48 protein-coding genes and 1 other RNA gene are annotated in these 51,759 nt (G+C 57.0%); 27 read left to right on the top strand and 22 right to left on the bottom strand.

From position 1 onward, the window contains the following. Positions 1-141: 141 nt before the first annotated feature. The 4 genes from L1249_RS12940 to L1249_RS12925 all read right to left on the bottom strand — a co-directional run bounded on the left by L1249_RS12940 (position 142) and on the right by L1249_RS12925 (position 2,666). Complete coding sequence (locus L1249_RS12940; protein ID WP_044628584.1) at positions 142-972, bottom strand: CsgG/HfaB family protein; 831 nt, start codon at positions 970-972, stop codon at positions 142-144. A 55-nt stretch (positions 973-1,027) separates the two neighbouring features. Continuing rightward, positions 1,028-1,438 (bottom strand): curli assembly protein CsgF, encoded by a 411-nt coding sequence (locus tag L1249_RS12935; RefSeq protein WP_044628583.1) that lies wholly within the window; start codon positions 1,436-1,438, stop codon positions 1,028-1,030. Beyond that, positions 1,438-1,749, bottom strand: a complete 312-nt coding sequence (locus L1249_RS12930; RefSeq protein ID WP_228168954.1) for a curli production assembly/transport protein CsgE — start codon at positions 1,747-1,749, stop codon at positions 1,438-1,440. The genes L1249_RS12935 and L1249_RS12930 overlap by 1 nt, the downstream gene beginning before the upstream one ends. A 221-nt stretch (positions 1,750-1,970) precedes the next feature. After that, positions 1,971-2,666: a LuxR C-terminal-related transcriptional regulator gene (locus L1249_RS12925; protein WP_074211244.1), complete on the bottom strand. Its 696-nt coding sequence runs from the start codon at positions 2,664-2,666 to the stop codon at positions 1,971-1,973. Positions 2,667-2,951: 285 nt separating this feature from the next. On the opposite strand from L1249_RS12925, the gene rdgB reads away from it, so the two are divergent. From rdgB to L1249_RS12905, 4 genes are all read left to right on the top strand, one after another. After that, the gene (gene rdgB, locus L1249_RS12920; protein WP_054641669.1) at positions 2,952-3,560 is read left to right on the top strand and encodes an RdgB/HAM1 family non-canonical purine NTP pyrophosphatase; all 609 of its coding nucleotides are present in this window, start codon (positions 2,952-2,954) and stop codon (positions 3,558-3,560) included. Beyond that, a complete protein-coding gene (gene hemW, locus L1249_RS12915; RefSeq protein WP_228168953.1) occupies positions 3,553-4,722 on the top strand; it encodes a radical SAM family heme chaperone HemW in 1,170 nt (389 codons plus the stop codon). Before rdgB ends, hemW begins: the two co-directional genes overlap by 8 nt. Before the next feature lie 60 nt (positions 4,723-4,782). After that, on the top strand, positions 4,783-5,454 hold the full coding sequence (locus tag L1249_RS12910) for an OmpA family protein (protein ID WP_058577316.1): 672 nt from the start codon (positions 4,783-4,785) through the stop codon (positions 5,452-5,454). A gap of 85 nt (positions 5,455-5,539) precedes the next feature. Next, positions 5,540-6,385, top strand: a complete 846-nt coding sequence (locus L1249_RS12905) for a 23S rRNA (adenine(2030)-N(6))-methyltransferase RlmJ (protein ID WP_058577315.1) — start codon at positions 5,540-5,542, stop codon at positions 6,383-6,385. Between the two features lie 18 nt (positions 6,386-6,403). On the opposite strand, the gene mnmE is transcribed toward L1249_RS12905, so the two are convergent. The 4 genes from mnmE to rpmH all read right to left on the bottom strand — a co-directional run bounded on the left by mnmE (position 6,404) and on the right by rpmH (position 10,243). Next, a complete protein-coding gene (gene mnmE / locus L1249_RS12900; RefSeq protein WP_228168952.1) occupies positions 6,404-7,774 on the bottom strand; it encodes a tRNA uridine-5-carboxymethylaminomethyl(34) synthesis GTPase MnmE in 1,371 nt (456 codons plus the stop codon). A gap of 121 nt (positions 7,775-7,895) precedes the next feature. Next, positions 7,896-9,578, bottom strand: a complete 1,683-nt coding sequence (gene yidC, locus L1249_RS12895; protein ID WP_058577314.1) for a membrane protein insertase YidC — start codon at positions 9,576-9,578, stop codon at positions 7,896-7,898. A 115-nt stretch (positions 9,579-9,693) separates the two neighbouring features. After that, positions 9,694-10,095 (bottom strand): ribonuclease P protein component, encoded by a 402-nt coding sequence (gene rnpA / locus L1249_RS12890; protein WP_228168951.1) that lies wholly within the window; start codon positions 10,093-10,095, stop codon positions 9,694-9,696. 13 nt (positions 10,096-10,108) lie between these two features. Further along, positions 10,109-10,243, bottom strand: coding sequence for a 50S ribosomal protein L34 (rpmH, locus tag L1249_RS12885; RefSeq protein WP_009723348.1), 135 nt, complete (start codon positions 10,241-10,243; stop codon positions 10,109-10,111). A 534-nt stretch (positions 10,244-10,777) separates the two neighbouring features. Here rpmH and dnaA point away from each other — a divergent pair. The 4 genes from dnaA to gyrB all read left to right on the top strand — a co-directional run bounded on the left by dnaA (position 10,778) and on the right by gyrB (position 17,083). After that, positions 10,778-12,247 carry a chromosomal replication initiator protein DnaA gene (gene dnaA / locus L1249_RS12880; protein WP_058577312.1) on the top strand — a complete coding sequence of 490 codons (1,470 nt, stop codon included), beginning with the start codon at positions 10,778-10,780 and terminating at the stop codon, positions 12,245-12,247. Between the two features lie 61 nt (positions 12,248-12,308). Then, entirely contained in the window at positions 12,309-13,412 is a 1,104-nt protein-coding gene (gene dnaN / locus L1249_RS12875; RefSeq protein ID WP_228168950.1) for a DNA polymerase III subunit beta, read from the top strand. Positions 13,413-13,519: 107 nt separating this feature from the next. Further along, on the top strand, positions 13,520-14,623 hold the full coding sequence (gene recF / locus L1249_RS12870; RefSeq protein WP_228168949.1) for a DNA replication/repair protein RecF: 1,104 nt from the start codon (positions 13,520-13,522) through the stop codon (positions 14,621-14,623). A gap of 39 nt (positions 14,624-14,662) precedes the next feature. Then, the gene (gene gyrB, locus L1249_RS12865; RefSeq protein ID WP_062361536.1) at positions 14,663-17,083 is read left to right on the top strand and encodes a DNA topoisomerase (ATP-hydrolyzing) subunit B; all 2,421 of its coding nucleotides are present in this window, start codon (positions 14,663-14,665) and stop codon (positions 17,081-17,083) included. A 117-nt stretch (positions 17,084-17,200) separates the two neighbouring features. On the opposite strand, the gene gmhB is transcribed toward gyrB, so the two are convergent. The 3 genes from gmhB to glyQ all read right to left on the bottom strand — a co-directional run bounded on the left by gmhB (position 17,201) and on the right by glyQ (position 20,973). Continuing rightward, positions 17,201-17,761, bottom strand: coding sequence for a D-glycero-beta-D-manno-heptose 1,7-bisphosphate 7-phosphatase (gmhB, locus tag L1249_RS12860; protein ID WP_172415790.1), 561 nt, complete (start codon positions 17,759-17,761; stop codon positions 17,201-17,203). Positions 17,762-17,935: 174 nt separating this feature from the next. Further along, positions 17,936-20,002 (bottom strand): glycine--tRNA ligase subunit beta, encoded by a 2,067-nt coding sequence (glyS, locus tag L1249_RS12855; RefSeq protein WP_228168948.1) that lies wholly within the window; start codon positions 20,000-20,002, stop codon positions 17,936-17,938. Continuing rightward, positions 20,002-20,973 (bottom strand): glycine--tRNA ligase subunit alpha, encoded by a 972-nt coding sequence (gene glyQ / locus L1249_RS12850; RefSeq protein ID WP_228168947.1) that lies wholly within the window; start codon positions 20,971-20,973, stop codon positions 20,002-20,004. Before glyQ ends, glyS begins: the two co-directional genes overlap by 1 nt. Positions 20,974-21,082: 109 nt before the next feature. Between glyQ and rfaD the strand changes: the two genes are divergently transcribed. Beyond that, positions 21,083-22,039 carry an ADP-glyceromanno-heptose 6-epimerase gene (gene rfaD / locus L1249_RS12845; RefSeq protein WP_044628559.1) on the top strand — a complete coding sequence of 319 codons (957 nt, stop codon included), beginning with the start codon at positions 21,083-21,085 and terminating at the stop codon, positions 22,037-22,039. Continuing rightward, a complete protein-coding gene (gene waaF, locus L1249_RS12840; protein WP_062361526.1) occupies positions 22,032-23,078 on the top strand; it encodes a lipopolysaccharide heptosyltransferase II in 1,047 nt (348 codons plus the stop codon). Before rfaD ends, waaF begins: the two co-directional genes overlap by 8 nt. Here waaF and L1249_RS12835 read toward each other — a convergent pair. Beyond that, entirely contained in the window at positions 23,068-24,720 is a 1,653-nt protein-coding gene (locus L1249_RS12835; protein WP_228168946.1) for a sulfatase-like hydrolase/transferase, read from the bottom strand. The two genes, waaF and L1249_RS12835, sit on opposite strands and share 11 nt — an antisense overlap. Before the next feature lie 145 nt (positions 24,721-24,865). Here L1249_RS12835 and L1249_RS12830 point away from each other — a divergent pair, with 145 nt between their 5' ends. Next, entirely contained in the window at positions 24,866-25,627 is a 762-nt protein-coding gene (locus L1249_RS12830; protein ID WP_228168945.1) for a glycosyltransferase family 2 protein, read from the top strand. Here the strand turns inward: L1249_RS12830 and L1249_RS12825 are convergent. Continuing rightward, the gene (locus L1249_RS12825; protein WP_044628555.1) at positions 25,565-26,632 is read right to left on the bottom strand and encodes a glycosyltransferase family 9 protein; all 1,068 of its coding nucleotides are present in this window, start codon (positions 26,630-26,632) and stop codon (positions 25,565-25,567) included. The genes L1249_RS12830 and L1249_RS12825 overlap by 63 nt on opposite strands. A gap of 85 nt (positions 26,633-26,717) precedes the next feature. Here L1249_RS12825 and L1249_RS12820 point away from each other — a divergent pair, with 85 nt between their 5' ends. Continuing rightward, on the top strand, positions 26,718-27,836 hold the full coding sequence (locus L1249_RS12820; RefSeq protein ID WP_228168944.1) for a glycosyltransferase family 4 protein: 1,119 nt from the start codon (positions 26,718-26,720) through the stop codon (positions 27,834-27,836). Here L1249_RS12820 and L1249_RS12815 read toward each other — a convergent pair. Further along, the gene (locus L1249_RS12815; protein ID WP_228168943.1) at positions 27,818-28,561 is read right to left on the bottom strand and encodes a 3-deoxy-D-manno-octulosonic acid kinase; all 744 of its coding nucleotides are present in this window, start codon (positions 28,559-28,561) and stop codon (positions 27,818-27,820) included. The two genes, L1249_RS12820 and L1249_RS12815, sit on opposite strands and share 19 nt — an antisense overlap. On the opposite strand from L1249_RS12815, the gene L1249_RS12810 reads away from it, so the two are divergent. The 3 genes from L1249_RS12810 to waaA are packed head-to-tail and all read left to right on the top strand — an operon-like array spanning position 28,560 to position 32,363. After that, positions 28,560-29,657 (top strand): glycosyltransferase family 9 protein, encoded by a 1,098-nt coding sequence (locus L1249_RS12810; RefSeq protein WP_062375148.1) that lies wholly within the window; start codon positions 28,560-28,562, stop codon positions 29,655-29,657. The two genes, L1249_RS12815 and L1249_RS12810, sit on opposite strands and share 2 nt — an antisense overlap. Further along, positions 29,647-31,077 (top strand): bifunctional D-glycero-beta-D-manno-heptose-7-phosphate kinase/D-glycero-beta-D-manno-heptose 1-phosphate adenylyltransferase HldE, encoded by a 1,431-nt coding sequence (hldE, locus tag L1249_RS12805; RefSeq protein WP_058577300.1) that lies wholly within the window; start codon positions 29,647-29,649, stop codon positions 31,075-31,077. The genes L1249_RS12810 and hldE overlap by 11 nt, the downstream gene beginning before the upstream one ends. Next, entirely contained in the window at positions 31,077-32,363 is a 1,287-nt protein-coding gene (gene waaA, locus L1249_RS12800) for a lipid IV(A) 3-deoxy-D-manno-octulosonic acid transferase (protein ID WP_058577299.1), read from the top strand. Before hldE ends, waaA begins: the two co-directional genes overlap by 1 nt. Here the strand turns inward: waaA and rpiA are convergent. Beyond that, complete coding sequence (rpiA, locus tag L1249_RS12795) at positions 32,358-33,029, bottom strand: ribose-5-phosphate isomerase RpiA (protein WP_044628549.1); 672 nt, start codon at positions 33,027-33,029, stop codon at positions 32,358-32,360. The genes waaA and rpiA overlap by 6 nt on opposite strands. 159 nt (positions 33,030-33,188) lie before the next feature. Here rpiA and ilvA point away from each other — a divergent pair, with 159 nt between their 5' ends. Continuing rightward, entirely contained in the window at positions 33,189-34,703 is a 1,515-nt protein-coding gene (ilvA, locus tag L1249_RS12790) for a threonine ammonia-lyase, biosynthetic (RefSeq protein ID WP_058577298.1), read from the top strand. Between the two features lie 405 nt (positions 34,704-35,108). On the opposite strand, the gene L1249_RS12785 is transcribed toward ilvA, so the two are convergent. From L1249_RS12785 to L1249_RS12775, 3 genes are all read right to left on the bottom strand, one after another. Then, positions 35,109-35,729, bottom strand: coding sequence for a 5-formyltetrahydrofolate cyclo-ligase (locus tag L1249_RS12785; protein ID WP_137094180.1), 621 nt, complete (start codon positions 35,727-35,729; stop codon positions 35,109-35,111). A gap of 21 nt (positions 35,730-35,750) precedes the next feature. Next, positions 35,751-35,933: non-coding RNA, 6S RNA (gene ssrS / locus L1249_RS12780), on the bottom strand. A gap of 59 nt (positions 35,934-35,992) precedes the next feature. Further along, positions 35,993-36,301: a cell division protein ZapA gene (locus L1249_RS12775; RefSeq protein ID WP_137094164.1), complete on the bottom strand. Its 309-nt coding sequence runs from the start codon at positions 36,299-36,301 to the stop codon at positions 35,993-35,995. Positions 36,302-36,468: 167 nt separating this feature from the next. On the opposite strand from L1249_RS12775, the gene L1249_RS12770 reads away from it, so the two are divergent. From L1249_RS12770 to L1249_RS12755, 4 genes are all read left to right on the top strand, one after another. Next, positions 36,469-37,047, top strand: a complete 579-nt coding sequence (locus L1249_RS12770) for a UPF0149 family protein (protein ID WP_137094166.1) — start codon at positions 36,469-36,471, stop codon at positions 37,045-37,047. A 29-nt stretch (positions 37,048-37,076) separates the two neighbouring features. Continuing rightward, positions 37,077-38,414, top strand: a complete 1,338-nt coding sequence (gene pepP / locus L1249_RS12765) for a Xaa-Pro aminopeptidase (RefSeq protein WP_137094168.1) — start codon at positions 37,077-37,079, stop codon at positions 38,412-38,414. Positions 38,415-38,531: 117 nt separating this feature from the next. Continuing rightward, the gene (ubiH, locus tag L1249_RS12760) at positions 38,532-39,770 is read left to right on the top strand and encodes a 2-octaprenyl-6-methoxyphenyl hydroxylase (RefSeq protein ID WP_228168941.1); all 1,239 of its coding nucleotides are present in this window, start codon (positions 38,532-38,534) and stop codon (positions 39,768-39,770) included. A 43-nt stretch (positions 39,771-39,813) separates the two neighbouring features. Then, positions 39,814-41,070, top strand: a complete 1,257-nt coding sequence (locus tag L1249_RS12755) for a UbiH/UbiF/VisC/COQ6 family ubiquinone biosynthesis hydroxylase (protein ID WP_228168940.1) — start codon at positions 39,814-39,816, stop codon at positions 41,068-41,070. Here the strand turns inward: L1249_RS12755 and L1249_RS12750 are convergent, their stop codons facing one another. The 3 genes from L1249_RS12750 to gpmI form a co-directional block, all read right to left on the bottom strand. Beyond that, positions 41,071-42,372 (bottom strand): S41 family peptidase, encoded by a 1,302-nt coding sequence (locus tag L1249_RS12750; RefSeq protein ID WP_044628541.1) that lies wholly within the window; start codon positions 42,370-42,372, stop codon positions 41,071-41,073. Between the two features lie 87 nt (positions 42,373-42,459). Then, a complete protein-coding gene (locus L1249_RS12745) occupies positions 42,460-43,617 on the bottom strand; it encodes a murein hydrolase activator EnvC family protein (protein ID WP_058577295.1) in 1,158 nt (385 codons plus the stop codon). After that, positions 43,617-45,179 (bottom strand): 2,3-bisphosphoglycerate-independent phosphoglycerate mutase, encoded by a 1,563-nt coding sequence (gene gpmI / locus L1249_RS12740; RefSeq protein WP_058577294.1) that lies wholly within the window; start codon positions 45,177-45,179, stop codon positions 43,617-43,619. The genes L1249_RS12745 and gpmI overlap by 1 nt, the downstream gene beginning before the upstream one ends. 255 nt (positions 45,180-45,434) lie before the next feature. On the opposite strand from gpmI, the gene L1249_RS12735 reads away from it, so the two are divergent. The 7 genes from L1249_RS12735 to ruvX all read left to right on the top strand — a co-directional run bounded on the left by L1249_RS12735 (position 45,435) and on the right by ruvX (position 50,176). Continuing rightward, positions 45,435-45,857: a rhodanese-like domain-containing protein gene (locus tag L1249_RS12735; protein WP_058577293.1), complete on the top strand. Its 423-nt coding sequence runs from the start codon at positions 45,435-45,437 to the stop codon at positions 45,855-45,857. 61 nt (positions 45,858-45,918) lie between these two features. Continuing rightward, positions 45,919-46,428, top strand: a complete 510-nt coding sequence (secB, locus tag L1249_RS12730) for a protein-export chaperone SecB (protein WP_044628537.1) — start codon at positions 45,919-45,921, stop codon at positions 46,426-46,428. Positions 46,429-46,431: 3 nt separating this feature from the next. Continuing rightward, the gene (locus tag L1249_RS12725) at positions 46,432-47,199 is read left to right on the top strand and encodes a 16S rRNA (uracil(1498)-N(3))-methyltransferase (RefSeq protein WP_058577292.1); all 768 of its coding nucleotides are present in this window, start codon (positions 46,432-46,434) and stop codon (positions 47,197-47,199) included. 137 nt (positions 47,200-47,336) lie between these two features. Further along, positions 47,337-48,041: a CvfB family protein gene (locus L1249_RS12720; protein ID WP_137094175.1), complete on the top strand. Its 705-nt coding sequence runs from the start codon at positions 47,337-47,339 to the stop codon at positions 48,039-48,041. A gap of 69 nt (positions 48,042-48,110) precedes the next feature. Next, positions 48,111-49,067: a glutathione synthase gene (gene gshB / locus L1249_RS12715; RefSeq protein ID WP_172415796.1), complete on the top strand. Its 957-nt coding sequence runs from the start codon at positions 48,111-48,113 to the stop codon at positions 49,065-49,067. Positions 49,068-49,134: 67 nt separating this feature from the next. Next, positions 49,135-49,692: a YqgE/AlgH family protein gene (locus L1249_RS12710; RefSeq protein ID WP_137094176.1), complete on the top strand. Its 558-nt coding sequence runs from the start codon at positions 49,135-49,137 to the stop codon at positions 49,690-49,692. Between the two features lie 28 nt (positions 49,693-49,720). Then, on the top strand, positions 49,721-50,176 hold the full coding sequence (gene ruvX, locus L1249_RS12705; RefSeq protein WP_044628532.1) for a Holliday junction resolvase RuvX: 456 nt from the start codon (positions 49,721-49,723) through the stop codon (positions 50,174-50,176). 12 nt (positions 50,177-50,188) lie between these two features. Here ruvX and L1249_RS12700 read toward each other — a convergent pair whose 3' ends face one another. Beyond that, positions 50,189-51,214, bottom strand: coding sequence for an aspartate carbamoyltransferase (locus tag L1249_RS12700; protein WP_044628642.1), 1,026 nt, complete (start codon positions 51,212-51,214; stop codon positions 50,189-50,191). Positions 51,215-51,759: the final 545 nt, after the last annotated feature.

Raw genomic sequence — 51,759 nt, 5'->3', positions numbered from 1 at the left:
ATCAGCACGGTGGGTTTTGGCAATAACGGGCTTGCGAAAGCCAACTTGCACGGGGCGAATGATCAAAAAGTGCTCGCTGGCGGTGATAGGGAAAGTGTCGGCGCCGGCTTCACGGATTCAGGTAATAGATAGAATAGCTACTTAAAGCATAGGTATAGGTTCGTTGAGGTAGTCACCTAGAACCGTATCCTGTAGATTGGTTCCTGGTGATAAGTTCCAAAGACGGTTTTCCACCCCACGTGCAATCAAGTGAATCACCGCAGATTCGATAGCGGACATTACCGCTAACTGTACGGGCTCATTCGTGGTGATACCCGCTTCTGCCTCCAGCAAACGCCTAAAGTCGATGAAACGATACACGCCGGCTCTAAGTTCTTTAGAGTAAATGGTTTTGGTGGTAGTGACGTTGGCAAGTATTTCACCGGTGGATATTTCTACCGCACGCAAATTGACGGTTACTTGGTCTACTTGATATTGACCTGATGCACCGATACCGAAGTACTCCGCTCCCGCTCCTCCTGTTCGAATATTGGATTCATAAGCGATGATTCCTCCTTCGAGCATGACGGAAGCCGCGCGTAGTGACGGCAAGGTATCGGGCTGGCCAAAACGCTCGAACTCAGCGCGAATGATGCGTCGCTCGGTTAATAGGTTCTGTAAGCCTACCCGTTCCAGTGGTATGAACCAGCCTGAATCAGCGAGCGCGCCGGTGAGCATAGCAGCGGCCCCTTGGGTGACGGCCGTTGAAAAGGTGCTAGCCGGGGCGGGTCGATATTGTCCGGTTTGGTCTCGAAAATCATACACAGAGACAAAGATTTTTCCGGCGGGAGGTGGTAACGACACCAGGTCTTGATAGGTAGCACCTCTTGGTGTCAGCGTTGCTTGTGCCCCCTCTAAATTTTCCGACGTGGCTACCATCCCAGCGCATCCGCTGAGTAACCCAGCAATGACGATCGAGGCAATTATTTTCATGTTGTTCCCCTGAATAACTTAAGCCGTACTTTTTTGTTACTCGTACTTTTGATCATTAAGGGTTGAATAAACCGCCTACGCTAATTTCAGTCACGTCGCCGGTTATTTTATCGACGACACGAACCACTAACTGTCCGCTACTATCACTGACGACAACGCCAAACTCGTCGCTATCGAAACTACCTTCGTCGACTTCTCCACGACTGACATCAGAAATCAATTGGGAGATCAACCGGCTCTCCAAGTTTTGTAGTAGACGTTCCGTTGATGATAGAGACTGTACACTGCGTGTGTTCGGGTCCGTCGTCGTGTCCTGTGCCTGTGCTTTACCTAATAAGTAGCTACCCACAAAAGGGTCACCACCAAACGAAGGGTTGATGGGCTGATAGATCAAGTTGCCTGCCTGTGCTTGCGTTACCGCTATCGTCATTAGCCCTATGCTGGCGACTTTCTTTAACGTTTTCATCAAAATATCTCCTCTTTCCCCAAGTCTCTGTCCGAGGTCAAAGCGGCTGAGAGCTGTTGTTGGAGTAGTGCGTCTTCGACGATTTTTACAGCGTCTCCCGCTACGCGATCAGCCTCGCTGATTCTTGGAGAAAGCTGCGTTCTAAAGTACATCCGGCTGCCTTCCATGACCCATACCTGACTGCCCCATCGAGCATCAGGGCGCTCTTGAATGGTGATAGTGGCATTGCCAATGATGACGTTATCCATTGCTCGCTGGCTAAAGGCGCGGTAGAACGTTTTTCCTGCCATGGTGATGGTACGGTCGACCATGATTCCGGTCAGTTCACTACTGCCAGTTGACCGGCCTTGTATCTCTGGTCCGTCCGGGCTCGATAATTGGTTAATCGCATCTACCTCGGCCTGCTCATTTCTGGTAAGTGACGATGCATCGGCTGGCTCATTTGGTTGAGCGTTAGCAATGCTTGTTAAACACCATAAGAGAGCAATAGAAATTTTATGCTTAGCAGCCATGATGCTTATCTCACATTGAGTCATTGCGGATGCCGCTGCAGACTGCGCGCCGTTTCGATATTAGGCAAAATGGGTCCCAGGTTTTGATGGATCCAATTGAGCGCTTGAATTCGATTGTGCACGTTGATTTTTCGAAAGATGTTGTAAAGGTGCGATTTGACCGTGTGCTCGCTGACAAAGAGTTTGTCGGCAATCTGCTGATTCGAAGAGCCTGCACTGAGTAACGAAATGATCTCCATTTCTCGATTGGTCAAGCCACAGGCAGGGCGAAACGCGTTGCTTTGGTACTTTCGGTAAAAAAGAATCAAACGGGCCATCAAATCCCGCGACATCCAGAGCTCCCCCTCCAACAGCGCGTGGATACCTTTACAAATCACTTCCAGGCTTTCGTTACGATAAAAGACCCCCTTGAGTTGGGCACAAGACAAAGCCTCCAGCGCGTGGTCCATATCGCGGATGTTGAAAGCGGCCAGTGAGGTTTTGGCCAGGCTATCGGGAAGGTTTTCCTGCCACTCGGGTAGCGCCTCTACGCCGATGTGATCGCTATCGATAAGGATCAGCAGTTTGTTGGGAAGGGTGGCAGGCAGCGGCCTGCGCGGTGAATGAATGCTGACCGTACAGCCCGTGTGTTCGTGTAAATAGTCGGCAAAAAGCTGCGACTGGGGGCTTTTTTCGGTGACGATGTACACCAAGCCGTGCGTTTTTTCTTGGGACATTGGGGAGGCCTCATGAGCGTAAAGCGTGAGTAGGTGACCAATTGAGTGTTGCCTATAAGCTACATTTAGTAAAGATTTGTTATCAAAATAATTATAAAAGTAATTTGCACTTTGTTATTACTTTTTTGGAATATATAGCTCAAACTATTGTTTTTAGATGCATTTAATAGTGGATAGTGGTCATGACTGCGCTGAGCGAAAAGATACACTGAGTAACATTGAGTCGCCTTTAGCTGTGTTCTCTATAGGCGTAAACTGACCCCATCATGTGAAGGAGTCACCCCTATGAATGCAGCCAATACGCTCGTTTTAGCCAGTGGAAATTCTGGAAAATTAAAAGAATTCAATCAGTTGCTATCACCCCTTGGGCTGGATGTTCGCCCCCAGGCGGAGTTTGATGTGCACGATGTCGAAGAGACAGGACTAACGTTCGTTGAAAATGCGCTGTTAAAGGCGCGTGAAGCGAGTCGCGTAAGCGGGTTACCGGCGCTCGCCGACGACTCAGGTCTGGAGGTCGATGCGTTGCATGGAGCGCCTGGCATTTACTCTGCTCGCTATGCCGGTGAGCCGAAAAGTGACGAGCGTAACAACGAGAAACTGCTGGCAGCGCTGAGTGAGTGCGCGGAAGGCCAGCGCACGGCGCGTTACTGGTGTGTGTTGGTCTATTTACGCCATGCAGAAGACCCGGTACCGGTGATCGTCCAGCGTAGTTGGGAAGGAGAAGTATTGGCTCATCCGCGTGGCGAGGGCGGTTTTGGCTACGATCCGCTGTTCTGGCTACCCGATCAGGGGATGAGCGTGGCAGAATTGCCCAGTGAAACGAAGAACCGCTTGAGCCATCGAGGCCGTGCGTTACACACGTTGGTGGACATTCTGAAGGTGGCGCATGGCTAATCGATTGCCGCCGCTCTCGCTTTATATTCATACGCCGTGGTGTGTTCGCAAATGTCCTTACTGCGATTTCAACTCCCATGAGCCCGACAACCGCGAACTTCCCGAAGCGGCCTATTTGGCCGCCTTGCTGAGTGATTTGGACGGCGATTTGGCGCTGGCGTCTGGCCGTACTCTTCAAACCATTTTTATTGGTGGCGGCACGCCTAGCTTGCTATCGCCGACGTTTTATCGACAGTTATTCGATGGCATTCGTGAGCGGCTTGCCTTTTCGCCTAGCATTGAAATCACCCTGGAAGCCAATCCAGGCACGACCGAGCAGCAGCGGTTCATTGGTTATCGGGAAGCCGGTATCAATCGATTGTCTTTGGGGGTGCAGAGTTTCCGCCCCACTCAACTGAGTGCGTTGGGGCGAATTCATACCGGCAACGAAGCGGTGACTGCCATCGGTGAAGCCAGAGCGGCGGGATTCGATAACCTCAATATCGATCTCATGCACGGCTTGCCCCAACAAACACCTGAGCAAGCCATGGAAGATATTGATCAGGCGCTTGCCCTCGATCCTGAGCATCTTTCGTGGTACCAACTCACCCTGGAGCCCAATACGGCGTTTTTTTCTCACCCTCCTCCTTTGCCGGAGGAGGAGGCGTTGTGGGACATTCAGGAAGCAGGTCACCAGCGTCTTGAACAGGCTGGCTTAAAGCGCTACGAAATTTCCGCTTATGCCCGCCCGGGGCTACAGAGCCACCATAACCTGAACTACTGGCGATTTGGCGACTATCTGGGGATTGGTGCAGGCGCTCATGGAAAACTCACCCAAATAGACTCCCAAGGGGCGTGGCAGATTGAGCGGCGTTGGAAAACACGCCAACCCGATGCCTACCTGCGTCGCGCTAACGACCCACGTGGTTTTGTGGCAGGTCAGCAGCTCATCGAACCCCTGGATCTGCCCCTTGAGTTTGCCATGAACGCGCTGCGTTTAACCGAAGGGGTACCATTGGCGGATTGGGCGGCTCACACTGGCCAACCAGAGGCACTGTTACTTGCGCGTTTACACAGTGCTCAAGAAAAAGGACTTTTAGTGGAAATGCCTGAAAAGCTGCGTGCATCGCCTCAAGGTCTATTATTCTTGAACGAGTTGCTGGCCTTAATCAGCGAAGAGTGATCAGTACAAGTGACCAGCGATCAATAAGGCAATAACCCAATCATAAGCAAGGAGTGAGTGATGCGTATTTCTCGACTACTGACCCCACTGGCAGCGGCGATATTACTGGCTGGCTGCGCGACGTCCGATCCTTACGGCGGTCAAACGCAGCGCTCGAGCACCGCCATGGGCACCGGCATTGGTGCAGCGATTGGTGCAGCGGCGGGCGCTTTATCCGGTGATGGCAGTACGAGCCGTCGTGACCGTGCGCTAATTGGCGCCGCAGTAGGCGCGGCTGCCGGCGCGGGTGTGGGTGCTTATATGGACCGGCAAGAGCAGCAGTTGCGTGACAATCTGCAAGGCTCGCGTATTGAAATTGACCGCCGTGGCGATGATATTGTGCTTAATATGCCTAGCAGCGTCACGTTCGGGTTTGATTCCGCTGAACTCACAGCTGATGCGCGCAGCGCTCTAAACGAAGTGGCGAATGTCCTCACTCAGTACACCGATACTCGTGTGAACATTGCAGGCCACACGGATAGCACCGGGGATGCCAGCTACAACCAGCGTCTCTCTGAGCGTCGTGCTCAGTCGGTCGGTAACTACCTGAGCCAGAACGGTGTTTCCTCTATGCGCTTAAACACTATGGGCTACGGTGCTAATCAGCCGGTGGCTAGCAATGCTACCGAGCAGGGCCGCGCGCAGAACCGTCGTGTAGAAATCACCCTGACGCCTACCGGCAACGGCCAGTAATATGCGTTAATCTCGGCATTGCCGTCCAACGCCCGCTATGCTCACATAGCGGGCTTTTTTTTTGTTCAATTGCTAGCGAGCTGCCATGCTGTCGTATCAACACGCCTACCACGCCGGAAACTTTGCCGATGTCCAGAAGCATTTAACGCTTTTTGCGGTGGCTGATTATTTATTACGTAAAAAATCAGCGATTACATATGTTGATAGTCATGCGGGGAGAGGCCTCTATCCGCTAGCCACCAAAGAGACCCAGCGGCTTCAAGAGTATCGGGAAGGCATCGCTCCGCTCTGGCAGGCCCGACAGCAGCTGAGCGACCCGTTGCTTAGCCGTTGGCTTACCGCTTTGAATTCAGCACAACCCAACGCTGATGTGCTATCTCACTACCCGGGGTCACCCTGGTGGCTTGCTAAGGCGCTACGTGACCATGACCAACTGCGTCTATTTGAACTACACCCGGGTGAGCATGAACATTTGAGTGGCCAGACGCTGCCAAAGCAGGCACGTCGCGTATACGGCGATGGGTTGCAGGGGCTGAAACAGTTGGTGCCGGTGGCGACGCCACGAATGTGCGTGTTAGTAGACCCTAGCTACGAGCGCAAAGCGGAGTATCAAGAGGTTGTCGACGCGGTTGCTTATACCCTGGAAAAAGTGCGCCACGCCGTGTTGATGATTTGGTACCCGCTGCTGCCTGCTGGGCATCACGAAACGTTGCTCAGCGGGCTTGAAGCGAGCGGTATTCGTAAAATTTGGCACAGCGAGCTGCTGCTACGGGCCGCGGGGGAGAGTGCGCACGGGATGTACGGTAGCGGTATGGTGGTCATCAATCCGCCCTGGGGGCTGGATGAGCAGCTTGCTGCAGCGATGTCGCAGGTGACACCACTGCTGGGGAGCGACAGCCACTACCGCGCTAAATGGCTTGTAGGTGAGTAGTGGCGGCGAGTGGTGGGACTATTTACCGATACAGAAGCTGCCAAAAATTTCGCCGAGCAGATCATCGGCGCTAAATTCGCCGGTGATCTCCCCCAGCGCTTGCTGCGCATCCCTTAGGTCTTCGGCAAGCAGCTCGCCTGCACCGTAGCCATCTAGCTGTGCTCGCCCGGTATCGAGTGCAGCCATGGCGCGGTCAAGGGCATCCAGGTGGCGGCGGCGGGCGGAGAAGCGGCCCTCTGTGGTTGCAGAGAAGCCCATCACCTCTTTCAGATGCGTTTTCAAACTATCCACACCCTCTCCGGTTTTCGCAGATAGCCGAATAATCGGAGTGGCTGTGGATAATTCAATGCCCGGCGCTTCAGCACTGGCATCGATTTTATTACGCACCAGGGTAAGCCTCCTTTGATCGGGGAGGCGCTCCACGAACTCAGGCCAGATGCTCATTGGGTCGGTAGCCGCTGTGGTGGAAGCATCCACCATAAGCAGTACGCGGTCGGCCTTTTCGATCTCTTCCCATGCCCGGGCAACACCGATTTTCTCTACTGCATCGGGCGTATCACGCAGCCCGGCGGTATCAATAATATGCAGCGGCATGCCGTCTAGGTGAATGTACTCCCGGAGTACGTCACGAGTGGTGCCCGCGATGTCCGTTACAATAGCCGTATCCTGCTCGGTCAGCGCGTTCAGTAGGCTCGATTTACCTGCATTGGGGCGTCCTGCAATCACCACGCTCATGCCCTCGCGTAGCAGCGCGCCTTGCCCAGCGGCCTTACGAACAGCAACCAGCGCCTGTTGAACACTCTCTAAGTGCATGGCGACATGGCCATCGGCGAGAAAGTCGATCTCCTCCTCCGGAAAATCGATGGCAGCTTCCACGTAAACGCGCAGCTCAATCAGCCGTTCGACCAGGGCGGAGACCCGCTGTGAGAACTCGCCCTGTAACGAGCGCACGGCGTTTTCAGCGGCGGAGCGGGAGGTAGCATCAATCAGGTCGGCAATCGCTTCCGCTTGGGCTAAATCTAGCTTGTCGTTTAGAAACGCCCGTTCGGAGAACTCCCCTGGCCGTGCCAGGCGAGCGCCTAGCTGCAGGCAGCGCTCAAGCAGCATATCCATAATGATGGGGCCGCCGTGGCCCTGCAGCTCCAGCACGTCTTCACCGGTGAAGGAGTGAGGGCCGTTGAACAGCAGCGCGATGCCTTCGTCAATAGTGCCCTCAGCGCCATGAAACGGGCCATAGTGGGCGTGACGAGGAGCAGGGCAGTCACCCAGTATCTCAGCGGCTATCGAGCGGCAGGCGGGGCCTGACACGCGAATGATGCCCACGCCGCCACGGCCAGGAGGGGTTGCCAAGGCGGTAATGGTGTCTTGGGTATAGAGTCGGTCGGCCATGACGCTTCCTAAAGACGAAAGAGGGAGAGAGTGTTTCGCGATGGCACTTATGATGAGCACCTTCGCCCTAAAACGCCAGACCCCCGCAAAGGCGGGGGTCTGGGAGTAGCAGAGGGGGCGATTACTTGGTTCGCATCCCTTTGCCGACGCTTGGATCCTTCTCGATGCTGCGCGTAATGAAGTACTGCTGCGCCACCGAGATGATGTTGTTGACCACCCAGTAGATGACCAAGCCTGCCGGGAACCACAGGAAGAAGAAGGTGAAGATAATCGGCAGCATCTTCATGATCTTCGCCTGCATGGGGTCTGGCGGTGTCGGGTTCAGCATCTGCTGAACAAACATCGAGATACCCATCAGAATCGGCAAGATGAAGTAGGGGTCTTTCACCGAGAGATCCTGGATCCAGAATATGAACGGCGCGTGGCGCAGCTCAACGGATTCCAGCAGCATCCAGTAAAGGGCAATGAATACCGGCATCTGTACCAGAATCGGCAAACAGCCACCCAGCGGATTGATCTTCTCTTTCTGGTAGAACTTCATCATCTCTTGAGACATTTTCTGGCGGTCATCGCCATACATCTCTTTAAGACGCTGCATCTCTGGGCCCAGTTTGCGCATACGCGCCATCGACTTGTAGGCCTTAGCAGAGAGCGGGAACAGCACCAACTTCACCAATACGGTGAGCAGTACGATGGACCAGCCCCAGTTGCCCACGATGTCGTGGATCTTATCCAGCAGCCAGAACAGCGGGTTGGCAATGAACCACAACCAACCGTAATCTACGGTGAGCTTGAGGTTCGGTGCGACTTGCTCGAGGTAGTCTTGCACCTTCGGGCCCATGTAAAGCGTTGCGCTCAGCGTGGCTTCACCCTCGGGAGCCACGCTGCTGGTGGGGCCAGCGAAGGCCACTACGTTACGATCTCGAGAATCGGTCGTTACGTAGTAGAGATTCTGCTGGTTTTGAGGCGGTGCCCAGGCGGACACAAAGTAGTGCTGGATGATCGCTATCCATCCGCCTTGGGCCTCGCGATTCTCGAAGTTACGTTTTTGGATCGTATCGAAATCGATCTTCTCGTAGCGCGCTTCAGGCGTGGAATAAGCAGCCCCTAGGTAAGAATTCATCCCCATGGCCACCCCGCTAGAGGGGTCAGGGCTATTGTCACGGGCTAGCTGGCCAATGAATCGAGCGGAAACCGGTGCTTCGGTATTGTTGGCCAGGTAGTAACTCACATTGACCGCATAGCTACCGCGATCGAATGTCAGACGTTTGATGACGTCGACACCATTCACGTTAGCTGTCAAATCGACGCTGATCTGCTCTTCGTCATCGCCCAAGCGGTACTCGTTACGCTCGGGAGTAAAAGCAATGCGGCTTGCCTGACCATCCAGTTGAAGGCCGGAGCGAGCAACATAGCTGCGCGTGGCGTTATCTGACAACAGCACGTAATTACGGTCGGAATCCAGCGTTAGTTTGTGCTGCGGCAAGGCTGCGTAGACGATATCGCCACCGAAGGGGTCGATGCGTACGTCTAGAACATCCGTGGTGACCGCAATGAAATCACGGCTGGCGGTGTCGCTTTGCTCATCGCCAACGCCTTCGCTAATAGCGTTGTTAGGCGCAGAAGTACTGGGGACGGAGAGATCGTCGCTACCGCTTTCGTTCGCAGGAGCCCCATTGCTGCTTTGGGTGATCTCTGGCGTCGAATCGTAGGTGGTCTGCCCGTAATCCTGATTCCACTGTATAACCAGAAGGTAGGCTAGTACGGCCAGTGGAATCAGTAATAAAAGTCGTTTTACGTCCATGAGGGTTCTGCCCGATGGGTGGTGAACATGCTAATGGCGCAGTGTCATTTACTCGACCCATGACACACGAAAGCCTGCCAAGCGGCAGGCCAAGGTCGAGCGGCGAGGTGCGTCGTCAAGCGTCACGTGTTACGCCATTAGGCGGGGGAGATGCAGACACCGCCTGTGCGTCGCGCTGAAGCCGTTTCCACATGCCGTGTAGCTGGCGAGTGAGCGTTTCGTTATCGATATCCTGAGCGCCGCGCTTTGCCAATATCACAATATCCACAGAGGGTAAGTGATCTTGACGCAGACGAACGGATTCCCGAACGAGTCGCTTGAAGCGGTTACGATCAACAGCGAGCTTCACATTTTTTTTGCTGACCACCAGTCCAATGCGGGGATGTCCCCGGGTACTCATGCGCGCGAGCGCCATCATACCTTTGCCATGAACTTTCAGGTCTGCCTGTTCAAACACGTGACTAAAATCCCCAGCGTTTAGCAAACGTAAGCACCGGGGAAAGCCTTGAGGCGACACACGCAATCCGAGATCAGGCGCTCAGACGCTTGCGGCCTTTGGCGCGGCGGCGTGCGATCACGGCACGGCCGTTTTTGGTTGCCATACGAGCACGGAAGCCATGCGCGCGCTTGCGCTTGAGAACGCTAGGTTGAAAAGTGCGTTTCATAACTCGTTATTCCCACGTGGTTTAGGACGGAAAGTGAATTCCAAAAGACCCGGTCCAGTGAGGAACTAGCCGGGGAGTTTCAATTCAAGACCGGAAATTGTAGAGACTTCCCGCGCCGGGTGCAATTTTTCCTTGCATAAAAAGCTCGAAAAAGGCAATAGCGGCGCGGTTTGGCGCCCACTACTCGTTTTCTTGCATCGCACTACTATTACTAATGAAGTTATTTAAAACCTACTGTTATTAATAGTGGGGATACTATTTGTGGATAAGTCATTTTAGGAGATTATTATCAACAGCTTGAAGAAATAAGAAATCTGTGTATAAGCATCTAATAACGCGCGAATAAACTGTGAATTTGGTGTGGTCAGGCGGTGACAACTTGCTCGAAAGGAGGGTTGTACCCATGGCATCACCGGGTTTTCCTAAGCCCTTACGGAAAGTTGTCCACAGGCGAAAAAGAGCTGCTAACGCGTGTGGATAACCGTGTCGTTGGGCGCTACAATGGTCGGCCGTTTTCAACCGATGGTGAGATGAGTGTCACTCGCGCTTTGGCAACAGTGCCTGGACTACCTGCAGGACGAACTGAATTCACAGCAGTTCAATACCTGGATACGTCCGCTGCAGGCAGAAGAAGGAGAGTCCAATGAGCTACGCTTGTTGGCGCCGAATCGTTTTGTGCGCGACTGGGTGAGTGATAAGTACGCCAAGCGTATTAGTGAGCTAATGCGCGAGCTTGCCCCTTCTAAGCCTCCCAAAGTGAGCCTGACCGTGGGCAGCCGACGAGCTGCAGCCCCTGCGCCACAGCCTAGAGAGCTTGGCAATCCGGTCTCGGCAGCTCCCGCTCAACCGGCTTCACCTGCGGTCCATACGCCCCCCCGGGGCGATATTGGCGATGAGCGTGAAATCGACCAGCTACGTGAAGAGAGTGGCCCTAGCCGTCGTGGTAACGAGCGCCAGGTGCAGGTAGAAGGCAGCTTGAAGCACAGTAGTGGCCTAAACCCTAATTTTACCTTCGACACCTTTGTGGAAGGTAAGTCTAACCAGCTGGCGCGTGCGGCTTCTCGTCAGGTCTCCGAAAATCCTGGTGGCGCTTATAACCCGCTGTTTTTATACGGTGGTGTTGGCTTAGGTAAAACGCACCTAATGCATGCAGTGGGTAATGCGCTGGCGGGCCGACGTGAAAATGCCCGCGTGGTCTACCTGCATTCCGAACGCTTTGTGGCCGACATGGTAAAAGCGCTGCAGCTTAATGCGATTAACGACTTTAAGCGTTTCTACCGCAGCGTTGATGCGCTTCTGATTGACGATATTCAGTTTTTTGCCGGTAAAGAGCGCTCTCAAGAAGAGTTCTTTCATACGTTTAATGCGCTGTTGGAAGGCGGTCAGCAGATGATTTTGACCTCTGACCGTTATCCCAAAGAGATCAGTGGCGTTGAAGAGCGGCTGAAGTCGCGCTTTGGGTGGGGGCTGACCGTCGCCATTGAGCCGCCGGAGCTTGAGACCCGAGTGGCGATTCTGATGAAGAAAGCCGATCAAGCCAAAGTGGATCTACCCCACGATGCTGCTTTCTTTATTGCTCAAAAGATTCGCTCAAACGTGCGTGAGCTTGAAGGCGCGCTGAAGAAGGTGATTGCTGACTCCCACTTTATGGGTAAAACCATCACTCAAGACTTTATCCGCGAGTCGCTCAAAGACCTTCTGGCGCTGCAGGATAAGCAGGTGGGAGTGGATAATATTCAGCGCACAGTGGCTGAGTATTACAAAATTAAGGTGGCGGATCTGCTCTCTAAACGGCGCTCTCGCTCGGTTGCGCGCCCTCGGCAAGTGGCCATGGCGCTGGCGAAAGAGCTGACCAACCACAGCCTTCCAGAAATTGGCGATGCGTTTGGCGGCCGAGACCATACCACCGTGCTGCACGCCTGCCGAAAAGTGAAAGCCCTGCAGGAAGAGAATGCGGATATCCGTGAAGATTACAAAAATCTGCTTCGCCTGCTGACGAGTTAACCCATTTTCGTTTGGGCCTGCCAAGCAGGTAGGCCTTTCAGGATAGACACCCGGAGTTTCGATGAAATTTACTATTTCCCGAGAGGCGCTGCTTCGCCCGCTGACTCTGGTGGCGGGCGTAGTGGAACGGCGCCAAACGCTGCCTGTGCTCTCTAACGTCTTGATTCAAGTGGAAGGTGACCAGGTCGCGCTGACCGGCACTGACTTGGAAGTCGAGCTGGTAGGCCGCACGGTGGCCAGCCAAGTGGACCAAGCAGGGGCGGCAACCGTACCAGCTAGAAAGCTGATGGATATTTGTAAGTCGCTGCCCGATCAGTCCGACATTCAGTTAGCAGTTGAAGAGGGGCGCGCGGTATTACGTAGTGGTCGTTCGCGCTTTACACTTTCTACACTTCCTGTAGCAGAATTTCCTAATATTGAAGATGCCGATGGCAGTCAGGAACTCAGCGTTCCCCGTGGCACGCTTAAGCATTTGATTGAGTCCACCTCCTTTGCCATGGCGCAGCAGGATGTGCGTTATTACCTCAACGGTATGCTGCTGGAAATTCAGAGCAATTTGCTGCGTACAGTCGCGACCGATGGACACCGGTTGGCGATGTGCTCGCGTCCCATTGACGTTGCAGTAAGCCAGTCTCAAAAGCTGATTGTGCCCCGTAAAGGTATCCTAGAGCTCTCTCGCCTGTTGGATGACAGCGATGAACCTGTCAGCCTCACCTTGGGATCAACGCATGTTCGTGCGCATACAGGTGACTTCACGTTTACCTCTAAGCTTATTGACGGCAAATTCCCCGATTATGAGCGCGTAGTGCCGCGCAATGGCGATAAGGTGCTGATTGCCGAGCGTGCCGAGCTTCGTCAAGTGCTGTCACGTACCGCCATTCTCTCCAACGAAAAGTATCGCGGTGTTCGGCTGTATCTTGAGGAAAATAACCTCAAAGTAATGGCCAACAACCCGGAGCAGGAAGAAGCGGAAGAGAACATTGCCGTGGAGTACAGCGGTAGCGCCATGGAAGTGGGCTTTAACGTTGGCTATCTGGTGGATGTGCTCTCTGTGCTTGATGAAGAGCGCGTACAAATTACCCTAGCCGACCCGAACAGCAGTGCCCTGCTGGAAGAGCCTGGCGGTGGTGATGCGCTGTATGTTGTTATGCCGATGCGCTTATAACCGCATTGGGACTGAATGAAAACGGCGCTTCTACATTGTCAGAAGCGCCGTTTTCGCATTTGGCAACGGATAGCGCGTTTCATGGTCTTACTAGGTGGCATTAGCGGATGAGCGTGACACAACTCACTTTTCACGGACTGCGTAACTTGGCTCCGGTTACGATTCATCCGTCACCACGTATCAATGTTATCTATGGCGTGAACGGTAGCGGAAAGACCAGTATTCTGGAAGGTATTCATATTCTAGGCATGGGACGCTCTTTTCGTACTCGTCAGCTGAAAAATGCCATTCAGTCAGAGGCGCCGTATATGACGCTGTACGGCCGCTTAGCAGGAGACCCTGAGGTGACGCTGGGGGTAAGGCGAATGCGGACTCAGCGTGAGCTGGAGCTGCGTTTGCGTGGCGAAAAGGGTGTCCGATTGGCTGAGCTGGTAGAAGCTATGCCGCTCCAGCTTATTAATCCTGATGCTTTTCGTTTGCTGGAAGGGCCACCCGCTGGTCGCCGTGAGTTCTTAGACTGGGGAGTGTTTCACGTGAAACATCATTTCCTAGACGCGTGGCAGCGGACTCGCCGGGCGGTGAAACATCGGAATGCACTTCTTAGGCGTGGTAGAATAGCGGCCAGTGAAATAGCGGTGTGGGAGCAGGAGCTCGCCCATTGGGGAGAGCAGATGGATAGGCTACGCCAAGCATGGTTTAGTGAGTTCTTGCCCGTATTTGATGAAACACTGAAAAAATTGCTGCCGCTGCCCGGGTTAACACTCCGCTATGCCAGAGGCTGGGATAAACAACGCTCGCTGGCAGATGTACTGCACGATAGCCGAGAAACCGACCAGCAGATGGGGTTTACGCAGCAGGGCCCACAGCGCGCCGATTTGCGTATTCGGTTGAACAAGCAGCCCGCAATTGAGGTGCTTTCCAGAGGCCAGCAGAAGCTGGTAGTGAGTGCATTAAAGCTCGCTCAAGGAAGGCTTCTGGAAAGTACCGCACAGCGGCACTGCATTTATTTGATAGATGATTTACCGGCAGAGCTGGACGAGCATCACCGCCGCCAGTTCTGCGCTTTGCTTGAAGAGATGCAGTGCCAAGCATTTATTACCAGCGTCGAGCCCACCGCGCTAAGCGATGTCTGGCAGCCCACTACTGCCGTTGAGATGTTTCACGTGAAACACTCCGAGCAAGGGTTTAGCCAGTGCCAGCCAGATGGGTAGACGACACGGAACGAGACAGACTTCACGACGGAGTGGTCAATGAGCGAGCAGGCTTACGATTCATCAAGCATCAAGGTGCTCAAAGGGCTAGACGCAGTACGTAAGCGTCCAGGCATGTACATCGGTGATACCGACGACGGCACCGGGCTGCACCACATGGTTTTCGAGTTGGTGGATAACTCCATCGATGAAGCCTTGGCAGGCCACTGTAGCGAAATTCGAGTGGTCATCCACGCGGATGAATCGGTAACCGTGAGCGATAATGGCCGGGGTATTCCGACCGAGCTACACGAGGGCGAGGGCGTCTCTGCGGCGGAAGTCATCATGACGGTGCTCCACGCGGGCGGTAAGTTCGACGATAACTCTTATAAAGTATCGGGCGGCTTGCACGGCGTGGGTGTGTCGGTGGTGAACGCGCTCTCAGAAGAGCTGCGCCTGACAATTTGGCGCCAAGGGGAGGTGTTTGAGCAAATTTATCATCACGGCGTTCCGCAAGCGCCGCTAAGCGTCGTAGGAAAAACGGAAAAAAGCGGTACCCGCGTGCATTTTCGCCCGTCTCCGGCGACGTTTGCCAACATCGAATTCCACTACGATATTCTGGCGAAACGCCTGCGTGAGCTCTCCTTCCTCAACTCGGGTGTAGCCATTCGCCTGATGGATGAGCGTAGCGGCAAAGAGGAGCTGTTCCATTACGAAGGTGGTTTGAAAGCCTTCGTTGACCACTTGAACAAAAACAAAACCGTTCTGAACCCGGTATTTCACTTCAACGCTGGGCGTGATGATGGTGTGGAAGTCGAAGTGGCAATGCAGTGGAGCGATGCCTTCACAGAGAACATCTTCTGTTACACCAACAACATTCCTCAGCGGGATGGCGGTACCCACTTGGCAGGGTTCCGCGCTGCGCTAACGCGTACGCTAAACCACTATATCGAAGCGGAAGGTCTGCTGAAAAAAGCCAAAGTGAACACGTCGGGCGACGACGCCCGTGAAGGCCTGACGGCGATCATCTCCGTCAAAGTGCCCGATCCGAAGTTTTCATCGCAAACCAAGGACAAGCTCGTCTCGTCCGAGGTGAAGACGGCGGTGGAGCAGGAGATGGGTCGCTTGTTTGCCGACTACCTGATCGAAAAACCCAACGAAGCCAAAGCCATCGTCAACAAGATGCTGGACGCGGCCCGTGCCCGTGAGGCGGCGCGAAAAGCTAGAGACATGACTCGCCGCAAAGGCGCTCTGGATATCGCGGGTTTGCCGGGCAAGCTAGCCGATTGCCAGGAGAAAGACCCAAGCCAGTCAGAGCTTTACCTGGTGGAGGGTGACTCGGCGGGGGGGAGTGCCAAGCAGGGGCGTGATCGTCGTACCCAGGCCATTCTGCCGTTGAAAGGTAAAATCCTGAACGTCGAAAAAGCGCGCTTCGATAAAATGCTTTCCTCCGCTGAAGTGGGCACGCTAATCACGGCGCTGGGCTGCGGCATTGGTCGGGAAGAGTTTAATCCCGATAAGCTGCGCTACCACTCGGTCATTATCATGACTGACGCCGACGTAGACGGTTCGCATATTCGTACGCTGCTACTGACGTTCTTCTTCCGTCAAATGCCCGAGCTGATTGAGCGTGGGCATATCTTTATTGCCCAGCCGCCGCTTTATAAAATCAAACGTGGTAAGCAAGAGCTCTATCTGAAAGATGAGCAGGCCATGATTGATTACCTGACCACCACCGCACTGGATGGAGCAGGGCTGCACGTTAATGCGGATGCGCCGGGCATTGCTGGCTCACAGCTAGAAGCGCTGGTGAATCAGTATCGCAACGTGATGAAGCGAATTGACCGTTTGGCGCGGGTTTACCCCATCGAAGTATTGAAGCAGGTAGTACATGCTACCGCGCTACAGGGTGAGCCTAGCTTGAAAGACCGCGTCACCATGGAAAACTGGATTGCCGAGCTGCAGAAAGCCATGGATGACATGGTGGCCTATGAAGGCGGCCCGCGCTATCAGTTCTACTTGCAAGAAGACACCGAGCGTGGCCTGCATTTACCGGCGGTATCGCTGATTGCCCACGGCGTCACCACAGAATACGTGTGGGGCCTGGACTTCTTTGAAAGTGCTGATTACCGCGCCATGGCAGGCTTAGGGGAAACCCTCAACGGCTTGTTGGATGAAGGTGCCTACATCGCCCGTGGTGAGCGCCAGAAGCCCGTTGCACACTTCTCTGAAGTGCTGACTTGGCTAATGCAGGAAGGCCAGCGTGGCCTCTCTGTGCAGCGCTATAAAGGGCTAGGTGAGATGAATCCAGACCAGCTGTGGGAAACCACCATGGATCCGGATAGCCGTCGTATGCTGCGGGTTACTATTGAAGATGCGGTAGCGGCGGATATGATGTTCAACACCTTGATGGGTGATGAAGTTGAGCCGCGTCGCGACTTTATCGAGACCAACGCACTCGTTGCTAACCTCGATATCTAAAAAGCCTCTTCAATGTGTTTCACGTGAAACATTGAAAAGCAAAAAACCGTAGGCGAAGCGCCTGCGGTTTTTTTATGGATGGTGGTGTTCAATGCTAGTATGAAAATTGTGGAAAGGTTAGTCCAAGACACCTGCGATTAAATCGTCAACAAAGGCAGCTAAATCAGCGTAGACCAAGGCATGCTCTAGCCCGTCCCCTTTTGCGAGGGTCTTTTCCCCTTTACCCGTTCTCACGAGAACGCTACGGCATCCCACCGATTCACCCGCTTGCAGATCGCGTAGGCTATCGCCCACCATCCAACTGCCTTTCAGACTGGAAAGCGTTAGTTTGTCCTGTATCTCGGTAAATAACCCAGGAAGCGGTTTACGGCAGCCGCACTGATCATCGGGGCCGTGAGGGCAGTAAGCGATATGGGCAATTTGGCCGCCTTCCGCTTCCACCAGCCCATGTAAGCGCTCATTCATAGTGTTCAGCGTAGCTTCATCGTAGAAGCCACGGGCGATGCCGGATTGATTAGTAGCCACCGCCACGGTAAAGCCTGCCTGGGTAAGGCGGGCAATCGCGCTAATGGCAGAAGGGTAGGGGATCCATTCGGCAAGGGATTTGATATAAGCATCCGAGTCGTGATTAATCACGCCATCGCGATCCAGTATCACAAGCTGCTGAGCGGTAATCATGAGGCTCCTCTTATTGCGGTGGGCAAAAACGTCAACATTAGCGTAAGCCCTGAAGCGCGAATGAGCGAGTGTTTCACGTGAAACATTCATGTGCTCAATAAAAAGCCCGACTTATCAAAAGCCGGGCTATCGGTTACGCCTTCAGAGCAGTCGACGCTCTAAACACTCATCGTATCACTGGGGTAGCTGAGAGATATCGGCCACTTCCAGGAACAGCGCCTGCAGGCTGGCAAGCAGGGCAAGGCGGTTACGACGAATAGCATCGTCATCTGCCATGACCATCACCTGATCAAAGAAGGCATCGACTGGCTCGCGCAGCGTGGCCAGTGCGTCTAATGCCTGCTGGTAATCTCCTTTGGCAAACAACGGGGCTACCTGCTGCTGGCTAGCCGTGACCGCTTCAAACAGCGCTTTTTCCGCCGCTTCTTGAAGAAGCGAAGCTTCTACCTGAGTGCTGCCATCATGCTCCTGCTTGCTCAGGATGTTGGAGACACGCTTGTTGGCAGCGGCCAGGGCTGCGGCTTCTTCACGTTGAGCAAAGGCTTTGACGGCACGTAAGCGACGCGCAAAATCCAGCGGTTTGGTCACCGGGCGCGCACGAACGGCGAGGTACATCTCAGCAGAGATGCCCTCTTCCTGGCCCCAGGCGCGGAAGCGGTCGAGCATGTAGGTCAACACGTCTTCTACGAGGCCCTCGGCTTTCGGGAGATTCTGGTGCTGGTCAGCAGTGATCTGCAGCAGCTCGCGCAGGTCGAGGTTCAACTCGCCTTTGACCAGGATGTTCAATACGCCAATGGACGCGCGGCGCAGGGCAAAGGGGTCTTTCGCGCCGGTGGGGCGTTGACCAATACCGAAAATGCCTACCAGCGTATCCAAGCGGTCGGCCAGAGCCAGCGCTTGGCCGGTCAGGCTTTGCGGAATCGCATCGCTGGCAAAGCGGGGTAGATACTGCTCCTCCAGCGCCTGGGCAACCTCCGCCGGTTCGCCATCCTGCTCGGCGTAGTAGCGGCCCATAATGCCCTGCAGCTCGGGGAATTCGAGTACCATCTCAGTGACGAGGTCACACTTGGCTAATGCCACGGCGCGCTGGGCGTGGGCCACATCGCCATGAATACGCTCGGCGATAAAGGTGGCGATGGCCGTGCTGCGGCGGGCTTTATCCGCCAGCGTGCCCAGCTGCTGCTGGAAGACCACGCTTTCTAATTGCGGAATGCGCGAGGCCAGCGTGTGCTTGCGGTCGGTATCGTAGAAGAAGGCCGCATCCGCCAAGCGTGGGCGAATGACCTTTTCATTGCCGGAGATCACTTGATCAGGGTCTTGGCTCTCGATGTTCGAGATAGTGATGAACAACGGCTTCAGCTTGCCCTGATCATCCAGCAGGTGGAAGTATTTTTGATTGGCCTTCATCGAGGAAATCAGGCACTCGGCAGGTACTTCCAGGAAGCGCTCGTCGAAGCTGCCGGTGAGCGCCACGGGCCACTCCACCAAACCGCTCACCTCTACCAGCAGGTCTTCATCGATGACGGCGTTGGCTTCCTGAACCTCGGCCTCGGCGAGCACCTGCTCACGAATACGCTCGCGGCGCTGCTGGCGGTCGGCCAGAACGTAGGCATTCTCGAGTGCCGCTAGATAGTCATCGGCGTGCTCGAGTTGGATGGCATCCGGCGCGTGGAAGCGGTGGCCGTAGGTGGTGCGGCTGGCCTCTAGACCCAGTGCTTCAGCAGCAATGACATCGCTGCCATACAGGGCGACCAGCCAGTGCACCGGGCGCGAGAACTCAGCGCGTGATGCGCCCCAGCGCATGTTTTTGGGTACGGGCAGCGACTGTAGCGTTTTGCGAATCATCTCCGGCAGCAGCGCTTGAACGCTGTCACCCTGCTGCTGTTCGCGGTAGCCAAGCCAGGTGCCCTTATCGGTTTCCAGGTGGATCAGCTCATCCACGCTGACGCCGCATGAGCGAGCAAAGCCTTCCGCTGCTTTGGTAGGGGTGCCATCTTTAAAGGCAGCGGCCAGCGCGGGGCCACGGCGCTCCACTTCACGGTCTGGCTGCTTGTCGGCAAGTCCGGTCACCTGCACCGCTAAGCGGCGTGGGGTAGCAAAGGCAGTCACGGTTTGGAACGGAATTTCAGCGTCTTGCAAACCTTTCTCGATGCCTGCAGCAAAGGCATCAGAGAGCGCGTCGAGCGCCTTTGGCGGGAGCTCTTCTGCGCCTAATTCTAATAAAAGCGTATCAACAGCCATTATGCGTCTCCCTGATCGGCGAATAGCTCGGGTAACAGTTCACGGCGCAATGCCTCGGGGGCCATGGGGAAGCCTGCTGCTTTGCGTGACTCGTAGTAGGCAGTGGCTACGTCACGCGCCATGGTGCGTACGCGCAGGATGAAGCGCTGGCGTTCCGTGACGGAGATCGCGTGGCGTGCGTCCAGCAGGTTAAACGTATGGGACGCTTTCAGCACCTGCTCGTAAGCGGGCAGCGGCAGGCTTGCGGCCAAGAGTTTGCTGCACTCTTTTTCCTGGTGATCAAACGCCGCGAAGAGCTGATCCACATCTGCGTGCTCAAAGTTATACGCAGACTGCTCGCGCTCGTTTTGCAGGTAGACATCGCCATAACTTACTTTGCTGCCGTCCGGCGCGATGGCCCATACCAGGTCGTAAACGCTATCGACGTTCTGCAGGTACATGGCGATACGCTCAAGCCCATAGGTCAGCTCGCCGGTGACGGGGTAGCACTCGATGCCGCCCGCCTGCTGGAAGTAGGTGAACTGAGTCACTTCCATGCCGTTGAGCCATACTTCCCAACCAAGGCCCCAGGCACCTAACGTGGGGGACTCCCAGTTGTCTTCCACGAAGCGCACGTCGTGGATCAGCGGGTCGAGCCCCAAACGCTTCAACGAGCCTAGGTAAAGATCCTGTAGGTTGCTGGGGGAGGGCTTCATCACCACCTGAAACTGGTAGTAGTGCTGCAGGCGGTTGGGGTTTTCGCCGTAGCGGCCGTCGGTTGGACGGCGGGAAGGCTGCACATACGCAGCGTTCCAAGTTTCTGGGCCAATCGCCCGCAGGAAAGTCGCAGGGTGGAAGGTGCCCGCGCCGACTTCCATATCGAGGGGCTGAAGGATGACGCAGCCCTGTTCTGCCCAATACTGTTGCAGAGCAAGGATCAAGCCTTGAAAGGTCGACACATCGGGTGTCGATTGGTTTGTCGAAACACTCATCGCGGAAAGCACCGTTGGCCATGAATTCATAAGCCGTCAAGTATACAATCACAGGCAGATGGGTTATAGGCACGTTAGCCAAAGAGCTGCTTTTGGTAAGGAGAACGAGATGATCGTGGTAACAGGCGGGGCCGGGTTCATCGGCGCCAATATTGTCAAAGCGCTAAATGCTCGTGGCCGTGACGATGTGATGGTGGTCGACGACCTACGTGATGGCACTAAGTTTGTCAATTTGGCGGACTGCACGCTGGCTGACTACTTGGATAAAGACGATTTCATCGCCCGCGTGAAAGCCGCGCTACGTGGTGAAACGGTGGACTTGCCCACCATCGATGCGATTTTCCATGAAGGGGCCTGTTCGGATACAACCGAGTGGGACGGGCACTATATGATGGAGAATAACTTCGAGTACTCCAAAGTGCTGCTCAACTACTGTGAAAAACTGGGCATTCCTTTTCTGTACGCGTCGTCAGCGGCGACCTACGGCGGCAGCGAGGTGTTCAAGGAAGCGCCAGAGTATGAAAAGCCGCTTAACGTCTACGGCTACTCCAAGCTACTGTTCGATCAGCACGTGCGTTCGCGCTGGAACGAGCTGACCACGCAGGTGGTGGGCTTCCGCTACTTCAACGTTTACGGGCCGCGAGAGCAGCATAAAGGCAAGATGGCCAGCGTGGCGTACCATAACCACCTGCAGATCCGTAACGGCGAAACGCTGAAGCTGTTCGGTGCTTACGGCGGCTATGAGGCGGGCATGCAGAGCCGCGATTTTGTCTACGTAGGCGATGTGGTCGATGTAAATCTCTGGTTCCTGGACAACCCCAGCGCCTCGGGCATCTTCAACTTGGGCACTGGCCGTGCGGAGCCGTTCAAGGCGATTGGCGAAGCGGTCATCGACTTCTATGGCCAGGGCAAGATCGATTACATTCCCTTCCCCCAAGAGTTGAAAGGGCGCTACCAAAGCTACACGCGTGCCGATATTAGCCAACTGCGTGCGGCAGGTTGTGACGTGGAATTCAAAACCGTCGCTCAGGGCGTTAAGGCGTACTTGGAGTGGCTAAATGGCTAACTCTGCCAAGCGACTGCTGGTAGTAGGCCCCTCCTGGGTAGGCGATATGGTCATGGCACAGAGCCTGTTTATGACCTTAAAAGCGCGCTACCCGGGTGCCACCCTTGGGGTGGTCGCCCCCGCTTGGTCTCAGCCGATTCTTGAGCGTATGCCAGAAGTAGATGAGGTGTTGCCATTGGCGGTGGGCCACGGTGAGTTTGGGCTGGCAAGCCGCCGCGAGCTGGCGGCCAGATTACGCGGCCGCTTTGACCGCGCCATCGTGCTGCCGCGCTCCTGGAAAGCAGCGCTGGTGCCCTTTATGGCGCGCATTCCCGAGCGGGTGGGTTTTTTAGGTGAGCACCGCTACGGGCTGTTAAAAGAGCGCCGCAAGCTAGACAAGCAGGTGCTGGACCAAACCGTAAAACGCTTTGTGTCACTAGGGCTGCCTTTGGAGGAGGCGCAAACCGGTCAGTTTGCCATTCCCAAACCACGGCTCACCATTGATCGGGATAATTTGGTGAACCTGCGTCTTACCCACGCGCTGTCATCACGCCCCGCCATAGGCATGATGCCGGGCGCAGAGTATGGCCCGGCCAAACAGTGGCCGCTTGAGTACTTCCACCAACTGGCAGCAAGGCTAATCAAAGATGGCTTTGAGGTACGCGTACTGGGCGGGGCCAAAGATCAGGCGGCGGGGCAAGCCATTGTGCAGGGCTTACCCCACGCGCATAACCTATGTGGAAAAACGCAGCTAGCGGATGCGGTGGATTTGCTGGCCGACTGCCGTCAGGTTGTGACCAACGATTCGGGCCTGATGCATGTGGCAGCCGCCGTGGGCGTAAGAATCCATGCGCTTTATGGCTCCTCCTCACCTGCCTACACGCCACCGCTCACGAACAATGCGGTAATTCACTACCTGGGGCTCTCCTGCTCGCCGTGCTTTCAGCGAACTTGCCCCCTGGGCCACACCAACTGCTTAAATGAGCTAGACGTAGAGCGCGTTTACCAAGCCATGCGTGCTGACCGGCAGAACGCTAACGGGGTGATCGTTAGCGCATAATCTCTACTTCGTCGGCGAGATCGGCGGGTGTCTCTGTGACCTGTTCAGCGATGCTCTCTTCGCTTTCACGCCGCTGTGGGGCGAGCCCTTCCCAGAGTCGATGCTGGAGGGCTGTCTCCTCCCGTAGCCGCTCATTCAGCGTCTCAAGCCCATGAATTTCGACCAGCGTGGGCTGACTGCTCAGCAGTGACGCACCTAACCCGGCACGGTTATCGTTCAGCGGCAGGCCCATGGCATCCAGAATTGTGGGAAACACATCTAGCATGGTGGCGCCTCTACGCACCCGCTGTGGTCGAATGCCATCACCTAGCATGATAAGCGTATTGTCGCGATCCAGCGCGGTGAGCTGATCCCATACCGATACGCGCATGGTGAGATGATCACTTAACACCACGACCAGCGTATTCTCCAGCAGCCCCTCTTGCTCTAACTGTTCGATAAAATCACGCGCTTGGCGCGCAGAGCACTCCACCGAGTAAAGAATATCCTGACCATCGAATTCGCCCTGGCGGTCCTGGCAGGTTTGTGAGGGGAACCCACTAGGCGCGTGCCCCGCGATGCTCAAGTTCACCACCGCCCAGGGGCCGTTATCTTCTTCGTTCAGGCGGCGTATTTCGTCAGCAGTAAAGTCGTATAGCGTATCGTCATACAGCCCCCAGCTATTCACATACTCTGGGTCATCAAGTTCAGGCAGCAGCTCCTCTTTGCCTTTCACGGTATTGAACTGGTGGCCGCGATAGAAAAGCCCCTTCCCGGCAAACTGCGTGCTGGCACCGCCCAAAAAGCTAAGCCGATAGCCTTGTTCAGCCAGCACATCTCCCAAGCAGTCAACGCCAGGTACTACCTTGGAAAGCGGTTCAAACTGGCTATCGTGTAGAAGTCCCGCAGGCATAAGCGGCACGCCGCACTGGCTGGCGATCATCCCAGCCATTGTCCAGCCGGTATTCTCCATCTGGTGAATGCCCTCAAACACCAGCCCGCGTTCGCCCAGCGCGGTTAAGTCCGCATACGCATCACCAAACAGCTCATTGCTGTAGGTGCGCTCTATGCTCTCTAAATACATCAGCAGTAGGTTGGGGGCATCGGGCTGGTCGCCGGTAGGCGGTGGCACATAGCGGCGGTCTAACCACGCGCCGTCGTCAGTCACAATGGCGGCACTGCGCTGGCCAATGCCATAGAGCAGCGGGTTAGCCGCCAGCAGCGCAATGGCAAAGAAGCGCTCGGTTAATCGCCAGCGCTGATCGTGGCGCGACAACCACGTTACGGATGCCAGCACCGCCAGTACGGTGAGCGTGTAGGACAGTGCCAGCAGCATTTTACCTGCCCCGCCATGCTCCGCCATGCCCGCCTGTAAATGAAAAAACACCGCCCCGAGGTCGACGTTTCCGAAGCTGTCGGCCAAATAAACATAGATGCTAAATAGGCTAAGTGGCGCAAGCGACCACGGCCACATAGCCCGGTAGCGAGCATTGAGCGGTGCACCCCAACGCAGTTTTAGGCCGACCCCAATCCATACGGCTGCGGTCAAAAAGAGTGTCCACCAGGGCAGGCGAGTTAGCACAGTGACGGCATAGCCGAGGCTGAGGCCAATCACAACCAGAGGCAGCCAGGGGGTAAGTTTGAGTGACCTTAAGGCGGGCATTCTGTATCCCTTTTCAGAACGTGCTAAATGAGTGGTTCAGCTTATCAAAAGTCGCGCGCTGTGGCCGTGTTAGCATGCAACTAAACGCGCCATGGTAATGAGCACCATGGCCATGGGTCTTAAACCAAGTGGGCAAAGGTGAACCGTGTCTATTTCCGCTGTGTTAATTGTCAAAAACGAAGCGCACCATTTACGTGAGTGCCTGGAAACGCTGACCTGGGCCGACGAAATCGTGGTGCTGGATGCGGGTAGCCAGGATGACACCTGCACGATTGCGCGTGAATTTACCGACCATGTGAGCGTTAATGCCGATTGGCAAGGCTTTGGTATTCAGCGCCAGAGGGCGGAAGCCCTGGCAAGCAGTGAGTGGATTTTGATGGTTGATGCTGATGAGCGCGTAACGCCTGAACTGCGCGACAGCATTAAAGATGCTGTTCAGCAGCCGCCTGCTGCCTATAGCGTGAGCCGCCTGTCGTGGTGCTTTGGCCGCTTTATTCGCCACTCTGGCTGGTACCCAGACCGCGTGCTGCGCCTCTACCCGAAACACCAGGCGGGCTATAACGCTGCGCTGGTGCATGAAAAGCTGGTGGTAGAAGCCGGGCTGGCTGAAAAGCCGTTATCCGGCGACCTGCTTCACTACACCTACCGCGACCTGCGCCACTATCTTGAAAAATCTGCGCATTACGCCCAGGCCTGGGCAGAGCAGCGCGCCGCACAGGGGAAAACGGCCACGCTGTGGCAGGGCATTAGCCACGGACTGGCCTGCTTTCTCAAAATGTATGTGCTTAAGGCGGGGTTTAAAGATGGCAAGCAGGGGCTGTTGTTAGCCCTGCTGTCCGCTCACTCAACCTTCGCTAAGTACGCGGATCTCTGGGTTCGTACGCAGACCTCCGAGAAGCAGCGCTGAGATCTGGTGGGCTGCCGCGTCGAGATCGATGGCAGTCATGTCCTGTGTGTCAGCGCCTGAAGGCGGGCTAAACGCCAGGCGCTTTTCCGCCCGGTTGCAGGTTTGCCAGCGCAGCGGCGTGGCTGAGCGCTTGGCCGGATAAAACCCCGCCGTGGCAATGTCCAGGCAGCCTGCGATATGCAGCGGCCCGGTTGAGCCGGCAATCAGCATATCCGCTCCGCCAAGCTGTAGGGCAAAGTCGTCGACACCTGCGGTGTCGGGGAAGTGGTCTGCTACAACACCATTTGTGGCAAGCTGCTCCCTCAACTCTTGTGCCTGGGGCTGCTCACTGGGGCCAGCGCTGATCAGCCAGCGTAGTGGTAGGTGCTGGCACTGCTGGTGCACTTGAGTGATCAGCGCTGCGTACTGCGCTACCGATAGATTCACAGCCGAGCCGCCGCTGCCAGGATGAACCACCACCACGCGCTCTGAAGCGTCGTTGACCAACGTTTGTCGCTGTTCATAACGCTGCGCGAAATCCATCGGCCAGAAGGGGGGCGAGGGCAGGGTGGAAAGCGTTAGCGAAAGGCGAGCCAGCAGTTCACAGGCCAAATCGACGTTGTACTGGTACTCCGGCTTTGCTGATTGCGAGCGGCGCTGGCGTACCCGTACGTTATAGAACACCTGCGCCCACTTGGTCGCCGGGGCAACGCGCAGCGGAATGCCTGCTTTCATGCCTAGCCAACCAATGCGCGGTGTCGAGAACAGCGTTAGCAGTGCATCGAATTTCGATTGTTTCACGTGAAACAATAGCGCCTGCTGCGCCGCTTTATCGGCCTGGCTGCCAGGGTCGATAATGACCTCGTCCACCCATGGGCACGCATTGGCTAACGGGGCCGTATAGGCAGGCACCAGTACCGTCACGTGGGGCGCAGGCGATGCCTGTTTCAAACACGCCAAAGCTGGCCACGCCAGCATAAAATCGCCGATTTTATCGTTACGCACGACAAGCAGTTTCTGCGCCATGATTTTAGGCCCCGTTAATAGCAGCCTGTATACTACAAGAGATTGTATTGATTGTTTAACGGTGCGCGGCTGGGTAGGGAATACGATGGCAAATAAGGTACTGCAACTGTGTCTTTCAGATGGCAAAGGCGGGATGGAGTTATACGTAGACCGTATTATTGAAGACCTGCAGTCAGAAGGGTGGGAAGTCTTCGGCATCTGCCTGAAAGATACCAAGGTAGCCACCTATATGCAGCGCAATGGGATTCCTTATAAGGCCTTTGCTAGCAACAGCCAGGCGCTCTCCCACGTATTCTCCATACGCCGCTGGCTGATCGAACAGAATATCTCTGTTATTCACTGCCATAAATCCAGTGATTTACGCCTCACCACGCTGTTAAAAGCACTGCTACCAAAACTAAGAATAATTTACACTGATCACGTGGGTGGGCAGCGCCCCAAAAAAAGCCCTTATCATCGTGTTGCCTATGGCAGTGTGGATCTTGTGCTCTCTATCAGCCAAGCAACGCATCAGCGTAATGTCCGCAATTTACCGCTTTCCCAGGAGCGTGTGGTTTGCTTGCCCCACGGGGTCGATATCGAGAAGTACCAGCCCACGAGTGACTCTGCTGCCATTGCGGCCAAACGCGAAGCGCTGGATGTTCCGGCGGATGCGGTGATGATTGGGTTGCCAGGGCGCGTCACACCGGGTAAAGGCCAGGACATATGGGTGAAAGCGCTGTTGGAATTAGACCCATCGCTTAACTTCTATGCGCTCTCAATTGGTGGCACAGACTATGCCTCCGGAGGTGTGGAAGCGTTTTATGCCGAGCTGCAGCGCACCATCGCGGGCACGCCGCTGGCGGATAAAATCACCTTTCTAGGGCATCGCAGTGACCTGACGGATATTTTGCCCGTGCTGGATGTGGTGTGCATTCCTTCGGAAAATGAAGCGTTCGGCCTGACCATCATCGAATCCATGGCCTGTGGGATGCCGATCATTGGCTCGAATACCGGGTCGTTGCCGGAGCTAGTGGATGCTGATTCCGGCGTGCTGCTAGGCCCGTTTGACGTGCCCGCCTGGCGCGATGCCATGGACACGCTCATTCGTGATGCGGCCACACGTCAAGCCATGGGGCGTGCCGCGCGGCGGCGCGTCGAGGAGCACTTCAGTAACAAGCAGCACGTGAAGCGCTTAATGGAGATCTACTCAGTGTCGGCATAGCCTGCGTAAAGCGGCGCCATCAGATTTTCCACTTGGCTAGGGGCAAACTTCACCACCGACCGCTCCAGCCGCTGTAGGTTACGTGCCTGCCATTTGCCCGGCGGGCGCAGTCGGCAGCGGTCGAGATCGATTAGCCAGGGTTTGCCAGCCTCATCCACCAGAATATTACGGGCGTTGAGATCCACATGATCGAGCCCTGCCTGGTGAAACCGCTTGATCATGGCGCCTACGCGCATCAACAGCGCCTCGTCTGCCTCTTCGGCGCTCAGTAAGGAGGCGAGCGCTCGGGCGCCCGGGATGCGTACGGTCAGCAGGGCCGCCTCATAGGTCAAACCGAACCGAGTGACGCAGCAGGCCACTGGGCGAGGCACGGGAAGCCCTTGCTCATACAGCGCGGCGGTCAAGCGCACTTCACGAAACGCTCGTGTGCGCTCTGCCCCCAGCCAGACATAGCGTTGCTTGCTGACCTTGGCGATGAGCCCGCCGCGCTGGTAAGGGCGCAGCACCCACTGCTCGTGGTCGCGTGCTTGCAGGAACAGGCTGCTGCCCCGGCCAGGTGCTTCGCCGACTACCAGGCCTTGCGATTGCCAGTAATCTGACTCGAACAGCGCCGTGCTCAGTGGGTGAGTCGGGGAGGACAGTTGGTGTGATGCGCAGGCGTCACTTAAACTGTCTGCATCATGTAAAATCAGCCCATTTTTCTGCTGGAGTGCCGCTAAGCGCATGAAGCCCTCTCTGCCTGCTCAACCAAACCATATTGCTATTTTGCGCCTCTCCGCTCTGGGAGATGTGTGCAATCTCGTGCCCACGGTGCGAGCGTTGCAGCGCCAGTGGCCGAACGCGCGCATTACCTGGATTATCGGCAAGGGGGAGCACAGTTTACTGGCCGGGCTTTCCGGGGTCGAGTTCGTCGTGTACGACAAATCGACGGGGCTCTCCGGCATGCGCGCTATCTGGCGCGAACTGGCGGATACCCGCTTCGATGTGCTGCTGCATATGCAGCAGGCCATTCGCGCCAGCGTGCTCTCGCTGGGCCTTAAAGCCAATGTGCGCGTCGGCTATGACAAAGCCCGTGCCAAGGACGCCCAGCACTGGTTTACCCAACACCAGCTAGCGCCCCATGCCAACGCCCACGTGCTGGAGTCATTCATGGACTTCGCCCGTTTACTGGGCGTCGAAGACGACCGCCTAGAGTGGAATCTCGCGGTGCCCGCAGTGGCCTATGAGGAAGCCCGCGCTATTAGTGGCGATGCGCCTTATTTAGTGATTAATCCTTGTAGCAACGCGCGGTTGCGCAACTTCCGCAACTGGTCGGTGGAAGGCTACGCCAGCGTGATTGAACACGCGTGGGTGCAGCACGGTCTGAAGAGCGTACTCACCGGTGGCGGCAGCCCGCTTGAGCGGGAAATGGGTGACCATATCGAAGCGCTCTGCCAGTCAGGTAGTGTGATCAACGCCATTGGCGGCACCTCGTTGAAGGGCGTATTGGCGTTGATCGATAACGCCCGCGCGGTGATCGCCCCGGATACTGGCCCGGCTCATATGGGCAACGCCATGGGCACGCCGACGCTTGGCCTCTATGCCACCACCAACCCTCAGCGGGCCGCCCCCTACTTGTGGCGCGATTTTGCCGTCAATGCCTACCCCGATGCGGTACGCACCTACCTGCATAAATCGGTGGACGAGGTGAGCTGGGGGCAGCGAGTACGCCATGCCGATGCCATGGACTTGATCAAGGCTGACGATGTGATTGCCAAGCTAGACGCGCTGCTGGCGCACACCGCAGCGCAGACCACAACAGGACCCTCGGATGAAAGTTGATTTAACCGCCCTGGAACATGCCCGCGTACTGGTGGTAGGCGACGTCATGCTCGACCGCTACTGGCACGGCGGCACCTCGCGGATCTCCCCAGAAGCGCCGGTGCCCGTGGTACGCGTGGAAGATGCCGACGACCGCCCCGGTGGCGCAGCCAACGTAGCGCTCAACGTGGCTTCATTAGGCGGCCATGCGGCACTGGCGGGTGTGGTGGGCGAGGATGAGAATGCCGAGCTGCTCACCAAACGCCTGGCTGCATCTGATGTAAGCACTTACTTTCAGCGCAGTGCCGAGATTCCCACGATCACCAAGCTGCGAGTGATGAGCCGTAACCAGCAGTTGCTGCGCTTGGACTTTGAGCAGCGCCTCGACAGTGTGGATACCAGCGGCCTGCTGACACAGGTTGAGCAAGCCCTGCCTGAGTGCGACGTGGTGATTTTATCGGACTACGGCAAGGGTACGCTCAACCAAGTGGAGCGGCTAATCGAGATGGCTCGCCACCACAGCAAGCGAGTGCTGATCGACCCCAAGGGCCAAGACTTCACCAAGTACCGGGGGGCCAGCTTGATTACCCCCAACTTAACCGAGTTTGAAGCCGTGGCGGGCCCATGCGCCACCGACGCCATACTGGCCGAGCGAGGCGAAGCGCTGCGTGCTGAACTTGAGTTAGAAGCGCTGCTGATTACCCGCAGTGAGAAGGGCATGACGCTGATTCGTGAAGGTCATGCACCGCTGCACCTGCCCACCCGTGCCCAGGAAGTGTTCGATGTCACGGGGGCCGGCGATACCGTGATTGGCCTGATGGGCCTGGCCCTGGCCGCTAACCATGCGCTGCCGGAAGCCATGATGCTGGCCAATCTGGGCGCGGGCCTGGTGGTGGCCAAGCCGGGTACCGCCACGCTCTCCATTGCCGAGCTTTACACCGCGCTGCATGGCGACAAGCTGGCCGAGTTCGGCGTGATCGAGCCAGCGCCTCTGGTCGATGCCGTTCGCGCTGCGCAGCTGCGCGGTGAGCGGGTGGTGATGACCAATGGCTGCTTCGATATTCTCCACGCAGGCCATGTGGCCTACCTGGAACAGGCCAAGCGCCTGGGTGACCGGCTGATTGTGGCGGTCAACGATGATGCGTCCATTGGCCGGTTGAAAGGGCCGAAGCGCCCCATCAACCCGTTGAACCGACGGATGCAAGTGCTGGCCGGGCTCGGTGCGGTGGATTGGGTCGTGCCATTTAGTGACGACACGCCCGCCGCCCTGATTGAGCAAGTACTGCCGGATATCCTGGTTAAAGGCGGCGACTACCGCCCCGAGGATATCGCTGGAGGCAGCGCCGTGATTGCCAACGGTGGCGAGGTGAAAGTGCTGGGCTTTGAAGATGGCGTTTCCACCACGGCGATGATCAGCTCCATTCTGGACCGCGAAAGTTAATGGCAGCCCCCCGCTGGCCACGGCTGGCCTATTCGGCGGCGCTCTATGGGCTAGCGCCGTTGATCGGCTGGCGCATCTGGCGTGAGCAAGTGCCTACTTACTCACGGCTCCAGCGGCTGGGGTTGTGCCTCGAACCGCTGCCGCCCCCACCGCGCATTTGGTTGCACTGTGCCTCGGTAGGTGAGGTACGCGCTGCCCGCCCGCTGATCGAAGGGCTGCTGGCGCGCTTTCCCCACTATAGCCTGCTGCTGACCACCATGACCGCCACCGGTGCCCAGCAGGCGCTGGCGCTGATAGCAGAACAGGACGCTACCGATCAGCCTCGTCTTGCCCATCGGTTTCTTCCGCTGGATTTCCCCGGCGCGGCCAAGCGCTTTGTGGCCCGCGTAAGACCTGCCCTGGCCATCCTGTTTGAAACCGAGCTGTGGCCTAACCTGCTCTATGCCTGTCGACGGAAGGCAGTGCCGGTGGCAGTGGTCAACGGCAGGCTATCGCCCCGTGCGTTTAGCCGTTACCAACGGCTGCGCCCGCTGATGGAAAGCGCCCTCGCCAATGTGACGTGGCTGGCTGCCAAGTCGTCACAGGATGCCGAGCGTTTCCAGGCATTGGGCTGCGCGCCTAGCACTACCAGCGTGGTGGGTTCGCTGAAGTTTGAGCAACCCTTGCCGACCAAGGCACTAAAAGAGAGTGAGTGCTTACTACAGGCATGGGATGGGCGGCCCGTTTGGGTAGCGGGGTCCACCCGTGAAGGGGAAGAGGCGCTACTGCTGTCGGCACACCGTCAACTGCTTAAACACTTTCCAGAGGCGCTTTTAGTGCTTGTTCCACGCCACCCCCAGCGCTTTGACGACGTGGCTCAACTTTGTGAGCGTGACGGCTGGGAGGTCAGTCGCCGTAGCCAGCAACAGCCTGTCACGCCTTCCACTCAAGTGTATTTGGGCGACACATTAGGCGAGCTGTCAGCGCTGTACGGTGCGGGGAGCGTGGCCTACGTGGGCGGCAGCCTGGTACCGCTGGGCGGGCACAACGTGTTGGAACCTGCTGCGCTGGGTAAGCCCGTGCTGTGTGGTCCGTCGCTGGAGAACTTCAGCGATGTTGCCGAGCCGCTCTTGGCGGCCAAGGCGCTGACCGTGGTTGATTCCGCAGAAGCGCTTGCAAGCGCCTTGGCAGAGTATATCGTTTGCCCTCAGCGTGCTCGGCAGGCGGGTGAAGCAGGGCAGGCGGTGATCGAAGCCCATCGCGGGGCGCTGTCGCGCACCTTGGATGGGCTTGGCCGCTACTTATAGCGCCGTCCGCTCTACGCCATCAGTCTTGCCCAGCAGCAGTATGTCGGCGCCGCGTGCGGCAAACAGACCGTTGGTAACCACGCCGACAATGGCATTAATGCGTGCTTCCATGGCGACCGGATCATCAATCATAAAATTAAAGCAGTCGATAATATGGTTACCGTTATCGGTCAGCACCCCTTGGCGATACACGGGCTCTGCCCCCAGCTTGACCAGCTCCCGCGCTACGTAGGAGCGCGCCATGGGAATCACCTCCACCGGCAGCGGAAAGTGGCCTAGCTGTGCCACGTATTTGGAACCATCGGCGATACAGATGAAGCGTTTGGCGCAAGCGGCCACAATCTTTTCACGGGTCAGCGCTGCGCCGCCGCCTTTGATCATATGTAAGTGAGCATTTACTTCGTCTGCACCATCGATGTAGAAAGGCACGTCGCCCACATGGTTCAGTTCAAACACCTCGATACCCAGGCCTTTCAGCCGTTCGGCACTGGCTTCCGAGCTGGCAACAGCACCTTTAAACCGGTCGCGTAGAGGGCCTAAGCGGTCGATAAATAGGTTGGCCGTCGAGCCGGTACCGATGCCCAGCACCGTGTCTTTATCCAGGTGAGGCTCAATTTCGCGAATGGCGGCATCTGCCACGGCGGCTTTTAGTTCATCTTGTGTCATGATGGTTCCAGTATCAGGAGAGGCAGTCGCCCCTTAGTATAACGGCCTAAGCGCTGGCTGCCGATGGAAACGCCGCTAGACGTTGCTAGGCGTAATCTGCTACCAATAAAGGTTTTGTTCGCACCCGTCAGGGTCACGTCATTTTTCTGGGATGTCAGCATGCTCGAAGCAACCGTCAAAAAGATCCTCCAAGCCCGCGTTTATGAAGCCGCTTGCGAGACGCCTATTTCTTCCGCTCCCTTTTTGTCGCGTCGTTTCAACAACCAGATTTTGATCAAGCGCGAAGACTTGCAGCCAGTGTTCTCGTTCAAAATCCGCGGGGCCTACAACAAAATGGCCCAGTTGACCGATGAGCAGAAAGCCAAAGGCGTGATCGCTGCTTCGGCGGGCAACCACGCCCAGGGGTTAGCCATGGCGGCTAAGCTGATGGGCGTGAAAGCGGTGATTGTCATGCCGCGCATTACGCCGGACATCAAAGTGCAGGCGGTGCGTGCCCGTGGCGCGAAAGTGGTGCTAAAAGGTGATGCCTTTGCCGCCGCCGCCGAGCATGCCCAGGAGCTGATCAAAGAGCACGGCTACACCTATATTCCGCCGTTTGACGATATCGACGTTGTGGCAGGCCAAGGCACTATTGGCGTTGAGATTCTGCGCCAGCACAGTGGCCGGTTAGATGCGATTTTTATCCCCGTCGGTGGCGGCGGGCTGATTGCCGGAGTGGCCGCCTATGTGAAGTACCTTCGCCCGGATATCAAAATCATCGGTGTAGAAGCGGAGGATAGCGCCTGCTTGAAAGCCGCACTGGAAGCCGGTGAGCGCGTGGTGCTGGATCAGGTAGGCGTCTTTGCCGAGGGTGTGGCGGTGGCGCAAATTGGCGAGATCCCGTTCTCGCTGGTGCGTGACCTTGTTGACGATGTGATCACTGTTAACACCGATGAGATGTGTGCCGCGGTGAAAGATATTTTTGAAGATACCCGCGCGGTGGCAGAAACATCAGGGGCGCTGTCGCTGGCGGGTCTCAAAAAATACGTTCAGCAAACCGGGGCGGAAGGCGAGACGCTGCTGTGTATTAACTCTGGCGCCAACACCAACTTCGACCGCTTGCAGCACATTGCCGAGCGCACTGAGCTTGGTGAGCAGCGCGAAGCCATTCTGGCCGTCACCATTGCAGAAAAACCCGGCAGCTTTAAGAAATTCTGCCGCACGCTGGGCAAGCGGATGGTCACAGAGTTTAGCTACCGCTACGCCGACGATAGCGAAGCGCATATCTTTGTGGGAGTTCAGGTAAAACCAGGCGGTGAAGACCGGCAAGCGGTGATTGAAAAGCTGCGTGAAGGCGGTTATCAGGTGGAAGACTTAACCGATAACGAGTTGGCGAAACTGCATATTCGTCACTTAAGCGGTGGCCGCCCCAGCGAACGTTTTGAAGAGGAGCTTTACCGCTTCGAGTTTCCTGAACGTCCTGGCGCATTGATGAACTTCTTAACTCAGCTGCCACACGACTGGAACATTTCGCTGTTTCACTACCGTAACCACGGGGCTGCCTATGGCCGCGTTCTGGTGGGCATGCAGGTGCCCAGTGAAGATCGTACCCATGTTGCGGAGTATTTAGACGCGATTGGCTACCGCTATTGGCAAGAGAGTGATAACCCCGCTTACCGGCTCTTTATGGCGTAACACTATGTAAGTGCTTACTAACGGTGCATGCCAGAGCAGCTAGGCAGAGAGGTGTTGTTAAAACGTTTAATTAAGGGGTTAAAATAGTGCTATTAGCAGTTGTCATTGAGCCCCTTATGGCCCTATAGTCGTGAGCGAAATTAGTGAAGTGGGTCATCTTCTCAAAATGAAAAACTTGGTGACGCACTAAGGGCATTTGGCAACTGTTAAACACGTTGGAGAAGAGGCATGCGGCGTAGAAAGCCTGATATGGTGATGGCGTTAACAGTGGTGTTTTTACTGGGTGTATTAGCCACTGGATATGCACAGGCGCTGTCGGGGAGTTAACCAACGGTTAACAGCAGCGTACTAAGTGCTAACGCTATACCTGCTAGGTGAACACATAAAACGGGCTGATCATTTTGATCAGCCCGTTTTTGTTGGTCGAACGACGCCAATATCGCTCACCACCGCATTGAGAGGGATATCCCAAGGCTCAACAGGCAGTGTATCCACCTGCTGGCAGGCATGGGCCACACCAATTAGTGCGGGGGCTGGCCCAGGTCGACGCATAAACGCCAAGCTGCGGTCATAAAATCCGCCCCCCATGCCCATACGGTTAGCCTGCTGATCAAAACCCACCAACGGTACAATCAGTGTGTCCAGCGCCCACGCGGGCAGCCGGTTGCGGCGCTGGGCAGCAAAGCGCGGGCAGGGCTCGGCAATGCCAAAGCGATTTTTGACCATGGGCGTTGTCTCCCCGTAGGCCACAAACCAGAGGCGGTTATCGCTCAAAGGACGTAGAACAGGCAAGTAGATGGTGACACGGCGCTGGCGCAACCAAGGGATTAACGGCGTCGGGTCGATTTCCCCGTTGACTGGTAAATAGAGGCTAATGCGTTTGGCGCGCTGAAGCTCTGGCATGCCTTTCAAACGTTGGCAGAGCGTATAGGCAGCCTGCTTTTGCTGTTGGGCGGTAAGAGTGCGGCGTCGGCGTTTGAGTTCGCGACGTAGCGCAGATTTGTCGTTGGGTAAGGTGTGAGTCATAACGCGGAAGGTCATTACAACGTGTTCCCCAGAATGCCGCTGTCGTTCTGGCCCTGAACCTACTGGTTCAGGTGGGTGGCCGCAGCCAAACCGTCAGGCTTTCCGACGCACGGACATGCACACGGGTCTGGCTAGCATTTGGCCCCCTGGGTACTGCACATAGGCTCGAGGGACTATAACGACTGGCGTACATCCCAGAGAACATCGCTATCCTAACAGAGCCGCCGCTAATGCCAAAGTATCGGTTGAAGATGTTGGAGGGCTTAAGGCCCTTTGCGCGGCCGAGTGCCCGCAAGTGCTCGCTCAAGCCGATCATTTAAGCGGTTGAGGTTGGCTTCTCCGGCGCGGTGCTCATCCAGCGCTTCCAGCAGCTCGTGGGTAATATTTAGCGCCGCCATAATGGCAATGCGCTCACTGCCCAGAACGCTGCTTTGGGCGTGAATACCATGCATGGCGCGATCCAAATAGCGAGCCGCCCGCTCTAACTGGACTTCTTCGCCCGTGTCGCAGGCAATCATATAGCTGCGACCCAGTAGGGTGATCTCTTTCGTTGGCCGCTTTGCGTTACTCATCAATGGCTCCAGCACGGGCCAGCAAGGGGCCCGATGCGTTAACATCACTACATAGGAAGGATAGACGGGGTTCACTATAAGAGAGCCGCTTGTGCGGGGTCAACGCGCAGGCTCGCCCGCCTATCCTCGTGGTTTTATCTTCACACTGTATAAAGCGAGCATGAATCATGTCATTGATTGACGAGCGCCAGGACTTTTCTGACATAGCGGATGTATTTTTACTTCACGGTAGTATGCAGTCTCCTGCGTTTTTGGATGGACGGCTGTGCGGATTATTGGCACTGCGTAATGTAACAGCCCAGGCGTGGCTGGAAGAAGTGTGTCTCAGTTTGGGGGTAGAGCAACCCCGTGACCCGGCCAGTGCCGAGCGGCTGCTAGGCTGGCGTCGTCAAACCCTAGAAGCGCTGAGCGCTAGCGACCTGAACTACGCGCCATTACTTCCCGATGAGCTGTTCTCTTTGGCAGAACAGGCCCAAGGGCTGAAAGAGTGGACGCTTGGCTTTATGGAAGTGGTGGATGAAGTCGCCGATGACACCCTTCGGGAGCGTTGGTCGCAAACGCTGAAAGAAGCGATTGATGACCTGGAGGGCCTTGGCCAGATGGAGACCGACATCGACGATAGCACGGAAAACGAGAACGACCTGTTTGCTTTAACCGAGCATGCCCGAATGGCGGCCATGTTGCTGTACACCGAACAGCACCCGGGTAAGCCACAGGTAGAGCAAACCGACGCCCCCGTTCATTGAACCCACTTCACGCTTGCATAGGAGCCGTTATGCTCACGCCACTGCCTCGCCCTGCTGCTATTCAACCAGACGAGTATCGTCGGCGCCGAGAAGTGCTGATGGCACAGCTGCCAACCAGCGCCGCGCTGGTGGTGCCTGGGGCGTCGCTCGTCACCCGCTCCCACGACAGCGAATACCCTTTTCGCCAGCAGAGCGACTTCTACTATCTAACGGGCATTCAAGAGCCTGACGCGCTGCTGATACTGCTACCAGGCCGCGCTGAAGGGCAAAGTGTCGTGTTCTGCCAAGACCGCGACCCCACCATGGAAGCCTGGACCGGCCGACGACTAGGAGCGCAGGGCGTTGTCAGCCTGCATGGTATCGACCAAGCGTTCGAGAACGCTGAGCGCGACGACCTGCTGCCAGAGCTGTTGGATGGCCGTGAGCTGCTCTATACGCCGCTGGATAACCCCGACGCGGTTAGCATCGCTGAAGAGGCACTTGCCCATGCCCAAGCGGGCATGCGCCGAGGCAAGCCCGCACTAAAAGGCTGGCTGGATAGCCGCCCACTGATTCACGAGATGCGCCTAATCAAAAGCTCCGCTGAAATTGCTTTGCTGCGTCACGCAGCAGCCATTTCAGCCCAGGCCCACGTACGCGCTATGCGCACCTGCCAAGCCGGGCTAAGTGAGTACCAGCTTCAGGCCGAGCTGGAGCACACTTTTGTGTGGCACGGCGCTAGCGGGCCTGCCTACAGCACGATTGTGGGCGGCGGCGCCAATGCCTGTGTGCTGCACTATATTGAGAACAGTGATGTGCTGGAGGAGGACACACTGGTACTGATTGACGCTGGTGCAGAGTTTGATCTCTATGCGGGCGACATCACGCGCACCTTCCCGGTGAGTGGGCGCTTTAATGATGCTCAACGGGCGCTTTACCAAGTGGTGTTAGATGCCCAGGTGCGTGCGGTGGATGCCATTGCGCCTGGCGCTACGCTAGCGGATATCCATCAGGGCGTGGTGCATGACCTTACGGCTGGCCTGATTGAGCTGGGGCTTTTAGAGGGAGACGTTCAGGCGCGCATTGATGACGAAAGCTATCGGCGCTTTTACCTCCATTCCACTTCTCACTGGTTAGGGTTGGATGTACACGATGTGGGCACCTACCGCTTGGGCGAAGCGACGCCGCGCCTGCTTGCCCCAGGTATGGTGCTTACCGTGGAACCTGGTCTCTATATCCCTGATGAAGACGATATTCCCGCTGCCTATCGCGGTATCGGCATTCGTATTGAAGATAACGTTGTGGTTACCGAACAGGGGCATGACATTCTCACTGATGGCGTGCCGAAGCAGGTAGACGAAATAGAGCAGTTAATGGTTAAAAAATAACCAGCAAAAACGGTCTGCTTTTTTATTTACGTAAATTACGTTACGAAATTACGTTTAGCCAAGGTGCTTATCGTGTAAGTGCGTTATATAAGCGCGTATTGTGATGAGGAGAAGCCAATGCATGGGGCAGAACAGGTAACGCCTGCACAGCAGCAGTCGCCCACCCATGACATCGTGATTGTGGGCGGTGGGCTGGTGGGTGCCAGCTTGGGCTGTGCATTGGCACCGCTGATTGAGCGCTATGGCTGGCGAGTCGCTATCATTGAGGCCAATGCGCTACCGCAGAGCGCCGAGGAAACGACGTGGCAGCCAAGCTTTGATGCCCGCGCCAGCGCCATTGCTGAAGGCTCGGCGCAGCGCTTTCGACAGCTAGGCGTGTGGGAAGCGATGCAGGTCGAGGCCACACCGATTAATCGTATTCATATCAGCGAGCGGGGCCGTTTGGGCGCGACGCGTCTTAATGCACAAGAGCTAGGCGTCGCTGCCTTGGGTCACGTGATACCCAACGCTTGGATGGGACGCGTGTTGCATCAGAAGCTGCAGCAATTACCCATTGAGTGGCACTGCCCAGCCACGGTGGCACAGATGACTCCCACGGCCAGCGGCCACCATTTGCGGCTTTCCGATGGCAGCGAGCTAACGGCCGCGCTGACCATTTTGGCCGATGGCGGCCGCTCGGGGCTGAAGGAACAGCTAGGGATTGCTAGCCGCCGCCACTCCTATGAGCAGACGGCGGTCATTGCCCATGTGGGTATTAGCCAGCCCCATCAAGGGATTGCTTACGAACGCTTTACCTCCGAGGGACCCATCGCGCTGCTGCCACTGCCGGGGCAGGCTATGGAGTTGGTCTGGACCCATGCCAGCGGTAGCGAGCAGACACGATTATCGCTACCGGATCATGCCTTCTTGAGCCAGCTTCAGCAGGCGTTTGGCGACCGAGTCGGGCGCTTTACCCGCATTGGCCAGCGGTTTAGCTATCCGCTTTCGCTGGTCACCGCAGAAGAGCCTGTGCGCCCCGGCTTAGCCGTGCTGGGCAATGCGGCCCATGCGTTGCACCCGGTGGCTGGCCAGGGCTTCAACTTAGCGCTGCGTTCGGTGATGGATTTGGTTGAAGCGCTCTCCCAAGGTGCTCAGCAGCAGCGCTCCTTGGGAGATATGAGCACGTTGCAGGCGTTTGAGCGCCGCCGCGCCCAAGACCGCGCCAATGTGATCCGCTTTAGTGACGGCTTAGTGCGGCTGTTTGGTTACTCATTGCCGCTGCTGTCCCACGCCCGTGGCGCTGGGTTGATCGGCCTTAATTTGATTGGCCCGCTGCGCCGTGGCTTGGCACGCCGCGCGATGGGCCTGGAGCGCTGACGCTCTTATCCAGTGCCCTCAATGACCCAAGCCAAGGAGTGTTATGACAACGCAATCACAAGCAGCTAAGCCGCCCGTCACGCGTTTCGATGCGGTAATTGTTGGCGCGGGTATGGTGGGCGCTGCGCTGGCCGGGCTACTGGCAGAAGCGGGAATGCAGGTGGCGCTGGTGGAAGCCAAGGCATCGCCGCTGCGCCTGGATGACGTCGCTGGCGAGATTCCCGCCCCCCGCGTTAGCGCGCTGACCCCGGTGTCCCAACGGCTGCTCACGCATTTGGGCGTATGGCCCGCCATGGCGGCGGCAAGGGTAACGCCTTACCGCTATATGCAGGTGTGGGATGCTGAGGGTAGTGGCCATATTCACTTCTCGGCGGACGAAGCGGGCACCGCCGTGCTCGGCCATATTGTGGAAAACGATGTCACGCAGGCCGCGCTGAATGAGCAAACTGCTAAGCAGCCGACCCTGACACGCTTCGATGGCATCAGCGTGTCGGCACTGCAGACCACGGCCAGCGGCCGCTGGCTGGTACTGGAGGACGGTCGCCAGCTACAAACGCCGCTGGTGATCGCTGCCGACGGCGCACGCTCTGCCTTGCGAGCGCTAGCAGGCATCTCGGTGGCGGAGGAGTCCATGGAGCAAGAGGCGGTTGTCACCACGGTGCGCTGCGCACAGTCCCACGGCGCTACCGCTCGCCAAGCTTTTATCGGTGGTCGTCCGCTGGCTTTCTTACCGCTCACTGTCAATGGAGATGATCGCTTCTGTTCCATTGTATGGTCCACAACGCCTGAGCATGCCAGTGAACTCACCGCTTACTCTGCTGAGGCACTGGGGAAGGCGCTTGGCGAGGCTTTCGACCATCGCCTGGGCGATGTCATGCCCGTGGATAGCGCCTATCGGTTTCCGCTGGTGCAACGTCACGCGCAGCATTATGTGCAGCCCAACTTTGCTCTAGTAGGCGATGCCGCCCATAGCATTCATCCGCTGGCCGGGCAGGGCGTTAATTTGGGATTAATGGATGCGGCGGTATTAGCCGAAGAGGTGGTGGCGGCATGGCACCGGGGTGCCCCTTGGGGTAGCTTGGCCACGCTGAGTCGCTATGAGCGCCGTCGGCGCTTGGATAACACGGCCATGCTGGGCTTAATGAAAGGCTTTAAGGTACTGTTTGGCAGCCATCAGCCAGTGTTTACGCTGGCGCGCAACCTGGGGATGAGTGGCATGAACCAGCTCGTGCCGCTTAAGCGTGTGGTGATGCGGCAGGCGACCGGAGAGCGGGGCCGCCTGCCGGCGTCGTGCCGCTAGCTAGCCGCGGCGGCGATCCACCACGTTCAGCGCTTTCAGCAAATTGAGCGCCTCGCTAAGCTGGTAGTCGTCGCGTAACCGCTGAGACATGGCGGCACGCTCGGGAGGCATGTCGCTTTGGCTACCGAGGTGTCCGTCCAGGTCCGCCTCACGAATGGCGCGTCGTGCCTCCGCCACTTCCAGGCGGCCACGTACCACCTCGACATCCGGCTCGATGCCTTGCGCCTGAATCGAGCGGCCATTCGGGGTGTAGTAAAGGGCGGTAGTGAGCTTCAAACCTTCGCCGTTGCCCAACGGCATGATCTGCTGTACCGAGCCCTTACCAAAGCTTTCAGTGCCCATGATGACGCCCCGGCGCTGGTCTTGCAGAGCGCCTGCGACAATTTCAGCCGCTGATGCGCTGCCGCTGTTGATTAGCACCACGAGCGGTATGTCGCCAGCGGGCGTATCCGGAGAGGCAGAAAACGACATTTCGGTATCCGAGAGTCGCCCTTCGGTATACACAATCAGCCCTTCATCTAGAAAGAGATCCGTCACTCCGACCGCCGCCTGAAGAACGCCACCGGGGTTATTACGCAGGTCCAGAATTAAACCTTCCAGCGGCTGATCGCGCATCATGCGCTCAATGGCTTGGCGCGCCTGTTCGGGGGTACGTGACTGAAACTGGCTGATACGCAGGTAGCCGTAGCCTGGCTCCAGCGTTTCATGTTTGACACTCTCACTGCGGATCACTTCACGGGTGAGCGTGAACTCGCGGGGCGACTCTTCACCTGAGCGCAAAATAGTTAAACGCAGTGGCGTGCCTGGTTCGCCGCGCATTAAGTTGACGGCTTCCTGCAGCGATAGGCTATCGGTGGGGGTGCCATCGATGGCGACGATAATATCCTGAGACAGCAGGCCGGCCCGTGAAGCGGGCGTGTCATCGATGGGCGTGACGACCATCAGTTGGCCATTCTGGGTGCCTACTTCAATGCCGATGCCGCCAAACTCGCCTTGCGTGGATTCTCGCAGGCTCTGGTACTCCTCTTCATCCAGGTAGGCCGAGTGGGGGTCTAGCTCGTTGAGCATGCCGCGCATGGCATTGCGCAGTAAGGTGCGGTCATCCACTTCTTCTACATAGCCGCGTTTGATGCGCTCGAATACTTCCGCGAACGTTTGAATCTCTTCTAGTGGCAGGTCGTCGGCAACGCTGTTCGCCGGTTGGGCTGCCAAGGGTAGTGGGGCAGCCAGTAGCGCGAGCGGAAGCAGGGTAGCCAAGAAGCGCTTGGCAGGGGCCGATACCTCGGTAACAGATAGCGTCATGCGGACTCCGCTAGGCGAAAGGCAGCGCCAGCCGCGCTGCTCAGGTTGAGACGTTCATGATAAAGACATTACCACCAGCTTATCCCGTCAACGGCGCGCAATCCAACGTTGCGGATTAATAGGTTCTCCGCCTCGTCGCACTTCGAAATAGAGGGCGGGTCGGGATTGTCCTCCACTATTGCCCACTCGGCCTATGGCATCGCCACGACTCACCTGTTGACCGGGACGGGCGCTGAACTGTTGCAGGTGCGCATACAGCGTCATGATCTGATCGCCGTGGTCGATGATCAATAAGTTACCGAACCCTCGCATCCAGTCGGCAAACACCACACGGCCTGAATGAACCGCCGTGACTGCCGTGCCTTCGCTGGCCTGAATCACGATGCCGTTGTAGTGAACCCCGTTCCGCCGCTGAAAGCTGGCGGTGATGCTGCCTTGCACGGGCCAAGGCAAATCGCCTTGGGTGCGGGTAATGTGCGTGGTAGGTGTGGGCTCTGCCAGGCGCGCCAGTTCGGCCTGAATCGCGCGGAGCTGTTGCTCGGCCTGTTCGCGGCTTTGGTTAAGATCTGCCAAGCGGTCAGCTTCACTGCCGTAGCGGTCGTCTAGCGTCGTCACCACGCCACGGCGCTCTTCGGTGCGTTCGGCGAGCAGGGCGCTTTGGGTTTCCAGCTCGTCGGCGAGTGTGTCCAGGCGAGTTTGGCGCTCGGCGAGCGCCAGTTCGGTATCCGCGAGCGCGGTATCCAGCCGGGCGATATCGGTCAAGCGCTGCTGGCGCGCCTGTGTTAGCCGGTTTAAGTAGGCCTGCATGCGGTCAAGTTCAGCGGGATCGCTTTGGTTGAGCAGCAGCTTCAGCTGGGGCGTTGGCCCCAGCCGGTAAAGCGCGGCAAGCTGCTGACCTAGCGCGGCGTACTGGGCATCGCGTTCACCCTCTAAGCGTTCGCGGTGCTGGCGTAGCTGGGTGGTTTCATCGGCGAGCTGGCGTCGCTCGGCCTGTAGCTGGTCCAGCCGCTGGTGGGTCTGGGCCAGCTCTGTTTCCACTTTCCTTAGCTCTTGCTGGGCGCTGTCCCGCGCTTGGTCCGTGGCGCTCAGCCGCTTGGCCATGGCATCAATTTCTTGGCCGATGGCGTCAAGTTGCTCTCTGGCAGCCTGTTCGTCCTGTTGTGCCATCGCCGTTGACGAATAGCCCAGCGTTAGCAAGGCCGTCGTTAATAAGGCCGTTCGAGCTAGCCGTTGCCACATGGGCATTACTCGAAGCGCAGCAGCGGAGTTCCGGTCATCGCCTCAGGCTGTGGCTGATTCATCATGGTCAGCAGCGTGGGGGCAAGGTCACACAGGCGGCCATCTTCGAGCTGGGCGGCGCGCTCACCAACGTACACTAGCGGCACCACAAAGGTGGTGTGGGCGGTTTGCGGTGCACCGGTTTCCGGGTGAACCATCTGCTCGGCATTGCCGTGGTCGGCAGTGATCAGGCAGGCACCGCCCGCGCGCTCAATCGCTTCCACCACGCGGCCAACGCAAATATCGACGGTCTCAATCGCTTTCACGGCGGCGTCGAAATCCCCAGTGTGGCCTACCATGTCGCCATTGGCGTAGTTGCACACCATGAGATCGAAACGGCCGCTATCAATGGCTTCTACAAGCTTATCGGTAATCTCATAGGCGCTCATTTCCGGCTTTTCGTCGTAGGTTTTAACGTCACGGGGGGAGGGCACCAGGATGCGCTCTTCGCCTTCGTACTCAGCTTCGTTACCGCCGGAGAAGAAGAACGTCACGTGGGGGTACTTCTCTGTTTCGGCAATTCGCAGTTGGGTGAGGCCGCGCTTAGCGACCACTTCGCCTAGGGTGTCGGTTAAGTCGGTGGGCGGAAACGCGGCTGGCGCGGCGATGTCCGCTGCGTAACGCGTCATCATGACCAAGCCATCACCGGCAAGCGTTGGGCGCGCACGGCGCTCAAAGCCGGTGAACTCTGCGTCGGTGAAGGCGCGGGTCAGCTCACGAGCGCGGTCGGAGCGGAAGTTTAGGAATATCGCTGCGTCGCCATCTTGCAATGTGATGGCGTTACCGTTAACCGGCACGCTGGTCGCCGCCACAAATTCGTCAGTTTCGCCGCGCTGGTAGGCGTCGCGTAGTCCGCTTTCCGCGCTGGTGGCGGTGTAATCGGCGTGGCCGTCGGTGAGCAGGCGGTAGGCTTGCTCAATGCGCTCCCAGCGGTTGTCGCGGTCCATGGCGAAGAATCGACCAATGATGGAAGCCACAAAACCGTTATCGGCCCCGACCAGTTCTGAAAGGCGGGCGTTGGCGCGCTCGATAGACGCCAGTGCGCTTTGCGGCGGCATATCTCGGCCATCTAGAAAGGCGTGCACGTAGATGCGCTGGGCACCGCGCCGCGCTGCCAGCTCGGCCATGGCGATAAAGTGGTCTTCGTGGCTGTGGACACCGCCTGGAGAGAGCAGGCCCAGCAGATGCACGGCACGGCCATTGGCGACTGCTGCGTCGATAGGCTTGGTGAGCACCTCGTTGGTATCCAGGTCGCCATCTTCAATGGCTTTGGTGATGCGCGTGAAGTCTTGGTAAACGATACGCCCGGCACCCAGGTTCATATGGCCGACTTCGGAGTTGCCCATCTGGCCGTCGGGTAGCCCCACATGACGGCCATCGGTATGCACGAAGGCGTGAGGGCGGTTAGCCCACAGTGCGTCCATCACTGGGGTGTTGGCCGCAGCGACAGCGTTGTAGGCGTTGTCGGGGTTGTGGCCGTAGCCGTCTAGGATAATCAGCGCAACGGGGCGCGGTGCAGGTGTTGTCATTGAAAATTCCCTCGTATTTGAGTCAGCCAAGCGACGTGAGGTGCAGTTTGAAACGCTGGTGAGGGCGGCTCAGCCAGTTTTCAGACAACACCTGATAATCGGGGTCGCGACAGGCGCGCGCTTGGGGCATCATAACGCAGGCAGCCGTCGGGCGTCATGGCCTGCGCGGTATGCCCTGTGACGTGTATACTTGTCGCGTTTCTGAGGGCGGGTGACGCCGCTTTTTTCTGCATAGACCAAGAGATTGTGTTCGCGATGATCGATCAGCTGTTCGAATTCGTAATGAACCACCCCCTTCTCGTAGGGGCATTTGTGCTGGTGCTCATAGCGTGGATTGTTTATGAAACGCGTAGCGCCTCCTCGAATGCGGTGTCCTCTACCCAGGCCACTCAGCTCATCAACCGCGAAGACGCGGTGGTGCTGGACATTCGTGAGAGCAAAGACTTCAAAGCCGGACATATCGCTGGCGCTCGCAACATTCCCCAAAGCAGCCTTGATAGCCGCATGAACGAGCTGGATAAAGTGAAAGCCCAGCCGATCATTGTGGTCTGCAAGCATGGCCAAAGTTCGGGCGCTGCCCAGGCAAAGCTGGAAAAAGCGGGCTTTGAACGGGCGATGAAGCTGCGCGGCGGCATGATGCAGTGGCAGGCCGATGGTCTTCCCGTAGTGAAGAAGTAAACGACGAAAGCGGCCTCTGGGCCGCACGCTTTTTTATTGAATGAATAACGAGGAGTCTCCCATGGCGGAAGATAACAACACCCCGCAGGCCGGTGCCGCTGAAGGCGAAAAGCCGCAGCTGAAATTCTCTTTGCAGCGTATTTACGTGAAAGACATTTCCTTTGAAGCGCCGAACTCTCCTTCTGTGTTCAAGCAGGCGTTCAAGCCGAAGGTGAATCTGGACCTGAACACCACCAGCCAGAAAGTGGCCGACGACCAGTATGAAGTGGTCGTCAAAGTGACCGCGCAGGTCAACGACAGCGAAACTGGCACCACCTCGTTTTTGGCAGAAGTCGAGCAGGCGGGCCTGTTCCGTATTTCCGGCATCGAAGGTGCACAGCTTGAGCAAACGCTGGGTGCGTTCTGCCCTAACCTGCTGTTCCCGTACGCCCGTGAGTGTGTTGACAACCTGGTCAACCGTGGCGGTTTCCCGCCGCTGATGCTGGCGCCGGTTAACTTCGAAGCCATGTACGCCCAGCGCAAGCAGCGCGAAGCGCAGCAGGCAAGCCAAGCGGCTGAGAATACGCACTAAGCTATGTCGGGTTCGCTAAACGCCGCTGGTTGGATTGCGCTACACGGCAAAATGCCGCGCCTCTATGTGCCTGCTGAGCTGTCAGCGGGCGCTACCTTAACGCTACCTGAGGGCCCTGCTAAGCACGTTACCCGCGTGCTGCGCATGGGCGAAGGCGCGCCGCTGATCTTGTTTGATGGCGCAGGCCAAGAGGCGGGCGTTCGGCTGGCGGAGGTAGGGCGTAAGCACACCTCCGTCACCGTTGAGGCGGTGTGGTCAGGCAGCGGCGAGTCGCCGCTGGCGGTGCATCTTGGGCAAGCGATTTCCAAGGGCGACCGCATGGATTACGCCATTCAAAAAGCCGTTGAGCTAGGTGTGGCGGCGATTACCCCGCTGTATACCGAGCGGGGCGATGTGCGTTTGAAAGGCGACCGCGAAGAGAAAAAGCTGGCGCACTGGCAGGCCGTGGCGGCCAGTGCCTGCGAACAGAGCGGCCGGGCAGTGGTGCCGCCTGTTCACCCTCCGCAGGCGTTAGGTGAGTGGCTGGCCGAGCGCCAAGAGCCGCTGCGCTTGATGCTGCACTTAGCGACAGGTAACGGCTTTGCTCAGCCAGAGCGTCCCGCGTCCGCCGCACTGTTGATTGGCCCAGAGGGTGGCTTAAGCGATACGGATATTCAGGCCGCTATCGCCAGCCACTTTACGCCACTGACGCTGGGGCCACGGGTGCTACGCACCGAAACGGCTCCTGTTGTCGCGCTCACGCTGCTGCAGCACCACTACGGCGATTTGTAAGCGCTTACTATCAAACCGCTGCCGTGTTTGCTGCGGTAGCGGTTTTTTGTACCCAGCGCTGGCGTCATTCGACGCTGCTTTGCCTTGCTTAGGCAAGGTACCATAATGAAGATCTACTTCTTGTAAGGACGGCACCCATGGTCCGTGAGTCACACTCCACCCCCCGATCCGCCAGCGATGCGTCTGCCCAACTGGGCGATGTGGCCTATTTAACCGTGACGGCGGTGAACAGTACCGGAGCCTTTTTGCGCTGGGGGCAGCCTAAAGACGTGCTGCTGCCCTATAGCGAGCAGCGCTTTCGTCCCGACCCCGGCAAACGGGTACTGGTGATGCTGTATAGCGATGACCAGGGGCGGCCGGTCGCTACCATGCGTCTTGACCGTTTTTTGACGGACGACGCCTGGGCGCTAGAGAAGGGCGACGAAGTCGATGTGGTGGTGGCCGACCGCACGGACTTAGGCATGAAAGTAGTGGTCAATCACCGCTACTGGGGGCTGATCTATCAGGACGATATTACCCAACCTCTGCGCCGTGGGCAGTCGCTGAAAGGCTTTGTGAAACAGCGCCGCGAGGATGGCCGCGTGGATATTTCACTGCTACCGCCCGGCGCGGCCCGCCTGGATGTGGTGGGTGATAAAGTGCTGAAAGCGCTGCGTGAGAGCGGCGGCTATTTGCCGCTGGGTGATAAAAGCTCGGCGCACGATATCAAAACCCGCTTGGGAGTTAGCAAGAGCGCTTTTAAGCAGGCGATTGGCCGTCTCTATAAACAGCAGTTGATCACCCTGGCGCCGGATGCGATCCGCCTAGTGCCCGGTGCGCTCTCCGATACGTCGGATCAATAGCCGCGGTTGGAGCCGTGCCTGCAGTGCGGCATACTGATGACTTATTGATTCTGCATGGACTGTATTTCGATGAGCCAATCAACGTTGCATCTCGGTGTGGTGATGGATCCCATCAGCGACATCGCGTACAAGAAAGACACCACCTTAGCCATGCTGTGGGCCGCTCAAGAGCGCGGCTATACGCTGCACTACATGGAGCAGGACGACCTGTTCTTACAGGCGGGCAAAGCCTACGCGCGGATGCGTCCACTCACCGTGCACCGTAACCCAGAGCACTGGTACGACCTGGGCGAGGCGACTCAGCGTCCGTTGGCCGAGCTGGATGTTGTGCTGATGCGGAAAGACCCGCCGGTGGATGCGGAGTTTATTAACGCGGTGCATCTACTGGGCTTTGCCGAGCGCGAGGGCGTGCTGGTGGTCAACCCCACTGCTGCGCTGTTGCAGTGTAATGAGAAGCTCTTTGCCCAGCAGTTTCCCCAGTGCTGCGCGCCGACGGTTGTGGCGAGCCGTGATGATGTACTGCGCGCCTTTCATGCCGAGCACGGCGATGTGATTTTCAAGCCACTCGACGGCATGGGTGGCACGGGCATTTTTCATATCGGCCCCGATGGCCGCAATATTGGTGCGGTGATTGAGCAACTGACGCTGCGTGGCCAGCGCCAAATCATGGCTCAGCGCTACCTGCCGGAAATCAAGGATGGCGATACGCGGATTCTCTTGGTCGATGGCGAGCCGGTGCCGTTTGGCTTAGCGCGAATCCCTTCGGCGGGCGAAACCCGCGGCAATCTGGCCGCAGGCGGTCGCGGTGTGAGCCGTGAACTGACCGAGCGCGACCACTGGTTGATTCAACAAGTACAGCCGATGATTCGCGAGAAAGGTCTGATGTTTGTCGGCCTGGACGTGATTGGCGACTACATCACGGAAATCAACGTGACGAGCCCCACCTGTGTCCGTGAGATCGACGATCAGCGCGGCACCGATATTTCCGGAATGCTGTTAGACGCTATCGAACGTCGCTTGGCCTAATCGGTGAACGTTCTATTCGCCAAATGACGTAAGGCTTGCCGAGCCATCGGCAAGCCGTAGGAGACGCATGCAAAGCTTAAAACACCACTTTTTGATGGCGCTGCCCCACATGGAAGACCCTAATTTCACGGGCAGCCTGATTTATTTATGTGACCATGACCACAATGGCTGTATGGGCGTGATTGCCAACCGCCCGCTGGAAATTACCCTGGATGCGCTGTTTGAGCAGCTCTCACTCGGCGGTGACGACAGCCCTCACCGCAATGCGCCGGTCTACTACGGCGGCCCCATGCATAAAGATCGCGGCTTTATTCTTCACGTTGGCGACAGCCAAGCGTGGGACTCCAGCATCCAGGTGGAAGATGGCATTGCGCTCACTACTTCCATGGATATTCTCCAAGCGCTGGCGGATGGCACTGGCCCTGAACACTTTCTGGTGTGCTTAGGCTGTGCAGGTTGGGAAGCGGGTCAGCTAGAGGATGAGCTGAAAGAGAACGCCTGGCTAACGGTAGAGGGCCAAAGCAGCGTGCTGTTTGATACGCCTCCAGCCGAGCGCCTTACGGCCGCCGCCGGTATTCTCGGGGTTGATTTAAACCTAATGACGCGCAACGCAGGGCATGCATAAGCGTGCGGTTGGATGAGGCGTAAGTGGTATGGCAGATAACGGGCAGCGCCTGATCTTGGCGTTTGATTTTGGAACGCGGCGCATTGGCGTCGCCGTGGGTAACGAGCTGCTGCACAGTGCGCGGGAGCTGACGCCGCTGCCCGCCCGTGACGGCATTCCTGACTGGAACGTGGTCACACGCCTTATTGAAGAGTGGCAGCCAGATCTGTTCGTCGTCGGCTTACCGCTCAATATGGATGGGACTGAGTCGCTTATGAGTACCCGGGCGCGTAAGTTCGGCAATCGCCTGCATGGCCGCTACGGCAAACCCTGTGAGATGGTCGATGAGCGTGGCTCGACTCAAGAAGCCAAGCGGATTGCCCACACGGCGGGCCACCGAGGTAACTACCGAGAAGAGAGCGTAGACGGTATTGCCGCGGTGTTAATTTTGGAAGGTTGGTTCGCCCACCAGGAAGGCCTTCCCGGCGGACGGAGCGCTTACTAATCCAGCGCCGTATTAACGGTCTAGGGTGCCAGTTTGGGAAGGCACGAACCAGCGGACCGGGCGCAGGTCTTTCTCAATCAGGTCATCCACTTTTAGCAGCGTGGCAAAAATCGCCATCCGCATGGGGATACCATTATCGGTTTGGCGGAAAATCGCCAGCCGCGGATCGCCGTTCAAATCGACGTTCAAATCATTAGCGCCTGGGCGGCTATCGCGGGGAAGCGGGTGCATCACGATCGTGCTTTGGCTACAGCGCTGGTCAAGAAAATCACGGTTGACCATAAAGTCGTCGGAAAGCCCCTGGAAACTCTCGTTCATTTCATCCGTAAAGCGCTCTTTCTGAATGCGGGTGGTGTACACCACATCCAAATCGGCAAAGTCACTGGCCAGTGAGTCGCGTTGCTCAATGCGATGCCCGCGAGAAGCCACTAGATCAATTAAGTAAGAAGGCATCTCCAGCCCTGGTGGCGACACCAGCGTAATACGCAGCGGGTCATAGAGTGACAACAGCTTAATCAGCGAATGCACCGTGCGACCGTATTTCAAATCACCGGTCAGCAGAATATGCGCCCCGCTTAAGCGTTTGCCTAATCGCTGAAACTCCTTATCAATCGTATAAAGGTCCAGCAGGGCTTGGCTTGGGTGCTCGCCTGGGCCATCGCCACCATTAATGACGGGCACATGGGTGGCGGCGGCGAATTCGGCTACCGAACCTTGGTCTGGGTGACGCATCACAATCGCATCGCAGTAGCCGCTCATTACACGGCTGGTGTCGTAAAGCGACTCGCCCTTGGCCATGGAAGAGAAGGTAAAGCCTGTGGTGTCGCACACGCTTCCCCCCAGTCGGCAGAACGCAGCATTAAAGCTCACCCGTGTGCGAGTGCTCGCTTCAAAAAACAGGTTGCCCAACACTGCACCTTCCAACACCCGTGTGACTTGGCGGCGGCTAGCAATCGGCTCCATGCGTGCCGCCACGCGTAATAAGTGATCAACGCTCTCGCGGCTTAATGAATCGACAGTTAATAGGTGCTGGCTCATCATGGACCTCATCTTTAGTGGGCGTGGGTGAAGGTGGCGCTGTATAAAGTGCTAAGTGTAACCGCCAAACTAGACGTGCCGAAGCGGTTTCCATTGCTCTATAAAGAGGGCAAATAAGGCGGCAGGAACTTTTTTCGACTATTTGATAATTAGCCCTTGCCAACCCGGCCGCGAATCCGTAAAGTACGCATCCGCTGCCGGGGACGCCCAGCGTTGCCAGCGGTGAATGAGGTTGAAAAACCTCTGGTTTGTCAGGAAGTTAGAGCCGTCTTGTTGTCGTTTGGATCGCTCGCTTCACTTGCTGAAAACAGTAGTTGACAAACGCCAGGAAGTGCGTAGAATACGCCTTCCTCGCTGAGGCAACACGGTTCAGGTCACCGAGCCCGTCGCAGCGAACTCAAGAAAGTTGCTCTTTAATAATTTGATCAGGTAATTCATGTGGGCGCTTGCCGATGAGGGTGATAAATCACCAATTATCAAGGCAAGCGCACAAGAGAGATGTTCACATCTTTCAAATTCGTTTGAACCTTGAGCCAAGTTTGATC

Origin of the sequence: Halomonas sp. Cn5-12 (genome assembly GCF_021532545.1) — a bacterium.
Lineage (GTDB): Bacteria > Pseudomonadota > Gammaproteobacteria > Pseudomonadales > Halomonadaceae > Vreelandella > Vreelandella aquamarina.
This window is presented reverse-complemented; position numbering and strand designations above follow the sequence as displayed.

Coding starts and splice junctions, on each gene's coding strand:
- L1249_RS12940 (WP_044628584.1), bottom strand. CDS start 972: ATGAAAATAATTGCCTCGATCGTCATTGCTGGGTTACTCAGCGGATGC.
- L1249_RS12935 (WP_044628583.1), bottom strand. CDS start 1,438: ATGAAAACGTTAAAGAAAGTCGCCAGCATAGGGCTAATGACGATAGCG.
- L1249_RS12930 (WP_228168954.1), bottom strand. CDS start 1,749: ATGGTCGACCGTACCATCACCATGGCAGGAAAAACGTTCTACCGCGCC.
- L1249_RS12925 (WP_074211244.1), bottom strand. CDS start 2,666: ATGTCCCAAGAAAAAACGCACGGCTTGGTGTACATCGTCACCGAAAAA.
- rdgB (WP_054641669.1), top strand. CDS start 2,952: ATGAATGCAGCCAATACGCTCGTTTTAGCCAGTGGAAATTCTGGAAAA.
- hemW (WP_228168953.1), top strand. CDS start 3,553: ATGGCTAATCGATTGCCGCCGCTCTCGCTTTATATTCATACGCCGTGG.
- L1249_RS12910 (WP_058577316.1), top strand. CDS start 4,783: ATGCGTATTTCTCGACTACTGACCCCACTGGCAGCGGCGATATTACTG.
- L1249_RS12905 (WP_058577315.1), top strand. CDS start 5,540: ATGCTGTCGTATCAACACGCCTACCACGCCGGAAACTTTGCCGATGTC.
- mnmE (WP_228168952.1), bottom strand. CDS start 7,774: ATGGCCGACCGACTCTATACCCAAGACACCATTACCGCCTTGGCAACC.
- yidC (WP_058577314.1), bottom strand. CDS start 9,578: ATGGACGTAAAACGACTTTTATTACTGATTCCACTGGCCGTACTAGCC.
- rpmH (WP_009723348.1), bottom strand. CDS start 10,243: ATGAAACGCACTTTTCAACCTAGCGTTCTCAAGCGCAAGCGCGCGCAT.
- dnaN (WP_228168950.1), top strand. CDS start 12,309: ATGAAATTTACTATTTCCCGAGAGGCGCTGCTTCGCCCGCTGACTCTG.
- recF (WP_228168949.1), top strand. CDS start 13,520: ATGAGCGTGACACAACTCACTTTTCACGGACTGCGTAACTTGGCTCCG.
- gyrB (WP_062361536.1), top strand. CDS start 14,663: ATGAGCGAGCAGGCTTACGATTCATCAAGCATCAAGGTGCTCAAAGGG.
- gmhB (WP_172415790.1), bottom strand. CDS start 17,761: ATGATTACCGCTCAGCAGCTTGTGATACTGGATCGCGATGGCGTGATT.
- glyS (WP_228168948.1), bottom strand. CDS start 20,002: ATGGCTGTTGATACGCTTTTATTAGAATTAGGCGCAGAAGAGCTCCCG.
- glyQ (WP_228168947.1), bottom strand. CDS start 20,973: ATGAGTGTTTCGACAAACCAATCGACACCCGATGTGTCGACCTTTCAA.
- rfaD (WP_044628559.1), top strand. CDS start 21,083: ATGATCGTGGTAACAGGCGGGGCCGGGTTCATCGGCGCCAATATTGTC.
- waaF (WP_062361526.1), top strand. CDS start 22,032: ATGGCTAACTCTGCCAAGCGACTGCTGGTAGTAGGCCCCTCCTGGGTA.
- L1249_RS12835 (WP_228168946.1), bottom strand. CDS start 24,720: ATGCCCGCCTTAAGGTCACTCAAACTTACCCCCTGGCTGCCTCTGGTT.
- L1249_RS12825 (WP_044628555.1), bottom strand. CDS start 26,632: ATGGCGCAGAAACTGCTTGTCGTGCGTAACGATAAAATCGGCGATTTT.
- L1249_RS12820 (WP_228168944.1), top strand. CDS start 26,718: ATGGCAAATAAGGTACTGCAACTGTGTCTTTCAGATGGCAAAGGCGGG.
- L1249_RS12810 (WP_062375148.1), top strand. CDS start 28,560: ATGAAGCCCTCTCTGCCTGCTCAACCAAACCATATTGCTATTTTGCGC.
- L1249_RS12815 (WP_228168943.1), bottom strand. CDS start 28,561: ATGCGCTTAGCGGCACTCCAGCAGAAAAATGGGCTGATTTTACATGAT.
- hldE (WP_058577300.1), top strand. CDS start 29,647: ATGAAAGTTGATTTAACCGCCCTGGAACATGCCCGCGTACTGGTGGTA.
- waaA (WP_058577299.1), top strand. CDS start 31,077: ATGGCAGCCCCCCGCTGGCCACGGCTGGCCTATTCGGCGGCGCTCTAT.
- rpiA (WP_044628549.1), bottom strand. CDS start 33,029: ATGACACAAGATGAACTAAAAGCCGCCGTGGCAGATGCCGCCATTCGC.
- ilvA (WP_058577298.1), top strand. CDS start 33,189: ATGCTCGAAGCAACCGTCAAAAAGATCCTCCAAGCCCGCGTTTATGAA.
- L1249_RS12785 (WP_137094180.1), bottom strand. CDS start 35,729: ATGACTCACACCTTACCCAACGACAAATCTGCGCTACGTCGCGAACTC.
- L1249_RS12775 (WP_137094164.1), bottom strand. CDS start 36,301: ATGAGTAACGCAAAGCGGCCAACGAAAGAGATCACCCTACTGGGTCGC.
- L1249_RS12770 (WP_137094166.1), top strand. CDS start 36,469: ATGTCATTGATTGACGAGCGCCAGGACTTTTCTGACATAGCGGATGTA.
- pepP (WP_137094168.1), top strand. CDS start 37,077: ATGCTCACGCCACTGCCTCGCCCTGCTGCTATTCAACCAGACGAGTAT.
- ubiH (WP_228168941.1), top strand. CDS start 38,532: ATGCATGGGGCAGAACAGGTAACGCCTGCACAGCAGCAGTCGCCCACC.
- L1249_RS12755 (WP_228168940.1), top strand. CDS start 39,814: ATGACAACGCAATCACAAGCAGCTAAGCCGCCCGTCACGCGTTTCGAT.
- L1249_RS12750 (WP_044628541.1), bottom strand. CDS start 42,372: ATGACGCTATCTGTTACCGAGGTATCGGCCCCTGCCAAGCGCTTCTTG.
- L1249_RS12745 (WP_058577295.1), bottom strand. CDS start 43,617: ATGCCCATGTGGCAACGGCTAGCTCGAACGGCCTTATTAACGACGGCC.
- gpmI (WP_058577294.1), bottom strand. CDS start 45,179: ATGACAACACCTGCACCGCGCCCCGTTGCGCTGATTATCCTAGACGGC.
- L1249_RS12735 (WP_058577293.1), top strand. CDS start 45,435: ATGATCGATCAGCTGTTCGAATTCGTAATGAACCACCCCCTTCTCGTA.
- secB (WP_044628537.1), top strand. CDS start 45,919: ATGGCGGAAGATAACAACACCCCGCAGGCCGGTGCCGCTGAAGGCGAA.
- L1249_RS12725 (WP_058577292.1), top strand. CDS start 46,432: ATGTCGGGTTCGCTAAACGCCGCTGGTTGGATTGCGCTACACGGCAAA.
- L1249_RS12720 (WP_137094175.1), top strand. CDS start 47,337: ATGGTCCGTGAGTCACACTCCACCCCCCGATCCGCCAGCGATGCGTCT.
- gshB (WP_172415796.1), top strand. CDS start 48,111: ATGAGCCAATCAACGTTGCATCTCGGTGTGGTGATGGATCCCATCAGC.
- L1249_RS12710 (WP_137094176.1), top strand. CDS start 49,135: ATGCAAAGCTTAAAACACCACTTTTTGATGGCGCTGCCCCACATGGAA.
- ruvX (WP_044628532.1), top strand. CDS start 49,721: ATGGCAGATAACGGGCAGCGCCTGATCTTGGCGTTTGATTTTGGAACG.
- L1249_RS12700 (WP_044628642.1), bottom strand. CDS start 51,214: ATGAGCCAGCACCTATTAACTGTCGATTCATTAAGCCGCGAGAGCGTT.